At 59.8% G+C, this 55772-nt stretch carries 52 protein-coding genes, 2 rRNA genes and 1 other RNA gene (1 of these 55 running past the window's edge); 43 read left to right on the forward strand and 12 right to left on the reverse strand.

The annotated features are described in order from the left end of the window. The first annotated feature begins 20 nt into the window (after positions 1 to 20). From B9Q17_RS06215 to B9Q17_RS06280, 14 genes are all read left to right on the forward strand, one after another. A 23S ribosomal RNA gene (locus tag B9Q17_RS06215) occupies positions 21 to 2912 on the forward strand. 106 nt (positions 2913 to 3018) lie between these two features. After that, positions 3019 to 3132 (forward strand): 5S ribosomal RNA (gene rrf, locus B9Q17_RS06220). Between the two features lie 117 nt (positions 3133 to 3249). Further along, positions 3250 to 4800, forward strand: coding sequence for a 2-isopropylmalate synthase (locus tag B9Q17_RS06225; RefSeq protein WP_094624561.1), 1551 nt, complete (start codon positions 3250 to 3252; stop codon positions 4798 to 4800). 41 nt (positions 4801 to 4841) lie between these two features. Continuing rightward, positions 4842 to 5618: a hypothetical protein gene (locus tag B9Q17_RS06230; RefSeq protein ID WP_094624562.1), complete on the forward strand. Its 777-nt coding sequence runs from the start codon at positions 4842 to 4844 to the stop codon at positions 5616 to 5618. Positions 5619 to 5692: 74 nt separating this feature from the next. Then, the gene (gene rimI / locus B9Q17_RS06235) at positions 5693 to 6103 is read left to right on the forward strand and encodes a ribosomal protein S18-alanine N-acetyltransferase (protein ID WP_094624563.1); all 411 of its coding nucleotides are present in this window, start codon (positions 5693 to 5695) and stop codon (positions 6101 to 6103) included. A 61-nt stretch (positions 6104 to 6164) separates the two neighbouring features. Then, a complete protein-coding gene (prfC, locus tag B9Q17_RS06240; protein ID WP_094624564.1) occupies positions 6165 to 7745 on the forward strand; it encodes a peptide chain release factor 3 in 1581 nt (526 codons plus the stop codon). Positions 7746 to 7773: 28 nt separating this feature from the next. Continuing rightward, positions 7774 to 8565, forward strand: a complete 792-nt coding sequence (locus B9Q17_RS06245; protein WP_094624565.1) for a TatD family hydrolase — start codon at positions 7774 to 7776, stop codon at positions 8563 to 8565. A gap of 203 nt (positions 8566 to 8768) precedes the next feature. Further along, on the forward strand, positions 8769 to 9197 hold the full coding sequence (gene rplM, locus B9Q17_RS06250) for a 50S ribosomal protein L13 (protein WP_022988664.1): 429 nt from the start codon (positions 8769 to 8771) through the stop codon (positions 9195 to 9197). 12 nt (positions 9198 to 9209) lie between these two features. Beyond that, positions 9210 to 9602: a 30S ribosomal protein S9 gene (rpsI, locus tag B9Q17_RS06255; protein ID WP_022988665.1), complete on the forward strand. Its 393-nt coding sequence runs from the start codon at positions 9210 to 9212 to the stop codon at positions 9600 to 9602. Positions 9603 to 9839: 237 nt separating this feature from the next. After that, on the forward strand, positions 9840 to 10436 hold the full coding sequence (gene petA, locus B9Q17_RS06260) for a ubiquinol-cytochrome c reductase iron-sulfur subunit (RefSeq protein ID WP_094624566.1): 597 nt from the start codon (positions 9840 to 9842) through the stop codon (positions 10434 to 10436). Then, positions 10436 to 11668 (forward strand): cytochrome b, encoded by a 1233-nt coding sequence (locus tag B9Q17_RS06265; RefSeq protein WP_022988667.1) that lies wholly within the window; start codon positions 10436 to 10438, stop codon positions 11666 to 11668. The genes petA and B9Q17_RS06265 overlap by 1 nt, the downstream gene beginning before the upstream one ends. Next, on the forward strand, positions 11668 to 12423 hold the full coding sequence (locus B9Q17_RS06270; RefSeq protein WP_094624774.1) for a cytochrome c1: 756 nt from the start codon (positions 11668 to 11670) through the stop codon (positions 12421 to 12423). The genes B9Q17_RS06265 and B9Q17_RS06270 overlap by 1 nt, the downstream gene beginning before the upstream one ends. 106 nt (positions 12424 to 12529) lie before the next feature. Next, positions 12530 to 13159: a glutathione S-transferase N-terminal domain-containing protein gene (locus B9Q17_RS06275; protein WP_022988669.1), complete on the forward strand. Its 630-nt coding sequence runs from the start codon at positions 12530 to 12532 to the stop codon at positions 13157 to 13159. Between the two features lie 56 nt (positions 13160 to 13215). After that, complete coding sequence (locus B9Q17_RS06280; RefSeq protein ID WP_227498303.1) at positions 13216 to 13620, forward strand: ClpXP protease specificity-enhancing factor; 405 nt, start codon at positions 13216 to 13218, stop codon at positions 13618 to 13620. Between the two features lie 58 nt (positions 13621 to 13678). On the opposite strand, the gene B9Q17_RS06285 is transcribed toward B9Q17_RS06280, so the two are convergent. From B9Q17_RS06285 to B9Q17_RS06295, 3 genes are read right to left on the reverse strand one after another with little or no spacing between them, the layout of a single operon-like run. Continuing rightward, complete coding sequence (locus tag B9Q17_RS06285) at positions 13679 to 14269, reverse strand: SIS domain-containing protein (RefSeq protein WP_058340421.1); 591 nt, start codon at positions 14267 to 14269, stop codon at positions 13679 to 13681. A gap of 9 nt (positions 14270 to 14278) precedes the next feature. Then, positions 14279 to 14644: a YraN family protein gene (locus B9Q17_RS06290; RefSeq protein WP_058340420.1), complete on the reverse strand. Its 366-nt coding sequence runs from the start codon at positions 14642 to 14644 to the stop codon at positions 14279 to 14281. Positions 14645 to 14655: 11 nt separating this feature from the next. Beyond that, on the reverse strand, positions 14656 to 16566 hold the full coding sequence (locus B9Q17_RS06295; RefSeq protein ID WP_244177328.1) for a penicillin-binding protein activator: 1911 nt from the start codon (positions 16564 to 16566) through the stop codon (positions 14656 to 14658). An 87-nt stretch (positions 16567 to 16653) separates the two neighbouring features. Between B9Q17_RS06295 and rsmI the strand changes: the two genes are divergently transcribed. The 18 genes from rsmI (at position 16654) to lpxC (ending at position 36310) form a co-directional block, all read left to right on the forward strand. Beyond that, positions 16654 to 17526 carry a 16S rRNA (cytidine(1402)-2'-O)-methyltransferase gene (gene rsmI, locus B9Q17_RS06300; protein WP_094624568.1) on the forward strand — a complete coding sequence of 291 codons (873 nt, stop codon included), beginning with the start codon at positions 16654 to 16656 and terminating at the stop codon, positions 17524 to 17526. 39 nt (positions 17527 to 17565) lie between these two features. After that, positions 17566 to 17916, forward strand: an RNA gene (gene rnpB, locus B9Q17_RS06305) — RNase P RNA component class A. Between the two features lie 305 nt (positions 17917 to 18221). Further along, positions 18222 to 18674 (forward strand): division/cell wall cluster transcriptional repressor MraZ, encoded by a 453-nt coding sequence (mraZ, locus tag B9Q17_RS06310; protein ID WP_058340417.1) that lies wholly within the window; start codon positions 18222 to 18224, stop codon positions 18672 to 18674. Continuing rightward, complete coding sequence (gene rsmH / locus B9Q17_RS06315; RefSeq protein ID WP_094624569.1) at positions 18671 to 19627, forward strand: 16S rRNA (cytosine(1402)-N(4))-methyltransferase RsmH; 957 nt, start codon at positions 18671 to 18673, stop codon at positions 19625 to 19627. Before mraZ ends, rsmH begins: the two co-directional genes overlap by 4 nt. A gap of 26 nt (positions 19628 to 19653) precedes the next feature. Beyond that, positions 19654 to 20058, forward strand: coding sequence for a cell division protein FtsL (ftsL, locus tag B9Q17_RS06320; protein WP_022988677.1), 405 nt, complete (start codon positions 19654 to 19656; stop codon positions 20056 to 20058). A 30-nt stretch (positions 20059 to 20088) separates the two neighbouring features. After that, positions 20089 to 21825 carry a peptidoglycan D,D-transpeptidase FtsI family protein gene (locus tag B9Q17_RS06325; RefSeq protein ID WP_094624775.1) on the forward strand — a complete coding sequence of 579 codons (1737 nt, stop codon included), beginning with the start codon at positions 20089 to 20091 and terminating at the stop codon, positions 21823 to 21825. Positions 21826 to 21829: 4 nt separating this feature from the next. After that, complete coding sequence (locus tag B9Q17_RS06330; RefSeq protein WP_094624570.1) at positions 21830 to 23314, forward strand: UDP-N-acetylmuramoyl-L-alanyl-D-glutamate--2,6-diaminopimelate ligase; 1485 nt, start codon at positions 21830 to 21832, stop codon at positions 23312 to 23314. After that, positions 23311 to 24708, forward strand: coding sequence for a UDP-N-acetylmuramoyl-tripeptide--D-alanyl-D-alanine ligase (locus tag B9Q17_RS06335; protein ID WP_094624571.1), 1398 nt, complete (start codon positions 23311 to 23313; stop codon positions 24706 to 24708). The genes B9Q17_RS06330 and B9Q17_RS06335 overlap by 4 nt, the downstream gene beginning before the upstream one ends. Next, positions 24693 to 25778 (forward strand): phospho-N-acetylmuramoyl-pentapeptide-transferase, encoded by a 1086-nt coding sequence (gene mraY / locus B9Q17_RS06340; RefSeq protein ID WP_058340412.1) that lies wholly within the window; start codon positions 24693 to 24695, stop codon positions 25776 to 25778. The genes B9Q17_RS06335 and mraY overlap by 16 nt, the downstream gene beginning before the upstream one ends. Before the next feature lie 15 nt (positions 25779 to 25793). Further along, positions 25794 to 27134 carry a UDP-N-acetylmuramoyl-L-alanine--D-glutamate ligase gene (gene murD / locus B9Q17_RS06345; protein ID WP_094624572.1) on the forward strand — a complete coding sequence of 447 codons (1341 nt, stop codon included), beginning with the start codon at positions 25794 to 25796 and terminating at the stop codon, positions 27132 to 27134. 11 nt (positions 27135 to 27145) lie between these two features. Further along, complete coding sequence (gene ftsW / locus B9Q17_RS06350; RefSeq protein ID WP_416226096.1) at positions 27146 to 28333, forward strand: putative lipid II flippase FtsW; 1188 nt, start codon at positions 27146 to 27148, stop codon at positions 28331 to 28333. Beyond that, complete coding sequence (murG, locus tag B9Q17_RS06355; RefSeq protein ID WP_094624574.1) at positions 28326 to 29411, forward strand: undecaprenyldiphospho-muramoylpentapeptide beta-N-acetylglucosaminyltransferase; 1086 nt, start codon at positions 28326 to 28328, stop codon at positions 29409 to 29411. Before ftsW ends, murG begins: the two co-directional genes overlap by 8 nt. Further along, positions 29404 to 30849, forward strand: a complete 1446-nt coding sequence (gene murC / locus B9Q17_RS06360; protein ID WP_094624575.1) for a UDP-N-acetylmuramate--L-alanine ligase — start codon at positions 29404 to 29406, stop codon at positions 30847 to 30849. The genes murG and murC overlap by 8 nt, the downstream gene beginning before the upstream one ends. After that, positions 30842 to 31819 (forward strand): D-alanine--D-alanine ligase, encoded by a 978-nt coding sequence (locus tag B9Q17_RS06365; RefSeq protein ID WP_094624576.1) that lies wholly within the window; start codon positions 30842 to 30844, stop codon positions 31817 to 31819. Before murC ends, B9Q17_RS06365 begins: the two co-directional genes overlap by 8 nt. Then, positions 31812 to 32651, forward strand: coding sequence for a cell division protein FtsQ/DivIB (locus B9Q17_RS06370; protein WP_094624577.1), 840 nt, complete (start codon positions 31812 to 31814; stop codon positions 32649 to 32651). Before B9Q17_RS06365 ends, B9Q17_RS06370 begins: the two co-directional genes overlap by 8 nt. A gap of 36 nt (positions 32652 to 32687) precedes the next feature. Then, entirely contained in the window at positions 32688 to 33923 is a 1236-nt protein-coding gene (gene ftsA, locus B9Q17_RS06375) for a cell division protein FtsA (RefSeq protein ID WP_022988688.1), read from the forward strand. Positions 33924 to 34023: 100 nt separating this feature from the next. Continuing rightward, entirely contained in the window at positions 34024 to 35181 is a 1158-nt protein-coding gene (ftsZ, locus tag B9Q17_RS06385; RefSeq protein ID WP_022988689.1) for a cell division protein FtsZ, read from the forward strand. 214 nt (positions 35182 to 35395) lie between these two features. Then, a complete protein-coding gene (lpxC, locus tag B9Q17_RS06390) occupies positions 35396 to 36310 on the forward strand; it encodes a UDP-3-O-acyl-N-acetylglucosamine deacetylase (protein ID WP_022988690.1) in 915 nt (304 codons plus the stop codon). An 11-nt stretch (positions 36311 to 36321) separates the two neighbouring features. Here the strand turns inward: lpxC and B9Q17_RS06395 are convergent, their stop codons facing one another. Beyond that, positions 36322 to 36777, reverse strand: coding sequence for a DUF721 domain-containing protein (locus B9Q17_RS06395; protein WP_058340406.1), 456 nt, complete (start codon positions 36775 to 36777; stop codon positions 36322 to 36324). Positions 36778 to 37008: 231 nt separating this feature from the next. Between B9Q17_RS06395 and B9Q17_RS06400 the strand changes: the two genes are divergently transcribed. From B9Q17_RS06400 to ribA, 6 genes are all read left to right on the forward strand, one after another. Continuing rightward, positions 37009 to 37947, forward strand: coding sequence for a M23 family metallopeptidase (locus B9Q17_RS06400; RefSeq protein ID WP_227508223.1), 939 nt, complete (start codon positions 37009 to 37011; stop codon positions 37945 to 37947). A gap of 89 nt (positions 37948 to 38036) precedes the next feature. Beyond that, positions 38037 to 40784, forward strand: a complete 2748-nt coding sequence (gene secA, locus B9Q17_RS06405) for a preprotein translocase subunit SecA (RefSeq protein ID WP_094624579.1) — start codon at positions 38037 to 38039, stop codon at positions 40782 to 40784. A 103-nt stretch (positions 40785 to 40887) separates the two neighbouring features. After that, on the forward strand, positions 40888 to 42105 hold the full coding sequence (gene argJ / locus B9Q17_RS06410; RefSeq protein WP_094624580.1) for a bifunctional glutamate N-acetyltransferase/amino-acid acetyltransferase ArgJ: 1218 nt from the start codon (positions 40888 to 40890) through the stop codon (positions 42103 to 42105). A gap of 10 nt (positions 42106 to 42115) precedes the next feature. Continuing rightward, positions 42116 to 43066: a Nudix family hydrolase gene (locus B9Q17_RS06415; RefSeq protein WP_094624581.1), complete on the forward strand. Its 951-nt coding sequence runs from the start codon at positions 42116 to 42118 to the stop codon at positions 43064 to 43066. A 48-nt stretch (positions 43067 to 43114) separates the two neighbouring features. Beyond that, the gene (gene moaC / locus B9Q17_RS06420; protein WP_094624776.1) at positions 43115 to 43603 is read left to right on the forward strand and encodes a cyclic pyranopterin monophosphate synthase MoaC; all 489 of its coding nucleotides are present in this window, start codon (positions 43115 to 43117) and stop codon (positions 43601 to 43603) included. Positions 43604 to 43655: 52 nt separating this feature from the next. Continuing rightward, positions 43656 to 44267 (forward strand): GTP cyclohydrolase II, encoded by a 612-nt coding sequence (gene ribA / locus B9Q17_RS06425; protein ID WP_022988697.1) that lies wholly within the window; start codon positions 43656 to 43658, stop codon positions 44265 to 44267. 42 nt (positions 44268 to 44309) lie between these two features. On the opposite strand, the gene dxs is transcribed toward ribA, so the two are convergent. The 4 genes from dxs to B9Q17_RS06445 all read right to left on the reverse strand — a co-directional run bounded on the left by dxs (position 44310) and on the right by B9Q17_RS06445 (position 48346). After that, a complete protein-coding gene (dxs, locus tag B9Q17_RS06430; protein ID WP_094624582.1) occupies positions 44310 to 46241 on the reverse strand; it encodes a 1-deoxy-D-xylulose-5-phosphate synthase in 1932 nt (643 codons plus the stop codon). Between the two features lie 120 nt (positions 46242 to 46361). Continuing rightward, positions 46362 to 47258, reverse strand: coding sequence for a (2E,6E)-farnesyl diphosphate synthase (ispA, locus tag B9Q17_RS06435; RefSeq protein ID WP_094624583.1), 897 nt, complete (start codon positions 47256 to 47258; stop codon positions 46362 to 46364). After that, the gene (locus B9Q17_RS06440; protein WP_022988700.1) at positions 47258 to 47515 is read right to left on the reverse strand and encodes an exodeoxyribonuclease VII small subunit; all 258 of its coding nucleotides are present in this window, start codon (positions 47513 to 47515) and stop codon (positions 47258 to 47260) included. The genes ispA and B9Q17_RS06440 overlap by 1 nt, the downstream gene beginning before the upstream one ends. A gap of 57 nt (positions 47516 to 47572) precedes the next feature. Then, positions 47573 to 48346 carry an NRDE family protein gene (locus tag B9Q17_RS06445; RefSeq protein ID WP_094624584.1) on the reverse strand — a complete coding sequence of 258 codons (774 nt, stop codon included), beginning with the start codon at positions 48344 to 48346 and terminating at the stop codon, positions 47573 to 47575. Positions 48347 to 48439: 93 nt separating this feature from the next. Here B9Q17_RS06445 and B9Q17_RS06450 point away from each other — a divergent pair, with 93 nt between their 5' ends. From B9Q17_RS06450 to B9Q17_RS06465, 4 genes are all read left to right on the forward strand, one after another. Further along, on the forward strand, positions 48440 to 49237 hold the full coding sequence (locus B9Q17_RS06450) for a sulfite exporter TauE/SafE family protein (protein ID WP_094624585.1): 798 nt from the start codon (positions 48440 to 48442) through the stop codon (positions 49235 to 49237). Between the two features lie 10 nt (positions 49238 to 49247). Then, a complete protein-coding gene (lgt, locus tag B9Q17_RS06455; RefSeq protein ID WP_022988703.1) occupies positions 49248 to 50036 on the forward strand; it encodes a prolipoprotein diacylglyceryl transferase in 789 nt (262 codons plus the stop codon). Then, entirely contained in the window at positions 50033 to 50872 is an 840-nt protein-coding gene (locus tag B9Q17_RS06460; protein WP_094624586.1) for a thymidylate synthase, read from the forward strand. Before lgt ends, B9Q17_RS06460 begins: the two co-directional genes overlap by 4 nt. 206 nt (positions 50873 to 51078) lie before the next feature. Continuing rightward, positions 51079 to 51594 (forward strand): dihydrofolate reductase, encoded by a 516-nt coding sequence (locus B9Q17_RS06465; protein ID WP_094624587.1) that lies wholly within the window; start codon positions 51079 to 51081, stop codon positions 51592 to 51594. Between the two features lie 19 nt (positions 51595 to 51613). Here the strand turns inward: B9Q17_RS06465 and B9Q17_RS06470 are convergent, their stop codons facing one another. Further along, complete coding sequence (locus tag B9Q17_RS06470) at positions 51614 to 53140, reverse strand: DEAD/DEAH box helicase (protein ID WP_094624588.1); 1527 nt, start codon at positions 53138 to 53140, stop codon at positions 51614 to 51616. Positions 53141 to 53337: 197 nt separating this feature from the next. Between B9Q17_RS06470 and B9Q17_RS06475 the strand changes: the two genes are divergently transcribed. Further along, a complete protein-coding gene (locus B9Q17_RS06475) occupies positions 53338 to 54126 on the forward strand; it encodes an acyl-CoA thioesterase (protein WP_094624589.1) in 789 nt (262 codons plus the stop codon). 14 nt (positions 54127 to 54140) lie between these two features. Here the strand turns inward: B9Q17_RS06475 and B9Q17_RS06480 are convergent, their stop codons facing one another. From B9Q17_RS06480 to B9Q17_RS06490, 3 genes are all read right to left on the reverse strand, one after another. Next, the gene (locus B9Q17_RS06480; RefSeq protein WP_094624590.1) at positions 54141 to 55040 is read right to left on the reverse strand and encodes a haloalkane dehalogenase; all 900 of its coding nucleotides are present in this window, start codon (positions 55038 to 55040) and stop codon (positions 54141 to 54143) included. A gap of 122 nt (positions 55041 to 55162) precedes the next feature. After that, positions 55163 to 55411 (reverse strand): hypothetical protein, encoded by a 249-nt coding sequence (locus B9Q17_RS06485; RefSeq protein ID WP_022988709.1) that lies wholly within the window; start codon positions 55409 to 55411, stop codon positions 55163 to 55165. Positions 55412 to 55508: 97 nt separating this feature from the next. After that, positions 55509 to 55772, reverse strand: the 3' portion of a protein-coding gene (locus B9Q17_RS06490) for a hypothetical protein (protein ID WP_094624591.1). Its footprint extends 87 nt past the window's final position; 264 of the gene's 351 nt are visible here — the last part of the coding sequence; its start codon lies beyond the right edge, outside the window — the gene reads right to left on this strand; the stop codon is at positions 55509 to 55511.

The following is a 55772-nucleotide window of genomic DNA, read 5'->3' on the forward strand; positions in this document are numbered from 1 at the left end:
CAGTTGTCTTGGGGTTATATAGTCAAGCAACTAAGCGCATACGGTGGATGCCTTGGCAGTCAGAGGCGATGAAAGACGTGGAAGCCTGCGATAAGGTTCGGGGAGCTGGCAAACGAGCTGTGATCCGGACATCTCTGAATGGGGAAACCCACCTAACTTCGGTTAGGTATCTTACACTGAATCCATAGGTGTAAGAGGCGAACCGGGGGAACTGAAACATCTAAGTACCCCGAGGAAAAGAAATCAACCGAGATTCCCTAAGTAGCGGCGAGCGAACGGGGACCAGCCCTTAAGCTGGACAACTGGTAGGAGAAGGCCCTGGAAAGAGCCGCCATAGTGGGTGATAGCCCCGTATCCGAAACCTGAGTCCAGTGAAATCGAGTAGGTCGGCGCACGAGAAACGTTGACTGAACATGGGGGGACCATCCTCCAAGGCTAAATACTCCTGACTGACCGATAGTGAACCAGTACCGTGAGGGAAAGGCGAAAAGAACCCCTGTGAGGGGAGTGAAATAGACCCTGAAACCGTATGCGTACAAGCAGTCGGAGCAGACTTGTTCTGTGACGGCGTACCTTTTGTATAATGGGTCAGCGACTTATGTTCAGTGGCGAGGTTAACCGTTTAGGGGAGCCGTAGGGAAACCGAGTCTGAATAGGGCGAATCAGTCGCTGGACATAGACCCGAAACCGGGCGATCTATCCATGAGCAGGTTGAAGGTGCCGTAACAGGCACTGGAGGACCGAACCCACTGTCGTTGAAAAGCCAGGGGATGACTTGTGGATCGGAGTGAAAGGCTAATCAAGCCCGGAGATAGCTGGTTCTCCCCGAAAGCTATTTAGGTAGCGCCTCGGACGAATACCACAGGGGGTAGAGCACTGTTTCGGCTAGGGGGTCATCTCGACTTACCAACCCGATGCAAACTCCGAATACCTGTGAGTACTATCCGGGAGACACACGGCGGGTGCTAACGTCCGTCGTGAAGAGGGAAACAACCCAGACCGCCAGCTAAGGTCCCAAAGTACCAGTTAAGTGGGAAACGATGTGGGAAGGCTCAGACAGCTAGGAGGTTGGCTTAGAAGCAGCCATCCTTTAAAGAAAGCGTAATAGCTCACTAGTCGAGTCGGCCTGCGCGGAAGATGTAACGGGGCTCAAACTGGTCACCGAAGCTGCGGCTGCATACATTGTATGCGGGGTAGGGGAGCGTTCTGTAAGCCTGCGAAGGTGAGTTGAGAAGCTTGCTGGAGGTATCAGAAGTGCGAATGCTGACATGAGTAACGACAATGCGGGTGAAAAACCCGCACGCCGGAAGACCAAGGGTTCCTGCGCAACGCTAATCGGCGCAGGGTGAGTCGGCCCCTAAGGCGAGACCGAAAGGTGTAGTCGATGGGAAACGGGTTAATATTCCCGTACCTTGGATAGCTGCGATGGAGAGACGGAGAAGGCTAGGTGAGCCGGGCGACGGTTGTCCCGGTTTAAGCGAGTAGGGAGTGGACTTAGGCAAATCCGGGTCCACAATCCTGAGACGTGACGACGAGTGCCCAAGGGCGCGAAGTCATTGATGCCCTGCTTCCAGGAAAATCTTCTAAGCTTCAGGCTATTCGAGACCGTACCCCAAACCGACACAGGTGGTCAGGTAGAGAATACCAAGGCGCTTGAGAGAACTCGGGTAAAGGAACTAGGCAAAATGGTGCCGTAACTTCGGGAGAAGGCACGCCGGTGTGTACGTGAAACCCCCGCGGGTGGAGCGGAAGCCGGTCGAAGATACCAGGCCCCTGCGACTGTTTATTAAAAACACAGCACTGTGCAAACACGAAAGTGGACGTATACGGTGTGACGCCTGCCCGGTGCCGGAAGGTTAATTGATGGGGTTAGCACTTGTGCGAAGCTCTTGATCGAAGCCCCGGTAAACGGCGGCCGTAACTATAACGGTCCTAAGGTAGCGAAATTCCTTGTCGGGTAAGTTCCGACCTGCACGAATGGCGTAACGATGGGGGCGCTGTCTCTACCCGAGACTCAGTGAAATTGAAATCGCCGTGAAGATGCGGTGTATCCGCGGCTAGACGGAAAGACCCCGTGAACCTTTACTATAGCTTCACAGTGAACTTTGAGCATGCTTGTGTAGGATAGCTGGGAGGCTTTGAAACTCGGACGCCAGTTCGAGTGGAGCCAACCTTGAAATACCAGCCTGGCATGTTTGAGGTTCTAACTCTGGCCCCTTATCGGGGTTGAGGACACTGTGTGGTGGGTAGTTTGACTGGGGCGGTCTCCTCCCAAAGCGTAACGGAGGAGCACAAAGGTGGGCTAAGCACGGTCGGACATCGTGCGGTTAGTGTAATGGCACAAGCCCGCTTGACTGCGAGACAGACACGTCGAGCAGGTACGAAAGTAGGTCATAGTGATCCGGTGGTTCTGTATGGAAGGGCCATCGCTCAACGGATAAAAGGTACTCCGGGGATAACAGGCTGATACCGCCCAAGAGTTCACATCGACGGCGGTGTTTGGCACCTCGATGTCGGCTCATCACATCCTGGGGCTGAAGCCGGTCCCAAGGGTATGGCTGTTCGCCATTTAAAGTGGTACGCGAGCTGGGTTTAGAACGTCGTGAGACAGTTCGGTCCCTATCTGCCGTGGACGTTGGAGATTTGAGGAAAGCTGCTCCTAGTACGAGAGGACCGGAGTGGACGAACCTCTGGTGTTCGGGTTGTCACGCCAGTGGCATTGCCCGGTAGCTATGTTCGGACAGGATAACCGCTGAAAGCATCTAAGCGGGAAGCCCCTTCCAAGATGAGATCTCCCTGAGGCCTTGAGCCTCCTGAAGAGCCGTTCAAGACCAGGACGTTGATAGGCTGGGTGTGTAAGCGCTGCGAGGCGTTGAGCTAACCAGTACTAATTGCTCGTGCGGCTTGACTATATAACACCCAAGACAATTGCGGATAACGCAAGAGCAAGGCAAAGGCCACGCTCAAAGAAATCACCATCACGTTTTATCTCGTCCTTCCCAGTGATCATCCGTTTTGCCTGACGACCATAGCGGTCTGGAACCACCTGATCCCATCCCGAACTCAGACGTGAAACAGACCAGCGCCGATGGTAGTGTGGTTCGCCCATGTGAGAGTAGGTCATCGTCAGGCTCTTAATACCAAAACCCCCGACAGCGTTGCTGCCGGGGGTTTTTTCATTTCAGACCCGGGAGAAGTGATATACTGCCTCCCATCAACCACATCCAAGTTTTTGACGGGAGCCCTTCGATGGCGGCAAGCGATCATCTGGTCATTTTCGATACCACTCTCCGGGATGGCGAGCAAAGCCCCGGCGCCACCATGAACAAGAACGAAAAGCTTCGTATTGCCAAGGTGCTGGAAAAGCTCCGGGTGGATGTGATCGAAGCGGGTTTCGCGATTGCCAGCCAGGGTGACTTCGAGGCGGTCAAGGCCATTGCCGAATCCATCAAGGATTCCACCGTTTGCAGCCTTGCCCGTGCCCTCGATAAAGACATTGATCGGGCGGCAGAGGCGGTCCGGCCCGCGGCCAGTGGTCGTATCCATACCTTTATCGCAACCTCGCCTATCCACATGCAGCACAAACTGCAAATGCAGCCAGACGAAGTGGTAGAGCAGGCGGTTCGGGCAGTAAAGCGTGCCCGTAGCCATGTGGATGATGTGGAGTTCTCCTGCGAAGACGCCGGCCGTTCCGAGCTGGACTTCCTGTGTCGCATTATTGAAGCGGCCATCGATGCCGGTGCAACCACGATCAACATTCCGGACACCGTGGGCTATGCCATTCCGGAACAGTTTGGTGAAACCATTCGCCAGTTGCTCAACCGTATTCCTAACGCCGATAAAGCCATTTTCTCGGTGCACTGCCATAACGACCTGGGGCTTGCCGTAGCCAACTCTCTGGCAGCGGTCAGCAGCGGTGCACGCCAGGTTGAGTGCACCATTAACGGCCTGGGCGAGCGTGCCGGTAACGCCTCGCTCGAAGAAATCGTGATGGCGGTACGCACCCGGCAGGATCTGTTCCATATCGACACCCGGATCGATACCCAGCACATTGTTCCGGCGTCTCGCCTGGTATCCACCATTACCGGTTTCCCGGTTCAGCCGAACAAGGCAATTGTGGGTGCCAATGCCTTTGCCCATGAGTCCGGTATTCACCAGGACGGCGTGCTCAAGCATCGCGAGACCTACGAGATCATGCGTGCCCAGGACGTAGGCTGGCACACCAACAGCTTGGTGCTGGGAAAGCATTCGGGCCGTAATGCTTTCCGTACCCGCTTGCTTGAGCTGGGTATCCAGTTCGAGACCGAAACCGAACTGAACGAAGCGTTCACCCGGTTCAAGGCGCTGGCCGACCTCAAGCACGAAATCTTCGATGAAGATCTTCAGGCAATTGCCAGCGACACCAAGCAGAAAGAAGAGATCGGTCGCTACGGACTGGTATGCATGCAGGTTTGCTCCGAGACCGGCGTAGTGCCCAAGGCAAAGCTTACCCTTACCGTAGATGGCGATGAACACACGGTCGAGGCGGAAGGTAGCGGCCCCGTGGATGCCACCTTCAAGGCGATCGAGTCCCTGGTGGATTCTGGCTGTAACCTGCAGCTGTATTCGGTCAACAACATTACCAGCGGTACCGATGCCCAGGGGGAGGTCACCGTGCGCCTTGAGCGGGGTGGTCGAATCGTTAATGGTGTGGGTTCCGATACCGATATCATTATCGCCTCTGCCAAGGCCTACATCGAAGCCCTGAACCTCATTGCCGCAGGCGGTATCCGGCAGCATCCCCAGGTGGCGGATGTCTGAATCGGGTATGAGTGCGCTATTCAGGTCCATCGGAGACTGATGTGATTCAGACCGAAGCCGAGCGCCAGTTCTATCTGGGCATGTCGGGCATACGCATGTGGTATGCCCGCGATCCCCTTCCCGGTGCTGCGCCAAGTCCGGATTACGATTTCGGGGTGCAGGAGCCGGAAGCGGTTGCTGTGCCTGAAGTCCCGGTTATGCCGGCTGCTCCGCGTGCACGACGTGCTGACCCGGAGCAGGCTTCCCGTAACCGGGACAAGATTGCCCGCCTGCAGAGCTTGATGGAGCCGTCAGCGAAGGCCCCGGCGAGCGTGGGCGCCGAGTCGCCTGTCAGCCCGGCTGAGGCGCCAGCTCCCGGGGTAGAGGCTATCGAGCCTGAACCTGTGCCAGCAGAGCCGGTCACGGTCGCTGAGGATGTGCCACGGCTTAATCTGAAGGCCTGGACCGGGCGGCGGGTTACCCTGATTGCCGAATTGTCTGAAGACTCCAGTCTGGCGCTGCAGGAAACCCTCGCCCGGAATATTCTTCGTAGCCTTGGCGAGGATGCCTGCAAGGCTTCTGATTCCTTGCACTGGCCCTTGTTCAATAACCTCAAGGTGAGCCTCAACGGCGCTGAACACCTTGCTGTGGCCCTTGAAGCGCTGTTCGGAGGCCTGTCCGGGCAGAAGGTTGTTGTCCTGGGGAAAGTGGGCGACTGGTATAGCCAGGCGCTGGGGCGGGAGCCGGAGGTTGTTTTCGAGACGTCCCTGGCCACCCTTGCCACCGATCCGGAGCGCAAGCGCAAGTTGTGGCACCTGATCAAGCCCCTGAAAGCCTGAGCACTGCCGTGGGTAAGCCATCAGTCCTTCTTCGCCCTGACAGCGCAGTGATACGAACACTGGCGTCAGAAGACATGGCACAGGTGATGGAGCTGGAGCGCCTCGGGCATTCGCATCCATGGTCCGAAGGTATTTTCCGGGACTGCTTCAAAGACGGCTACCGGCTCTGGGCCCTGGAGCAGGATCACCGGGTTCTTGGGTTTGCCGTGATCAACTACCTGTTCGATGAAGCCCATTTGCTGAATATTTGTGTTCATCCGCAATTGCGCGGTCAGGGCGCCGGGCGCCAGTTACTGCAGCACGCGCTGGCAGAATCCGTCAAAGACGGCATGGTCTGCATGATCCTGGAAGTGCGGGACAGCAACCGGGCGGCGATAGAACTCTATGCCGGTGAAGGTTTCAGGGAAATAGGCCGCCGGCGAGGCTACTATCCCGACGGTCCCGGCCGTGAAGATGCCCGAGTCATGGCTTTACGGTTCACCTGAGCCCCCTCTGGCCCGTATAATAGCTCGTTTTTCAACCATACCATTCAGGTTTCCGATTTCTATGTCTAACCTTTCCCAGGAAGTGGCCAAGCGCCGCACCTTCGCGATTATCTCGCACCCGGACGCCGGTAAAACCACCATTACCGAGAAAGTCCTGCTGTTCGGCCAGGCTCTCCAGAAAGCAGGTACCGTCAAGGGTAAAAAATCCGGCCAGCATGCCAAGTCTGACTGGATGGAGATGGAGAAGGAGCGGGGCATCTCGGTAACCACCTCGGTGATGCAGTTTCCCTACGGTGGCAAGCTGGTGAACCTGCTGGACACCCCGGGCCACGAAGACTTCTCTGAGGACACTTACCGGACGCTGACCGCCGTAGACTCCTGCCTGATGGTTATCGACAGTGCCAAGGGCGTAGAGGAACGGACCATCAAGCTGATGGAAGTTACCCGGCTGCGTGATACGCCTATCCTCACGTTCATGAACAAGCTGGACCGGGATACCCGGGATCCGATCGAGCTGATGGACGAGGTGGAAGACGTTCTGAAAATCGCCTGCGCGCCGATCACCTGGCCGATCGGCATGGGCAAAGGCTTCAAGGGCGTTTACCACCTGCTGCGTGACGAGGTGATTCTGTACCAGTCTGGCCAGGGCCATACGATTCAGGAAAAGCGCATTATCAAAGGGTTGGATAGTCCGGAGCTGGATGAGGCTATCGGAAGCTATGCCAGTGACCTGCGGGACGAGATCGAACTGGTGAAAGGTGCTTCCCACGAGTTCGACCAGGAGGCATTCCTGGCCGGTGAACTGACCCCGGTCTTTTTCGGTACGGCGCTGGGTAACTTTGGTGTGGACCACATGCTGGACGGCCTGGTGGAGTGGGCACCGACCCCGCAACCCCGTGAGACCGATCAGAGAGTGGTTCAGCCCACGGAAGACGGTTTCTCCGGCTTCGTGTTCAAGATCCAGGCCAACATGGACCCGCAGCATCGCGATCGCATTGCCTTCGTTCGCATTGTTTCCGGCAGCTACAATCAGGGTATGAAAGCCCGCCATGTACGCATCGGTAAGGATGTAAGGTTCTCCGATGCGCTGACGTTTATGGCCGGCGACCGGGAGCATGCCGAAGAAGCCTTTGCCGGCGATATCATCGGCCTGCACAACCACGGTACGATCCAGCTGGGTGATACCTTCACCGCCGGCGAAGACATGAAGTTTACCGGCATTCCGAACTTTGCGCCGGAACTGTTCCGTCGGATTCGCCTGAAGGATCCGCTCAAGGCCAAGCAGCTGCAGAAAGGTTTGATCCAGCTGTCGGAGGAGGGCGCCGTGCAGGTGTTCCGGCCGATGCGTAACAACGACCTGATCGTTGGGGCCGTTGGTGTGCTGCAGTTTGATGTGGTGGTAGCCCGCCTGAAGAGCGAGTACAAGGTTGAGGCTATTTACGAACCGATTAATGTGGCGACAGCCCGGTGGGTGACCTGCTCTGACGACCGCAAACTGGACGAGTTCCAGCGCAAGAACCAGGACAACGTGGCTCTGGACGGCGCCGACCGCCTTGCCTATATCGCGCCGACCATGGTGAACCTGAACCTGGCCCAGGAGCGGTACCCGGACGTCGAGTTCCACAAAACCCGGGAGCATTGAGCCAATCGCTCCCGAAGCTGAGGTGACCATGAGGCTGGTAGATGCCCATTGCCATTTCGACTTTCCGCGTTTCGACGGGGTTCGGGAGCAGGAGCTGGCCGCTGCGGCAAAGGGCGGGGTCAGGGCCCTGGTGGTGCCGGGGGTGCGCAGGGCCGATTGGGATCGTGTCCAGGCGCTGGCGAACCCGGCGCGCGGGATCTGGTATTGCCTGGGAATTCATCCGTGGTTTGTGGAAGAACACACAGAGGCTGACCTCGAGCTGCTCGGGCAACGGTTGGGCAGTCACCCCGATGGCTGTATTGGCGTGGGTGAATGTGGGCTGGATGGCCTGAAGGGTAGCTTTGAAGAACAGCTGCCCTGGTTTCGCGCCCAGATACAGCTGGCCACCCGGCACGACTATCCCCTGGTGATCCACTCGGTGAAGGCCCACGACCAGGTCCATGCTGCCCTGCGGGCTGAGCGATGGCAGGGCAGGGCGCTGGTGCACGGGTTCTCCGGCAGTTACCAGCAGGCCAGTAAGTTGGTGGACCTGGGGTGTTATATCGGCGTCGGGGGTGTGATTACCCACGACCGGGCCCGGAAAACCCGGGATGCCATAGCCCGGCTGCCGGCAGAAGCCCTGGTGCTGGAAACCGACGCGCCGGATATGGCGCCGGCCGGCGTTGAGAAAGGAATGAATAGCCCGGCTTGCTTACCGGCGATACTGGATTGCCTGGCCCGGTTGCGGGGGCAGGATGCGGAGGCCCTGGCGGAAGTGTTGCTGGCGAATGTGAGTCGCCTTTACGGGCGTTCGGAAAGCGTCCTTGCTCCATCGGGATAGGGGTTTAACGAAACACAGATAGGCAGGGTTGGCATTCCTGGTGGGTTCGAGTATACTTCGCGCCCTGGCTTTTCAAGGCGATGTCACTATCTCAGCCCCGAATGGTGTCAACGTCAACATACAGGTATGAACCTCCTCCGGATGCCTTGCATTTACCGGTGGTGGTTTTTAACGTTTCTTATATAGCGTTCAAGGCGGAATCAATGAAGACTCTGAGTGCGAAACCAGAAACAGTAAAACGTGACTGGTACGTTGTAGACGCAGCCGGCAAGACGCTGGGTCGTCTGTCAACCGAAATCGCCCTTCGTCTGCGGGGCAAGCATAAGCCTGAGTATACCCCTCACGTGGACACTGGCGACTACATCATTGTTATCAATGCCAGCCAGGTGAAGGTTACCGGCAAAAAGGCATCAGCAAAGATGTATTACAGCCATACCGGCTTTCCGGGTGGAATCAAATCCATCAACTTCGAGAAGCTGGTTGACAAGGCTCCCGAGCAAATCATTCAGAAGGCCGTAAAAGGCATGCTTCCGAAAGGCCCGCTCGGCCGTGCCATGTTCAAGAAGCTGAAAGTGTACGCAGGCGCTGAGCATGCTCATGCCGCCCAGCAGCCCAAAGAACTCGACATCTAACGGAAGGCGAATATGTCTGTAGCACAAAATTACGGTACTGGTCGCCGCAAATCATCCACGGCTCGCGTCTTTATCAAGCCGGGTAGCGGTAACATCTCTATCAACGGTCGCACCATCGAAGATTTCTTCGGTCGTGAAACTCTTCGGATGATCGTTCGTCAGCCGCTGGTGGTTGCCGAGTCTGAAGATCGTTTCGATATCACTATCACTGTTAAGGGTGGTGGTATCAGTGGCCAGGCTGGCGCAATTCGCCACGGCCTGACCCGCGCCCTGATGGAATACGACGAAACTCTGCGCCCGTCCCTGCGCAAAGCGGGTTATGTCACCCGTGATGCACGTAAGGTTGAGCGTAAGAAAGTGGGTCTGCGTAAAGCGCGTAAGCGTCCGCAGTACTCCAAGCGTTAATTGGCAGTTCCTGCCGATGGAAAACCCGGTCTTATGGCCGGGTTTTTTTATGCCCGGCTGACGGAAATATTTTTGATCTGGCGCAGGGATAAGGCAGGCCAGCCGCCATTCCGGCTTGTAAGCGGTGGGTAATTTCATTACCATTTCAGCGCTTACATTTTCGGGTTGTGAAGTCCTTTTCGAAGCGCAGAGTCGGGTTTTCCGCATCTGTGCCTCGCCTGATGGGAGAAAACCATAATGAGTAATGGCGACGTGAGCCAAGGCCGGCGCCGATTTCTGATCGGTGCCACGTCTGTGGTAGGTGGTGTCGGCGTCGTCGGTGCAGCCGTTCCTTTCGTAGCGTCCTGGAATCCCAGTGCGAAAGCGGAAGCAGCGGGTGCACCGGTAACCGTCAACATCGACAAGATTGAACCAGGCCAGCAGATCACCGTGGAGTGGCGCGGAAAGCCGGTGTGGATTATCCGGCGTACCCCTGAGATGCTCGAGAATATCGAGAAACTCAGTCCACGATTGAAAGATCCCGAGTCTACAGCAACCAGCCAGCAGCCGGAGTATATCAGTGGGTCTACGCGCTCCCTGAAGCCGGAGTTTATTGTGCTTGTGGGAATCTGTACTCACCTGGGCTGTGTGCCGACCTACCGTCCGGAAGTGGCTCCGGCGGATCTGGGCGACGAGTGGCTGGGCGGCCTGTTCTGTCCGTGTCACGGTTCCAAGTTCGATTTGTCGGGCCGGGTATTCTCCGGGCAGCCGGCGCCTCTGAACCTGGAGGTTCCGCCTTACCGGTATGACAGCGACACGACCATGACCGTTGGTCTTGATCCGGAGGCAGCGTGATGCAGAAACTTCTGAATTGGGTAGATGAGCGTCTGCCGGTTGTCGACGCCTGGAACAAACACCTGGCGAAGTACTATGCGCCGAAGAACTTCAACATGTGGTACTTCTTCGGTTCCCTGGCCATGCTCGTACTGGTTAACCAGCTGGTTACCGGTATCTGGCTGACCATGAGCTACAACCCGTCTGCGGAAGGCGCCTTCGCTTCCGTTGAATACATCATGCGTGATGTGGAGTGGGGCTGGCTGTTGCGCTACCTGCACTCAACCGGTGCCTCTGCGTTCTTCGTGGTGGTCTACCTGCATATGTTCCGGGGTCTGATGTACGGCTCGTACCAGAAGCCGCGCGAGCTGATCTGGATCTTCGGTATGCTGATCTACCTGGTGCTGATGGCTGAAGCCTTCATGGGCTACCTGCTGCCCTGGGGTCAGATGTCCTACTGGGGTGCCCAGGTTATCGTTAACCTGTTTGGTGCCATCCCGGTTATCGGTGAAGACCTGTCTCTGTGGATTCGTGGTGACTACCTGATCTCCGGTATTACCCTGAACCGCTTCTTCGCACTGCACGTGGTTGCCCTGCCGATCGTCCTGCTGGGCCTGGTTGTCCTGCACATCCTGGCGCTGCACGAAGTTGGCTCCAACAACCCTGACGGTATCGAGATCAAGAAGAACAAGGACGAAAACGGTATTCCGAAAGACGGTATCCCGTTCCACCCGTACTACACCGTGCATGACCTGCTGGGTGTGGCGGTATTCTTCTTCATCTTCTTCATTGTTGTGTTCTTCTTCCCGGAAATGGGTGGCCTGTTCCTCGAGAAGCCGAACTTCGAGCCGGCTAACAACCTGAAGACGCCTGCGCACATTGCGCCGGTATGGTACTTCACACCGTTCTACGCCATGCTGCGTGCGGTCACGGTTGACCTGTTCGGCCTGGATGCGAAGTTCTGGGGTGTTGTGGTAATGGGTGCGGCCATCGCTATCCTGTTCGTGCTGCCATGGCTCGACAGAAGCCCGGTTCGCTCTATTCGCTACAAGGGCTGGTTGAGCAAGATCGCACTGGCCATCTTTGCGGTGAGCTTCATCATCCTTGGCTACCTGGGTATTGTTCCGGCAACGGAAGGTCGTACTACGGCTGCGCAGATTCTGACCGCCCTGTACTTCCTGTACTTTATCCTCATGCCGTTCTACACACGCATGGAGAAAACCAAGCCAGTTCCAGAAAGGGTGACAGGATGATGAGAAAGCTTATTTTTGGTCTCGTTTTCGCCATCCTGCCGGCCATCGGCCTGGCAGCTGGTGTCGCGGTTCCTCTTGACCCGATGGAGCCGGATCATACCAACAAGGAATCCCTGCAGCGTGGTGCGGCACTGTTCACCAACTACTGCATGGGTTGCCACTCCATGGAATACGCCCGCTACAAGCGCGTGTCGGATGACCTGGAGGTCCCTGCCCAGTTGTTCGAGGAGAACCTGATTTTTACCGGTGCCAAGATCGGTGAACTGATGAAGAACTCCATGAACAAGGACATGGCTGCTGACTGGTTTGGTGCTCCGCCACCCGACCTGACGCTGGAAACCCGTGTGCGTGGCGAGTCCTGGGTATATTCCTACCTGCGTGGCTTCTACAAGGACGAGACCCGTCCGCTGGGCGTGAACAACGCTGTGTTCGACCTGGTGGGTATGCCCCACGTAATGGTTGACCTGCAGGGTCTGTGTGCGGTCAAGCCGAACATCGGTGTAGACGCGTCGGTAGAGCCGCTCAGTGGCAACATCAACAATGGTGATGTCTGCCCCGAGTACGCCATCGAAGGCAGCATGTCCGGTGCTGAGTTCGACCAGGCGATGTGGGACCTGACCAACTTCATGTCTTACATGGGTGACCCGGTAAAAGTAGAGCGCGAGCGGTTGGGGATTTTTGTCCTGATCTTTGTGGTGATCTTCTTCATCTTCGCGTACCTGCTTAACCGCGAGTACTGGAAAGACGTACATTAAGATTTAGGGTATAATCCCGGATCCTGAATTCCAGCGGGCCCAGTCGGGTCCGCTGGTTTTTGCGTTTTCTGGATTGTTTCGGTTTGTAGAATCGTGAGGTAGTTATATGGGCGTTGTGACCAAGCGGTCATCAATGACATTCTTTTCAGATCCAGCCAGTCATTACAGCCATCGCGTGCGTATTGTCCTGGCCGAGAAGGGTGTTACCGTTGACATTGTGGATGTGGATCCGGATAACCCGCCGGCTGAGCTGGCAGACCTGAATCCGTACAACGCCTTGCCGACCCTGGTGGATCGTGACCTGGTTCTGTACGAGCCGAATATCATGATGGAATACCTGGACGAGCGTTTCCCGCATCCGCCGCTGCTTCCTGTGTATCCGGTTGCCCGGGCTAACAGCCGGCTGATGATTCACCGCATCCAGAAAGACTGGTGCAGGCTGGTGGATCAGATCCTGGCGCAGCCCACTGGCAAGGCGGCTGACGCAGCCCGCAAAGAGCTGAAAGAAAGCCTGCTGGCTACCGGCCCGCTGTTTGCCGAGATGCCGTTCTTCCTGTCCGAAGAGTTCACTATCGTGGATTGCTGTATCGCTCCGATCCTTTGGCGCCTGCCGGCGCTGGGCATCGAGATGAACGAGAAGCAGGCCAAGCCTCTTCAGAAATACATGGACAGCATCTTCGCCCGGGAAGGTTTCAAGGCCAGCCTTTCTGACCTGGAAGAAGATATTCGCAGCTGATTGTCAGCCCCCGGAGCCGGGGCAGGAGTGGTTGAGTGTCGGATATGAGTATTGCCATGACATCCAGCCGGCCTTATCTGGTCCGGTCGTTGAATGAGTGGATTCTGGATAACGACTGCACGCCCTACATTGTGGTTGATGCGGGTGTGCAGGGTGTTCAGGTGCCCACCGAGCATGTGGCCAACGGCCAGATCGTTCTGAACATCAGCCCCGGTGCAGTTCGGGGCCTGGTGATCGGAAACGGCGCGCTGGAGTTCAGCGCCCGCTTTGGCGGTGTACCCATGCAGGTGTTTATTCCGCTGCAGGCGGTCATGGCCATCTATGCCAAGGAAAACGGCGAGGGAATGGTGTTCGGCAGCGAACCCGGCTCTCCTGATCCTGAGGGTAACGATGATGCGGGCCAGTCCAGGCGGGCAGATGAGCGCCCGAGTGGCCGGCCTACACTGAAGGTGGTCAAGTAAGCCTGAAGATGGTTGTGCAATGATGCGAAAAGCCGGATGGAGACATCCGGCTTTTTTCTTAGCCGCCGAAAAGCTTATGGTCGATCAGGTCGCACAGGGCGTTGATGATCACCAGGAGCAGGGGCATGGCTTCATGGGGCGCCAGGTCGTTCAAGGCGATTTCATGGTCTTCCGGGTGCATCAGGGAGGAAATATCGGATTTTTCCCGGGCGCTGAGTACAACCACGCTCATTTCCCGGTCATGGGCCGCCTGGATGGCCTGGATCAGGTTGGCTTTGTGGCCGTCATCGACCACCACAAACAGCAGGTCTCCGGGTTTGCCGACGGCTCTTACCTGCCTTGAGAAGGTGTCGTTGAACCGGTTATCCCTGCAGATCGCAGAGTAGGTAGTGGCATCCGCCCCCAGGTTGATCGCGGGGAGGGCCGGACGTTCCTGGTCGAAGCGTGATAGCAGTGCGGTGCAGAAATACTGGGCCACCACGTTTGCGTTGCCGTTGGCGCAGGCGACAATCTTGCCATCCTGCAGCAGGGTATTCACAAAGGCGTCCGCCACCTGTTCGATGGCCGGGGCAACGTGGCTGGCGGCCTGGGCCGTCTGCTCCATGTGGCTGGCAAACCACTGGTTAATCTTCTGTTCGGTATCGTTCATGCTGTTGAATCAATCTGCCTGAATTGCGTTTCGGATCCATTGTACCCGGTATTTGCTGGCGGAACCCGGTGATATGCCAACCACGTCGATGCGGGTGGGGCTGTCCCAGAGGCCCTGGCGGTGCAGGTAAAAAGCGGCGGCTTTAACGAGTCGTTTCTGCTTTTGCCAGGTGATGGAACTTGCCGGGTCGACCAGGCTGTCGGTTTTGCGAAAGCGGACTTCGAAAAATACCAGCACCCCGTCATCCATGCCGATCAGGTCAATCTCGCCACCACGGTTGTAGACGTTGCGCTCGAGGATGCGTACGCCGCGACTCATCAGGTAGCGGGCAGCCACGCCTTCATAGTGATTTCCGCGTTGTCTTGAGCCTTCCATGGCTTTCCTGTTTAGTTGAAGGTTTCGCCTTCGGTGCCCGGCGGTTCCTGCTCGGGTGTTTCCAGGAGTTCCGGCTGGCCGTTACGGATCTGTGCCCAGAGCTGTTTGCGGTGGATGGCACCGTCCGGGGTCATGCTCAGCTCGCCGGTCTGGCCGTCAATAGTGGCGTCGCTGACTTGCTGCAACAGGGGCAGGCGCTTGCTCAGTTGCCAGGCATCGGCGCCCATGGCGAACAGACGGCCCAGCTGGCCGCGGGTGCCACTCAGGTATTGCTGTGCCTGTTCCCGAAGCGGGTTATCTTCTGCCAGAACCCAGGGGATGTCGGTAAAGTTCACGTTGTTGATGTCGCGATCCTTGCCCGGGTCCGGCTCACCGCCATAGATGATGGACGGAGCGTAGACCGGAAGGTCGCCGCCATAGTAGAAGGCGAACAGGGGGTTGAACTGGCGGGCAATGGTCGGTGTGGCGACCAGTACAATGCCCTGTGCGTCTTGCCGGCGCCGCGGCTCAAATTCCACGTTCAGGCCAATGGTGCGTTCTACTGCAATGGCGCGATTGCGCGAGGTGGTAATGCCCAGCAGGTCGGCGGTGACCTGTCTGAAGTTGTCTTCCGGGAAAAAGCGTTCGATATTCAGGGCGCGAAGTCCGTGGGTCTGTGCCCGGGTTCTGAGAGCCGCTTCTACCCGGTCGCCCCATTCACCATGGGGGATCAGCACGAGTACCTGGCGGACGTTGTCTTCGGCGAGTTTGTCGGCAATCTGGCGGGCTTCGTCTTCTGCGGACAGGCCAAACTGGTAGAGGCCCGCAGGTTTGCGGCTATCGCCAGGCAGGTAGTTCAGCCCCAGTACCGGAACCGGCAGGGTGTTCATGCTGGAAAGTTCGGCCAGTCCTTCCTTCTCCAGGGGGCCGACGATCAGGTCTGCGTTGGTTTCGGAAAGCTGCTGGTAGAGTTCCCGGAAAGAGCCGGCGCTGGTATCCACAATGCGGATATCGGTCTTGCTGCGGTCGGCACTGTCGTCGCTGTAGTAGGCGGCCAGGAAGCCATCACGGATGGCTTTACCGGCTGTGGCGAGTTGCCCGTCCAGCGGCAGTGCCAGTACCAGGTGTTCAGGGCGCGATGTTGCCAGATCAGCCAGCAGGGCCAGTTTTTCCGGAAGCATCTGCGCGGCCGGGTGGCCGGGCCAGTTGTTCTGCCACTGGCGGATCAGGCGCCCCTGGTTATCCAGGTCAATGTCCGGGTCTTGCAGGGTGTTGGCAAGTTCCAGCCAGCCTTCGATTTCAAAGCCCATGGCGTTATCTGCGGCCTGTCCGAGCTGGTCCGGGGAGGCATTTTTCAGGTAGTTCCAGATTTCGTTATGCAGCTGTTGCGGGTCAGAGCTGCTGTCGGTCTGGGCCAGCAGGATCAGTGTCAGTGCCGCCGGCAGAGGCTCGCCGGCGAGGGCCTGGGTGCGGGCCTGGAGCGTAGCGGCACGGGCCATGGTTTCGTTCGGATAGCCCAGGAAGTCATCGGCCTTGCTGTTGGCCGTCAGTTCGGTGGCCCAGTCGGTATCTTCCAGTTCCAGGGCGCTGGCCATGGCCTGCAGCCGGTACTGGTTTTCCAGTTCCGGAACCGGATTGGCCATCTGTTCACTGCGTAGCAGAAGGCGGGCGTCTTCATGGTTGCCGCTGTTCTGGTAGCGGCTGGCGATTCTCAGCAGGTAGCGCTGGGCAACCATCTGGTTGCTTTCATCGCTCGCCATGGCAAGCGCCTGTTCCGGGGATTCGGCAATGTGGCTGTCGAGATTGACGGTGGCGCAACCGCCGGTCAGTAGCAGAATGAAGGCTAGCAGGGCGAAAGCCGGTTTGTGGCTGCAGTGTCTGATCATGGCAGGCTCGGTCGTCTCCGGATTAATGGGCTTGTGATGCCGCTGTTTCGGTGGCAAGTTTACCAGCTCCCGGCATAATTCACATGACGTGACTGTCATCGGGCCGGTGTCCCGGCAGTTGTTGCCCCTTTAACGGAGTTTTCTATGTCCAGTTCAGAGCGTTCGTCCGATCATTCCGGTGGCGTGCTTTCTATTGTCGCTACGCCTATCGGTAACCTTGATGATCTCTCTGAACGGGCCCGGCAGGTGCTGGCAAGTGCGGACCTGGTGGCGGCCGAGGACACCCGGCACAGTGGGCGATTGCTTCAGCACCTGGGTATCAGCAGGCCAATGATGGCGCTGCATGATCACAATGAGCGTGGCCGCGTGGAGAGGGTGCTCGAGGTACTGGGGCAGGGCCAGAAAGTAGCCTTGATTTCCGATGCCGGGACGCCGCTGATTTCCGACCCCGGCTATGTGGTGGTTCGGGAAGCCCGCGCCGCCGGCTACCGTGTAACGCCCATTCCGGGGCCTTGCGCCCTGATTGCCGGTTTGTCGGCCGCCGGTTTGCCGACAGACCGGTTCCTGTTTGCCGGGTTTCTGCCTGCCAAGCGGTCCGGGCGCCAGGCAGCGTTGGAGCAGCTGCGAAAGGAGCCGGCCACGCTGGTGTTCTATGAATCTCCCCACCGGATTTCCGACCTGATGCAGGATATGGTTGAGGTGTTTGGTGCTGGCCGGGAGTGCGTGCTTGGGCGGGAGCTGACCAAGACCTTCGAAACCTTCTACTCTGGCAGCGCGGAAACCGTGCTGGGTGAACTTCAGGCCGACCCTCACGGGGCGAAGGGTGAGTTTGTGGTGATGGTGCGCGGGGCTGATGCGAGCCCGGAGGATGCTGGCTCTTCGGTGGATACCGACAAGTTGCTGGAGCTGCTGATTGCCGAGTTGCCGGTAAAGAAGGCGGCGAAGATTGCGTCGGAGTTGACCGGGCTGGGCAAGAATGAGCTTTACCAGCGAGCACTGGCGCTGAAACCTGATTAAAGCCTTGCATGGCGGTGCCGGCACAGGTATTGTCGGCGCCGAGCTCGCCAGACAGTCGCCGCCGGTTTTACCGGGGGAGGAAAGTCCGGGCTCCGCAGGGCAAGGTGCCAGGTAACGCCTGGGCGGCGCGAGCCGACGGAAAGTGCAACAGAAAGTAAACCGCCTAAGCGCCTTCGGGTGCCGGTAAGGGTGAAATGGTGCGGTAAGAGCGCACCGCGTGGCTGGCAACAGTCCACGGCGATGGTAAACCCCACCTGGAGCAAGACCAAATAGGAATCCGTTGGCGTGGCCCGCGCTGGATTCGGGTAGGTTGCTTGAGGCCTGTGGTGACGCAGGCCCTAGATGAATGACTGTCCAAGACAGAACCCGGCTTATCGGCGAGCTCGCTTTTTCCCTTCCTGAATGTGATGTTCATCAATCTCACAAAATGGCCTTTATAGCCAAAAAATCTTAAACCTGAAGTTTGCTCTTCAGAGTTATTTGCAGGTGTTTGTTTTTCCTCCTTTTCTTTACCTCTTTTTAACATCCTCGTAACTTTTCGCTCCGTAACTCGTTGTCATTAAAGGGAGTTTTCATGATGTGGTGCCGTTTGCGGCGCTTGCATTGTGTATTGCGTGTTTCTATAGTGTGCGGAAGTGGGAAAAAGTGGTTTACGGTGGTTTTTTGTGGATATCGCACCCTTGGATTCAGCATAAATGAGTAACTTTCTTGGCAGTCATGCCATCAATATGGACGCGAAGGGACGCCTGGCGATCCCGACAAAGCTGCGCGAGGAGCTCGCGCAGCTTTGTGGTGGCCGTATTGTGCTGACTGCCAATGCTGATGAAGAGCGCTGTTTGCTGCTGTATCCGGAGCCCGAGTGGGAGCAGCTGCGCCCCAAAATTGAAGCGCTGCCGAATATGAATAAAGCCGCCCGCCGGCTCCAGCGCCTGATTCTTGGTAATGCGGCGCCCATGGAACTGGACAGTGCTGGCCGTATTCTGGTGCCGCCAACGCTCAGAAGTTACGCACACCTGGAGAAAAAGCTGATGCTGATTGGTCAGGGCAAAAAGCTGGAGCTCTGGAGTGAAGAGCGCTGGTTCGCCTGGCTGGACGAGTCGTCCGGTGACGAAGACATGCCGCCGGAAATGGAGGCGTTGTCGCTATGACGGATAACCAGCAGGAATCCGCAGCAGGCTTCAAGCACCGTTCCGTGCTGCTCGACGAGGCCGTGGATTACCTGGTCAACGATCCGGCCGGTTGCTATGTGGATGCAACTTTTGGCCGTGGTGGCCACAGCCGTTTGATTCTCGGGCAACTGGGCGATTCCGGCCAGTTGATGGGTATTGATAAAGATCCCGAGGCAATTCGCGTAGCCGGGAAGCTGGCAGCGGATGATGCCCGGTTCTCGTGGTTCCACGGTTCCTTCGCGCAGCTCGATGAGGCACTGGACAGCAAAGAGTGGGCGCAGGTGAATGGTGTTTTGATGGACCTGGGTGTGTCGTCGCCCCAGTTGGACGACGCCAGCCGCGGATTTTCCTTTATGCGCAATGGTCCGCTGGATATGCGCATGAACCCGGAGCAGGAACCCAGCGCATCCCAGTGGCTGGCGACCGCCGACGAAAAAGACATTGCAGACGTGATCTGGCGCTACGGCGAGGAGCGTTTCTCCCGTCGTATTGCCCGCCTGGTTGTGGCCCGTCGTCAGGAAGAGGCGATCGAAACCACGCGCCAGCTGGCGGAACTGGTGGCAGAAGCTGTGCCCAAGAAAGAAAAGCACAAGCATCCGGCCACCCGGACCTTCCAGGCGATCCGGATTTTTATCAACCGGGAGCTGGAAGACCTGGAAATCGGACTGAAATCGGCAGTAGACCGGCTGGCACCGGGTGGCCGGTTGGTGGTCATCAGCTTCCATTCACTGGAAGACCGGTTGGTTAAGCGGTTTATGAGAGACCTGGCCAAGGGGCCGAAGATTCCCCGGGGTGTCCCGGTTACTGCAGACCAGGAGCAGTCGGGATTTCGCCTGGTGGGTAAGGCCAGCAAGGCCAATGAGCAGGAAATTGAAGAAAACGTCCGGGCCCGCAGTGCAGTTATGCGGGTTCTGGAACGGGTAGCCAATTAAACGGATTTGAAAGGGAGCGCGACGCCATGGGTGCGGTAGCGATCGAACAACCAGTAAAGACAACCCGGATTACCCGGGAGCGTGTGCGCGATGGCATGGCTACGGCGGTGCGTCTGTCCCGCCAGGTATTCGAGGTAACCCGGGAGCCGAAGGTGGTGATTACCCTCGCCCTGGTGCTGGTGCTGACCGCCTCGGCTATTGGCGTAGTGATCAGCTCCCACCAGAACCGGGAACTGTTCAATACCTTGTCCGGTTTGCAGGAGCAGCGCGACGGCTACCAGCGGGAATGGAGTCAGTTGCTGCTGGAGCAGAGTGCACTGAGCAATCATGGTCGGGTCGAGAAACTGGCGGCCCAGCGTTTCAACATGGTGGTGCCAGAGCGTCAGGACATTGTCCTGGTGCCGCTGATGTCCACCGTTGCAGCCAAATAATAGCAACAACAAACTCTTGGGGTGGCTGATTTGTCCAGTCAGGGAAAGCAGGCGACAAGCTGGAAACAGCGGGTGCTGACAGGCCTGAAGGCCTGGCGCTTCGGCACTGTGCTGGGCGTTTTCCTGCTGGTTATGGCTGGAATCAGCTGGCGCCTGGTTGACCTGCAAGTAGTCGACAACGAGTTCCTGCGCCAGCAGGGCGATGTGCGCACCATCCGGGTGGAGTCTATTGACGCCCACCGGGGTGTGGTGGCGGACCGCCACGGTGAGCCGCTGGCGGTGAGTACGCCGGTGCAGACCCTTTGGGCCAACCCCTCGGAAACCGATCCCGAAGATCCCGGCCTTGCGGCACTGGCCAGGGTTATCGGCATGTCTGAAGGCGCACTGCGCCAGCGCCTGCGTGATTATGCGGGGCGTGAGTTCATCTATCTGCGCCGTAAGGTTCAGCCTGCCATGGCCCGCGAAGCGTTAGAGCTGGGTATTGGCGGCATCTACTCACGGCAGGAGTATCGTCGTTACTATCCTGCGGGCGAAGTAACTGCTCACATTGTCGGCTTCACCAATATTGACGAAGAAGGCCAGGAAGGTATCGAACTGGCGTATAACCAGTGGCTGACCGGTGAGCCAGGCCGCAAGCGCGTACTGAAAGACAATCGCGGTCGGGTGATCAAGGACCTCATGCTGATCCGGGACGCCCGGCCCGGCAAGGATATGGAGCTGAGCATCGACCTGCGTCTGCAGTATCTTGCTTACCGGGAACTCAAGGCCGTGGTCAGTGCCCATAAGGCCCGAGGCGGCACCCTGGTGATGCTGGACGTGAACACCGGCGAAGTGCTGGCGATGGCGAATCAGGGCTCCTATAACCCGAACGACCGTTCCCAGCTGGATCCGGCCAATTTGCGTAACAAGGCCATTACCGACCTGTTTGAGCCGGGCTCCACCATGAAACCCATCACCGTTGCTGCGGCGCTGGAATCCGGCAAGTACAAACCGGAAACCCTGATTGATACTTCGCCGGGCTACCGGCGTTTTGGCCGTTTTACGATCCGGGATTTTCGTGATTACGGCGCTTTGAGCCTGAACGACATCATTGTGAAATCGAGCAACGTCGGGGTCAGCAAGATCGCCACCGAGCTGGGGGGCGATGTACTGAGAAACCTGTATGCGCGCCTGGGCATTGGCCAGGCCACCGGTATCGGTTTCCCGGGTGAGGCAGTCGGTGTGCTGCCGGCCCGTCCGAAATGGCGCCCGGTAGAAGAAGCCACTTTGTCCTACGGCTACGGGCTGAGCGTGAATGCCCTGCAGCTGGCCCAGGCCTATATGGTGCTCGCTAACGGCGGCATTCGTTATCCGGTCAGTTTGCTGAAGCAGGACCAGAAGCCAGAGGGCCACCGGGTGTTGTCCGAAGAGGTAACCCTGGCGGTCAGGAACATGTTGAGGAACGCCGTTGCCAAGGGCACCGGTGGCCGGGCCCAGCCCGGCCTGTATGCCGCTGGCGGCAAAACCGGCACGGTGCACCTGGTGGGTGCCCAGGGCTATGAAGACAGCCAGTACAAGGCCATTTTTGCCGGCATGGCACCCATTGATGATCCGCGAATCGTAACCGTTGTGGCCGTTGATGCGCCGCAGTCCGGGGAATACTACGGTGGTGAAGTTGCCGCCCCGGTATTTGCCCGGGTTATGGGAGACGCATTGCGACTGCTGAATGTGAAGCCTGAACTGGAAGTGTCCGACGCCAAGGCGACGGCATCCGGAGAGAGAGGTTAACGCCATGTGCATCACATCAATCAGCACTCTGCTTCAGGGCATTGTGGACGTGCCATCGGTCTTTGACGTGACCATCCACGGCCTTCAGACGGACAGCCGGGCGGTACGATCGGGCGACGCCTTTATTGCCCTGGCGGGTTCTGCCACGTCAGCGGAACACTATGTAGATGATGCCATCGCTGCGGGTGCTACCGCAGTGTTGCTGGAAGCCAGTGAACACCGGGAATGCCATGAACGCTCTGGCGCCCTGATTGTTCCGGTTGTCGGCCTGCGCGCCCAGTTGGGGCGCGTCGCCACCCGGTTTTTCGAGCATCCGTCCCGGCATTTGCGGCTTATTGGGGTCACCGGTACCAACGGCAAGACTTCGGTAACCCAGTACATCGCCCAGTTGTTGAAAGACACCGGCACCCCGTGCGGCGTTCTGGGCACCCTGGGTTATGGCATGCCGGGCAACCTGATGCCCGCCACCCATACCACGCCGGACGTGGTGCAGGTGAATCGTGTGCTGCATCGCATCCGGACCGATGGTGGCAGGGCTGCGGTGATGGAAGTGTCTTCCCACGCCCTGGATCAGGGCCGGATCGACAAGCTGACCATGACCGGAGCCGTGTTTACCAACCTGACCCGGGACCACCTGGATTACCACGGCAGTATGGAGGCCTATGGCGAGGCCAAGGCCAGGCTGTTCCAGCGCGAGGAATTGCACTTCTCGGTGATCAATTTTGACGATCCGTTCGGGCGCCAGCTGTATGGCCAGCTTGAAGGGTTGTGTGACCGTGTCCGCTACAGCCTGCACGAGGCGCAGACCGAGTTGTGGCTGAAAGAATTTACACCTGAAGCTTCCGGGTTCTGTGCCCTGGTGGATGGCCAGTGGGGCGAGTTTGAGCTGCAGGTGCCGCTGCTGGGCAGCTTTAACGCCAGTAACGTGCTGGCGGCCCTGGCCACCGTGCTCACCCTGGGTGTGCCGCTGGAGCGAGCAGTCGAAGCCAGTTCGCACCTCACGCCGCCTCCGGGCCGGCTTGAGCGTTTCACCGGTGCTGATGGCAAGCATGTAGTTGTGGACTACGCGCATACCCCGGACGCCCTGGCCAATGCCCTGGCGGCCTTGCGGCCCCATGCGGCAGGCAAGCTGATTTGTGTATTCGGCTGTGGCGGCGACCGGGATGCCGGCAAGCGCCCTGAAATGGCAGCAGAAGCGGAAAAGCGTGCAGATGTGGTGATCGTGACTGACGACAACCCGCGCTCTGAAGATCCGGCGAAGATTGCTGCCGATATTGTGCAGGGCTTTTCTGCAGGTGCCGCGTACCGGGTTATCCATGACCGTGCGGCGGCCATCGCCGAAGCCATTGCCATGGCCGGTCCGGACGACCTGGTGCTGGTGGCCGGAAAGGGCCACGAGGCCTACCAGGAAGTGGCTGGCCAGAAGCTGCCATTCAGTGATGCCGAGCAGGTGCGCCACCACTTGAACCTCAATGGAGGTGTGGCATGATGCGCGCCTTTTCGCTGGCGGAAGCTCAGGGCTTCCTGCAGGCCAAACTGGCCGGCGCGCCGGTGGATGCGGATACGCTCCGCTTTGATGGTGTGTCGACCGATACCCGGGCAGTCAAGCCGGGCCAGTTGTTTGTGGCGCTGCGCGGCGACCGTTTCGATGGCCACAAGTTTCTGGAGCAGGCCCGGGCACAGGGTGCGGTGGCGGCAGTGGTCGATACCGCAGATGACACCGTTGCCATGCCGCAACTGGTAGTGGCCGATACCGTCAATGCACTGGCAGGTCTGGCGGCCGCAAATCGAAGCGAAAGCCGGGCAGCGCTGGTGGCGATTACCGGTAGCAGCGGCAAGACCACCGTCCGGCAGATGACCTCCGCCATTCTGGCGCAGATGGGAACTACCCTGGCGACAGAGGGCAACCTGAACAACCACATCGGGGTTCCGCTGACCCTGTTCCGGCTGGAGCCTGCGCATCGTTACGGTGCCATCGAGCTGGGTGCCAGCGGGCTGGGCGAGATTGCCCACACGGTGAACATTGTTCGCCCGCAGGTGGTCATTCTGACCAACGCCGGGCAGGCGCACCTGGAAGGTTTCGGCAGTTACCAGAATATCGTGCAGGCCAAGGGCGAGATTATTGATGGCGTGGCCGCCGATGGTGCGGTGGTGCTGAACCGGGACGACCCTGCCTTTGACCAGTGGTTACAGCGGGCCGGATCGAAGCGGGTCGTGAGTGTTTCCCGCATGGATCACCCGCAAGCGGATTACCGCGCCCGGGCAGCAATCCAGGCAGACCAGTCCCTGGCGCTGGAGATTGACGGCCCTGACGGCTGGCATTGCAGCCTGGTACTGCCGCTGCCGGGTGAACACAACATTACCAATGCGCTGCTGGCGCTGGCGGCATGCCGGGAGCTGGGTGCGACCGACCAGCAGCTGGTACACGGGCTGAGCGGTGTGCAACCGGTAAAAGGGCGGTTGCAGGTACTGAAGCTGACCGACGATTTCACGGTGATCGACGACAGCTATAACGCCAATCCCGCGTCCATGAAGGCGGCGCTGGATGTCTTGGCGGCCTGTCCGGGTACCCGGGTGGCCGTATTCGGCGCCATGGCTGAACTGGGTGAAGGCGCTGAGGCGCTGCACCAGGAAGTAGGCGCCCACGCCCGGGCAAAGGGTATCGAGCGCCTGTTGGCGGTGGGTGCCGGTAGCGAAGGCTACGCCCGGGGTTTCGGAACAAATGCCGAGCAGGTCCAGAGCCATGAACAGGCGATGGAGGCCATTCTGAATGGCCGGCAGGGAAATACCACTGTACTGGTGAAAGGTTCTCGCAGTTCCGCCATGGATCGCGTGGTGGAGGGAATTCAGAAAAAGGTGACAAACACATGCTGCTCTGGCTGACAGAGATACTATCGCAATACTTTTCATCACTGACGGTGTTTCAGTACCTGACCCTGCGCGCCATTCTGGGTGTGCTGACGGCACTGCTGATCTCGCTGTTGATCGGCCCGGTGATGATCCGAAAACTCAGCCAGTACCAGATTGGCCAGGCGGTTCGGGACGACGGCCCGCAAACCCACCTGAGCAAGGCAGGCACCCCCACCATGGGCGGCGCGCTGATTCTGGTGGCTATCGCGATTTCCACCCTGCTGTGGGCAGACCTGAGCAACCGCTATGTCTGGATTGTGCTGCTGGTCACCTTGTTGTTCGGTGCCATTGGCTGGGTAGACGACTACCGCAAGGTGGTGGAGCGTAATCCGCGCGGCCTGCCGGGCCGCTGGAAGTATTTCTGGCAGTCGGTGATTGGTGCCGCAGCGGCGGTAGGGCTGTATTTCAGCTCCTCGCTGCCCCAGGAAACGTCCCTGTACCTGCCGTTCCTGAAAGATGTGTCCATCACTCTGGGGCCGGTGATGTTCATTCTGCTGACCTACTTCGTGATTGTCGGCAGCAGTAACGCGGTGAACCTGACAGACGGCCTCGACGGCCTGGCGATTATGCCTACGGTGATGGTGGCCAGCGCCCTGGCCATCTTCGCGTATGTGTCCGGCCATGCCCAGTTTGCCAACTACTTGCTGATTCCGCATCTGCCGGGAACCGGCGAGCTGATTGTGTTCTGTTGTGCCCTGGTGGGCGCGGGCCTGGGTTTCCTCTGGTTCAACACCTATCCGGCCCAGGTATTTATGGGTGATGTAGGTGCGCTCGCCTTGGGGGCGGCCCTGGGTGTGGTGGCTGTGATCGTCCGCCAGGAAATCGTGTTGTTCATCATGGGTGGTGTGTTTGTGATGGAAACCATCTCGGTGATCCTGCAGGTGGCATCGTTCCGCCTGACCGGCCGCCGGATTTTCCGGATGGCACCGTTGCACCACCATTTCGAGCTTAAGGGCTGGCCCGAGCCGCGAGTCATCGTGCGCTTCTGGGTCATTACCGTGGTCCTGGTCCTGGTTGGCCTGGCCAGTCTGAAAATCCGATAGGAAGTTGCTACGGCTATGAGTGTCATTGTTTCGGATCGTCGCACATTGGTAGTAGGGCTCGGTAAAACCGGGCTCTCCTGCGTGCGCTATCTGTCTGGAACAGGCAGGGACATTGCCGTGGCTGACAGCCGGAGTAACCCGCCGGGGCTGGATGAGCTGAAGGCCGGCTGGCCGGATGTGCCGGTGTACCTAGGCGATTTCGATGAAGAGCTGTTTGCCCGTTTTAACGAACTGGTGGTCAGCCCGGGCATCAGCATTGCCGAGCCCGCCATTGCCGGTGCTGCGCAAAAAGGCGCCGTGATTCGCGGTGACATCGACCTGTTTGCGGAAGCCGCAGACGCACCGATCATCGCCATTACCGGTTCTAACGGTAAAACCACGGTGACTACCCTGGTGGGCGAAATGGCGAAGGCGGCCGGCCGCAAGGTTCAGTTAGGCGGCAATATCGGTACCCCGGCCCTGGATCTGCTGGGTCAGGGCGCCGATCTGTATGTGTTGGAACTGTCCAGCTTCCAGCTGGAAACCACGGCGGAACTGAATGCCCAGGCGGCCACTGTACTGAACGTCAGTGACGATCATATGGACCGCTACCCGGATAAGATGGCGTATTTCCAGGCCAAGCAGCGGATCTATCGCGGTTGCCGCAATGCCATTGTGAACCTGGACGATGCCCTGAGCACGCCGATGGCCCGGGATAACCTGAGATTTCTGTGTTTCGGTTTTAACCGGGTGAATCCGGAAACCTTCAGCACCCGGGATGACGAACGGGGCACCTGGATTACCTTCGGCTTCGACAACCTGCTGCTGGCCAGCGAACTGAAACTGATGGGCCTGCACAACATCAGCAATGTGATGGCTGCGCTGGCCCTGGGCCACGCCGCCGGCCTTGCGATGGAACCGATGCTGCAGGTGGCACGTGAGTTCCGTGGCTTGCCTCATCGCTGCGAGTTTATCCGGCAACTGGGCGGCGTGGATTACATCAACGATTCCAAGGGTACCAACGTGGGTGCCACGGTTGCCGCCATTGAAAGCCTGGCCCCCGAGCAGGGCAAGGTGGTGCTGATTGCCGGCGGTGATGGCAAGGGTGCTGATTTCCAGCCGTTGGCTCAGCCGGTGGCACAGCATTGCCGGGCGGTGGTGCTGATTGGCCGTGATGCACCGGCGATTGCCGCCGCCTTGCCGGAAGACGTGGTGACGGTGATGGCGAGCAGTTTTGAGCGGGCGGTGTCTGATGCCCGGGAAATGGCCCATGAGGGCGACCGGGTCTTGTTATCTCCGGCTTGCGCCAGCTTCGACATGTTCCGGGATTACAACGATCGGGGTGATCAGTTCCGCACCCTGGTGGAGGCGCTGTGATGCAGGCAGGTATGACCATACCGCAAACCAGGACCTGGGACGGCCAGTTGCAGCCGCTGCCGGTGTTAGTGGTGTCTGCGGTTGCCCTGCTGGTGGTGGGCGTGGTGATGATCTCCTCGGCCTCCATGGATATGGCCGAGGCCACCCTGGGCAATGGCTATCACTATGTGATCCGGCAGCTGCTGTATGCCGCCATGGGCTGCGTGGCCGCGCTGATTGCGGTGAATGTGCCAGTGAGCTGGTGGGAGCGCAGTGGCTGGCTGATGCTGGGTATTGGCCTGGCGGTGCTGGTGCTGGTGCTGACGCCGCTGGGGCGGACTGTTAACGGTTCTACCCGCTGGATCCCGATGCTGGTGTTCAATGTGCAGGTATCGGAAGTGGCCAAGCTGTGCCTGATTGCCTACCTGGCCGGCTACGTGGTGCGCCGCCGGGAAGAGCTGCTGAATACCTGGCCCGGCTTTCTGAAGCCCCTGGTTGTACTGGGTGTGGCTTCGGTGCTGCTGGTTATCCAGCCCGACTTTGGCGCCACGGTGGTTCTGGTGACTGCGGCGGCGGGCATGATTTTTCTCAGTGGTGTGCGGCTGACCCGCTTCGCACCGCTGATCGCCATCCTGGCGGTGCTGGGCACCATTTTGGTGGTTACCCAGCCGTACCGGCTGAAGCGGGTAGTGAGTTACCTGGACCCCTGGAAGGACCAGTTTGATTCCGGCTATCAGCTCACCCAGTCACTGATTGCCTTCGGGCGCGGTGAGTGGTTCGGCGTTGGCCTGGGCAATTCGGTGCAGAAGCTGTTCTTCCTGCCGGAAGCCCACACAGACTTTATTTTCTCGATTATTGCCGAGGAGTTCGGGCTGGTCGGTGCATTGATTGTGCTGGGGCTGTTTACCGCCCTGGTGGTGAGCGGGTTTGTGATTGCCCGCCGCGCAGAAAAATCCGGCATGCCGTTCGGGGCCTGTTTCAGCTATGGCCTGACGCTGCTGATCGGTTTGCAGGCCGGTATCAACATGGCGGTTGCCACCGGCCTGCTGCCCACTAAGGGCCTGACCCTGCCGCTGGTGAGCTATGGCGGCTCCAGCCTGATGGTTACCTGCGTGGCAATCGGGGTGCTGGTACGGGTTGAAATGGAACGGCTGGATCGGGTTCGTATGTCCGAACAGGAAAAGAAAAACAAGGTGCGGGGAGGGGCTGTGTATGACTGAACCTCGTCGTTTCCTGATGATGGCCGGTGGTACCGGCGGGCACGTATTCCCGGCCCTGGCAACGGCCCGGGCGCTGCAGGAGCGTGGCCATGAAGTTTACTGGCTTGGCGCCAGTGGCGGCATGGAAGAGCGGCTGGTGGGTAACACCGATATTCCGCTGTCCACCATTCATATCTCCGGCCTGCGGGGCAAGGGCAAGCTGGCGCTGTTGCTGGCGCCGTTCCGCCTGATGCGGGCCCTGGGCGAGGCCTGGACACTGCTGCGCCGGATCAACCCGGATTGCGTGGTGGGTATGGGCGGCTTTGTGACCGGCCCTGGTGGCGTAGCCGCCTGGATGCAGCGCCGGCCGCTGGTGGTGCATGAGCAGAACGCGGTTGCCGGTATGACCAACCGCTGGCTGACCCGCTTTGCCGAAACTGTGCTGGAAGCTTTTCCCGGCAGTTTCGGCGACAAGGTCATTACCCGCTGCACCGGCAACCCGGTGCGCAAGGATGTGGCCGGGTTGCCGGAGCCGGCAGAGCGTTTTGCCGGCCGAACCGGGCCGGTGCGCATCCTGGTAGTGGGCGGCAGCCTGGGCGCGCAGGTGTTCAACGAACAGTTGCCCAGGGCCCTGGCGCTGTTGCCGGAAGCCGACCGGCCGCAGGTGCGCCACCAGTGTGGCGAAAAGAATCTCGAAGCCGCGCAGCAGTCCTATGATGCTGCCGGCGTGAAGGCCAGCGTAGAGCCCTTTATTGCGGATATGGCAGAAGCCTACGCCTGGGCAGACCTGGTGGTGTGCCGGGCGGGCGCCCTGACGGTGTCGGAGCTGTGTGCCGCCGGGGTAGGCGCGATCCTGGTGCCGTTCCCCCACGCGGTGGACGACCATCAGACCCGCAACGGCCAACACATGGTCAAGGCCGGTGCCGCCATTCTGGTGCCGCAGCCAAGGTTTACCCCCGAGGCACTGGCCGACACCCTGAAAGGGTTGTCCGGTGACCGGGAAAAAATTCTGGGAATGGCGCAGGCCGCGCGCTCGCTGGCCCGTCCCGATGCAACGGAGAGAGTCGTGAATTACTGTCTGGAGGCCGCCAATGGCTGATGCAAACAATCCGCCGCTGGTGTACCAGGTGCCGGAAATGCGCCGAATTCGCCATATCCACTTTGTCGGCATTGGCGGTGCCGGCATGAGCGGTATTGCCGAAGTATTGAAGAACCAGGGCTACGACGTGTCCGGTTCCGATATCAAGGAAAGCCCGGTAATAGACCGGCTTCGGGCCATGGGCGTGGAAGTGCAGATCGGCCACCGTGCCGAGAACAGCGCCAAGGCAGACGTGGTGGTGGTGTCCACCGCCGTGGGCAGTGATAACGCGGAAGTGGCAGCGGCCCGCAGCCGCCGGGTGCCGATTGTGCCCCGGGCGGAAATGCTGGCGGAAATCATGCGCTATCGCCACGGCATTGCAGTAGCCGGCACCCACGGTAAGACCACTACAACCAGCCTGATTGCCTCGGTGCTGGGTGAGGCGGGGCTGGACCCGACCTTCGTGATTGGTGGCAAGCTCAACAGCGCCGGCACCAATGCCCAGCTGGGCGGTTCCCGCTACCTGGTGGCGGAAGCCGACGAAAGCGATGCCTCGTTCCTGCATCTCACACCGGTTATTTCCGTGGTCACCAACATCGAAGCGGACCACATGGACACCTACGGTGGCGATGTCGAGAAGCTGAAGCAGACATTCGTCGATTTCCTGCACAACCTGCCGTTTTACGGTGTGGCAGTGATGTGTGTAGACGACGACTATGTGCAGGAAATCATTCCCCGCATTTCCCGCGCCATCATCACCTACGGCATCGATAACCCCGACGCCGACTACCGCGCCGAGCAGATTACCTCGGATGGCCTGAAAACCCGCTTTGTGGTGCGCCGCCCCGGTGGCCGGCCAGACCTGGCCGTGGAACTGAAGATGCCGGGTCGCCACAACGTGCTGAACGCACTGGCGACCATCGCGGTGGCAACGGACGAAGGCGTGGACGACCAGGCGATCTGTCGCGGGCTGGCCGGCTTTGCCGGTGTCGGTCGCCGGTTCCAGGTTTACGGCGAATATCAGATTCCGAAAGGTACTGTGACCCTGGTGGATGACTACGGCCATCACCCCACTGAAGTGGAAGCCGTCATCCGTGCCGCCCGGGATGCCTGGCCGGGCCGCCGTATTGTGATGCTGTATCAGCCGCACCGGTTTACCCGTACCCGGGACCTGTACGAAGACTTCGTACGGGTGCTGGCAGAAGTCGACGGCCTGCTGCTGATGGATGTGTATTCCGCCGGCGAACCCGCCATTCCGGGCGCTGACGGTCGGGCCCTGTGCCGGAGCATCCGTCAGCGGGGCAAGGTGGAACCGGTGTTTGTAGAAGACAACCGCGAGATTGAAAGTCTCCTGACCAACGTGTTGCAGGATGGCGACCTGCTGATTACCCAGGGGGCAGGAGACATTGGTGGAGTAGCGGCACGACTGGCCGCAGCAGGAGTAACAGCAAGTGAGTGATCTGACGCATACCGACGCACAGCCGTATCAGGCATCGCCCGGGCTGGTGAAAGCCCTGGGCCGGGTGGCGGTATTCATGGGCGGCGATTCGGCCGAGCGGGAAGTGTCGTTGAAGAGCGGCCAGGCCGTGCTGTCGGCCCTGCAATCTGCGGGTGTGGATGCCGTGGGTATGGACATCCGGGGCTGCCTGCTGCGTACCGTCGAGAATCCGGAGTTTGACCGGGTGTTTATTGCCCTGCACGGTCGTGGCGGTGAAGACGGTACCCTGCAGGCGATTCTGGGCCAGGCGGGTATTCCCTACACCGGCAGCGAAGTGCTGGCATCGTCACTGGCCATGGACAAACTGCGCACCAAGTATGTGTTCGAAGGCTGCGGCCTGCCGACACCGGCATTCCGGGCCATGAAGTCGGTGGATGAAGCCGAGGCTATTGTGGCAGCTCTGGGTACACCCCTGAGCGTCAAGCCGGCCCACGAGGGCTCCAGCATCGGTATCCGCAAGGTGCGCAGCGCCAGCGAGCTGGCAGAAGCCTATGAAGCGGCTGCCGCCATGGATGACCTGGTACTGGTGGAAAAATGGATCGAAGGGCCGGAGTTCACCGTCAGCCTGTTGCAGGACCGGGCCCTGCCGGCCATCGGTCTGAGTACCGACCACGATTTCTACGATTACGACGCCAAGTACCTGGCTGATGACACCCGCTACCGCATTCCCTGCGGACTCGCGCCGGATGATGAACTGCGGCTTCAACACCTGGCCCTGGAAGCCTTCCGGGTACTGGGCTGTCGCACCTGGGGCCGGGTAGACATCATGCAGGATGCCGAGGGCGAGTTCTGGCTGCTGGAAGTAAACACCGTGCCGGGCATGACCGACCACAGCCTGGTGCCGATGGCGGCACGGGCTGCGGGCATCAGCTTTGAAGAACTGGTGGTGCGCATTCTGAAGGACACCGTGCAGGAGGCTGCGAATGCTTGAAACACTGCAGATCCGGAGTCGGGCGGTACCGCCCGAGCAGCCCCGGCGCCGGGGGGCAACCTCCGTGGGCCCGGAGCGGGACCGGTTTGGAGTGTTGAAAGCCATTCTGGCGACTGTGCCCTGGATGCAGGTAGGGCTGGGAGCCCTGGTGGTTCTGCTGGCGGCCATGGTGCCCTGGGGCACCGATCGCCTGCTGACGGCCATGGATCAGCAGATTCTGGCGGTGGATGTGCGCGGCAACTTTGTTGGTGAAAACCCGGTGGACGTAGAGCGGGCAGCCAGTGCCTGGGTCGGCAAGAGCTATTTTGCAACCGACCTGGCCGACATCAAGGCGGAGCTGGAGCGCCGGCCCTGGGTCGAGTCTGCTGCCGTCAGGCGGGTATGGCCCGGTCGCCTGGAAATCGACATCCGGGAGAAAAAGCCACTGGCCTATTGGACAGATGGCCGCCTGGTCAGCCGTGCCGGGGAACTGTTTGCCCCGGCCAATCCGGAAGTGGCGGGCAAGCTGCCCCGGCTGGCAGGGCCTGACGAGCGGGTACGAGACGTCATCGACATGGCGCGCACCATGAGCGAGCAATTACTGGGATACGGGCTGGGCTTTGCCGGCCTGACCCTTGAACAAAGGGGGGCCTGGACCCTTACCCTGGCCAACGGCATCGAAGTGGTGCTGGGCCGGGACCAGGTGGAACAGCGCTTCGAGCGTTTTATAACAGTTTACGAGAACCGGCTGGCTTCAAGAGTCAGCGAAGTCAGCCGGGTTGATGCCCGTTACTCGAACGGAGTCGCGGTGCAGTGGAAAGCGGATGTGGCACAGGCCACTCCGAAATCCTGATAACGATTATTACGAACCTGGGGTTTGGTGAAACACATGTCATCGGTTGAAACGGAAAACATGATTGTCGGCCTGGATATCGGAACCTCCAAGGTGGTTGCGATTGTCGGCAAGCGCAAGATGGATGGAACGATCGAAGTAGTGGGGATCGGTTCCCACCCGTCCCGCGGCCTCAAGCGTGGTGTGGTGGTGAATATCGAAACCACTGTTCAGGCTATCCAGCGCGCCGTGGAAGAAGCGGAGCTGATGGCGGGGTGCCGGATTCACTCGGTGTATGCCGGCATTGCCGGCAGCCATATCAAGAGCCTGAATTCCCACGGCATCGTGGCGATCCGGGACCGGGAAGTGACCCAGGCGGATATCGACCGGGTGATCGATGCTGCCCAGGCCGTGGCCATTCCGGCGGATCAGAAAATCCTGCATATCCTGCCGCAGGAATTTGTGATCGATAACCAGGAAGGCATCAAGGAACCCATGGGCATGTCCGGCGTGCGCCTCGAAGCCAAGGTGCACCTGGTGACCTGCGCGGTGAATGCTGCCCAGAATATTGAAAAGTGTGTGGAACGCTGTGGCCTGGAGGTGGACGACATCATCCTGGAACAGCTGGCCTCGAGCCACGCCATTCTCACCGAAGACGAGAAAGAACTGGGCGTGTGCGTGGTGGATGTCGGTGGCGGTACCACCGATATCGCCGTGTTTACCGGCGGCGCCATTCGTCATACCGCGGTGATTCCCATCGCCGGCGACCAGGTGACCAACGACATCGCCATGGCATTGCGTACGCCCACCCAGAACGCAGAAGAGATCAAGATCAAATATGCCTGTGCGCTGACCCAGCTCGCAGGCGCCGACGAAACCATCAAGGTGCCCAGCGTGGGCGATCGCGCACCCCGCGATCTGTCCCGCCAGGCCCTGGCAGAAGTGGTGGAGCCCCGTTACGAGGAGCTGTTCACCCTGGTTCAGTCGGAGCTGCGCCGGTCCGGGTTTGAAGACCTGATTCCGGCCGGCATCGTGATTACCGGAGGTTCCTCCACCATGGAAGGGGTGGTGGAACTGGCCGAAGAAATCTTCCACATGCCGGTCAGGCTTGCCTGCCCGCAGAAAGTCTCCGGCATGACGGAAGTGGTCAACAACCCGATCTACGCCACGGGCGTGGGGTTGCTGATCCATGGCTTCCGGCAAATGGATCTTGGCCGGGCGCCGGCGCTCAAGGGTGAGGATGCACCCTCACTGGTTGAGCGGATGAAAGCCTGGTTTACCGGTCATTTCTGACGGTAGGCCGGGGGTAAGGCACGAAGGTTTCTCGAAAAGCAAAAAACGATCGAAATAGCCGGCCTGGACAGGTCGGAAACCGCACGAAGGAGTAGGGGATATGTTTGAACTCGTTGATAATGTTCAGCAAAACGCAGTAATCAAGGTTGTCGGTGTTGGCGGTGGTGGCGGTAACGCTGTTCGCCACATGCTCAACAGCGACATTGAAGGCGTGGAATTTATCTGCGCCAACACAGACGCCCAGGCACTGAAAAACCTGGACGCCCGCCAGATCATCCAGCTCGGTGGCAACATCACCAAGGGCCTGGGTGCCGGCGCCAACCCGGAAGTCGGTCGCCAGTCTGCGCTGGAAGACCGTGACCGCATTGCCGAGGCCCTGAGCGGCTCAGACATGGTGTTCATCACCGCAGGTATGGGCGGTGGTACCGGTACCGGTGCTGCGCCGATCGTGGCAGAGGTTGCCCGTGAACTGGGTATCCTGACCGTTGCCGTGGTCACCAAGCCGTTCCAGTTCGAAGGCGGCAAGCGCATGAGCGTGGCGGAATCCGGACTGAAGGAACTGGAAGAGAGTGTGGACTCCCTGATTACCATTCCGAACGAAAAACTGCTGGCGGTCATGGGCAAGAAAACCAGCCTGCTGGACGCCTTTGCCTCCGCCAACGATGTACTGCTTGGCGCTGTGCAGGGTATTGCCGACCTGATTACCCGTAACGGTATGATCAACGTCGACTTTGCCGACGTGAAAACCGTAATGTCCGAAATGGGCATGGCGATGATGGGTACCGGCCGCGCCACCGGCGAGAACCGAGCCCGTGAAGCAGCAGAAGCGGCCGTACGCAGCCCGCTGCTGGAAGATATCAACCTGCAGGGCGCCAAGGGCATCCTGGTTAATATCACTGCCGGTATGGACCTCAACCTGGGTGAGTTCTCCGAGGTGGGCGATATCGTTCGCGAATTCGCGTCTGACTCCGCCACCGTGGTGGTGGGCACCGTGATCGATCCGGAAATGACCGAAGAACTGAAGGTTACCGTGGTTGCGACCGGTCTGGGCGGTGAGCGCGAGAAGCCGACCAAGGTGGTGGATAACACCCGTACCCTGGATGGCAAGACCGACTACAACCAGCTGGACCGCCCGGCGGTGTTGCGTCGTCGCGCGGTAACCCAGGGCAATGTGGCACTGGACCAGAGCAAAGAAAGCGAAGAGCAGGGCGTGGACTATCTCGATATTCCCGCATTCCTTCGCCGGCAGGCTGATTGATAATCTGTCTCAAATATGACGGAGGTCCGGTTTCTGATGTTTCTCCAGGGAACCGAAAGCCTTAGTCAAACGTGAGCTGATTGCCATAGCCGATGACTATTGCAAAAGTTAAGTAAAGTCATGCTGGTTAAATGGTGCTCAGTCTTGAATTCTGATATTCTGCGGGCAGTTTTTTGCTCAGAATATCGAACTTTTGTGACGGAATAATGAACCGATGATCAGACAACGGACACTCAAAAACACCATCCGCGCGACTGGTGTAGGCCTGCACTCAGGGGAAAAGGTTTACCTGACGCTGAAGCCGGCACCTGTCGATGCAGGAATCATCTTCCGCCGCACCGATCTGGACCCGATGGTCGAGATCCGTGCCTGTGCGGAGAATGTGGGTGAGACCATGCTGTCCACGACGCTGGTAAAAGACGGTGTCCGTGTGGCGACGGTTGAGCATTTGCTCTCGGCCATGGCTGGTCTCGGAATCGACAACTGCTATGTCGAACTCAGTGCGGCAGAAGTGCCGATCATGGACGGTTCCGCCGGCCCGTTTGTATTCCTGCTGCAGTCTGCAGGGATCGCCGAGCAGGAAGCCGCCAAGCGCTTCATCCGTATCAAGCGTGAAGTCACCGTGGAAGAAGACGGTAAGAAAGCAACCTTCCTGCCTTTCGAAGGCTTCAAGGTCAGCTTCGGTATCGACTTCGACCATCCGGTGTTCAAGGGTCGCGCCCAGACCGCAACGGTAGACTTCTCTTCCACGTCGTTCGTGAAAGAAGTATCCCGTGCCCGGACTTTCGGCTTTATGCGGGATATCGAGAAGCTGCGGGCCATGAACCTGGCCCTCGGTGGTAGCGTAGACAACGCCATCGTGGTTGACGACTACAAGATCCTGAACGAAGACGGTCTGCGCTACGACGACGAGTTCGTCAAGCACAAGGTACTGGATGCCATCGGCGACCTTTACCTGTTGGGCAACAGCCTGATTGGTGAGTTCCGTGGTATTAAATCAGGTCACGACCTGAACAACAAGCTGCTGCGCAAGCTCAGGGCTGAAGAAGATGCCTGGGAAGTGGTGACCTTCGATGACGAAGCCACTGCACCTATCTCTTATATGAAGCCTGTGCTGGCGGTGGGTTAAGGCCGGACGCCTTAATCCCGCACGTGGCTGGCGAGTTTTTCGAGAACCTCGCGCAAAGCTTTATCCTTCGTGTGCCCGGCTTCCTCTTTGAGGAGCCGGGCATTTTCTTGGCTCAAAGGTATTTTTTCGACTTTCTTGCGCGCCCGATACCTGAGCGGGCTGACCTTGATGCGCACCTTCCAGACAAAACGGAACAGTTCGTTCTCCCGTAATGCCTCCATAATTTCGTGCTGGCGGAAGCGCAATCGCGTGGCCTTGCTGGCGTTATCTGTAGCCAGAACCAGCTCGCCATCCTGGCAGCTGACAAATCGGGTGCCTGTCCGAAGTTCTGCGGGTATGGCTTCGAGGACCTGTTGTTCCGCCTGTAAATGCAGTTCCGCCCGGGCCATCAGCTCCTTCAGGGTGGAAGCCGGCGCCGGGCCGCTGTTTGTGCGGAAGATCATTTTTTGATCGGATTTTTCATTCATTGACAGTTTTTGTCTCGACGAGCCCGTTTACGATTGGTTACACTTCGGCACGTTTTTTTGATGGTGCCAGCATTGCTCCCGTTTTACATTGTCGCGAGAGAGTGTGTCCAGCTGGCACTGCGTCTATTCAATACGTAGTTGTTGCAAGGATAGCAGACCCACTCGAAAATTTTCCGGGTCGCAGCACTACAGGGAACAGGTTGCGACTCTTCGATGACACCGAATGACGATATGAATGTAATTTTCGTTGGCAAACGCCATGGTCAGTCAAAGGCTGTCGCGTTGAATGGCGGTGTTCTGGCCGGGCTGATTTTCCTTGTGCTGGCGCTTATCCTGGCGGCCGGCTGGGCGGGCTATCAGGTAGCCGTTACCAAGGCCGCCGCTGAACAACCGACCGAATCCGAGTTGGTGGCTGAATGGCGTTCAAAGCTGGAACAGCAGAAGGCCCAGCTTGCCCGTGTTCGGGAAGATGTACAACAGCAGGTAGACGCCTTGACCCTTCGGTTGGGCCAGATCCAGGGCCGTATGCTGCGCCTGGATGCCCTCGGCCAGCGCTTTATGGAATCGGGCCTGGTGGCCAGTGATGAATTCAATTTTGACCAGCCGCCGGCGGTGGGTGGTCCGGAAGAGCTGGGCCTTGCCGGTGATTCCTACAGTGCCCCGGAGCTGACAGAAATGATTTTCCAGCTGGAGCGTCAGCTGGAAGACCGCGAGAAACAACTGCGCCTGCTGGATAAGGTGTCGTCCCGGCAGAAGCTGGAAGATGAACGCTATGTGCAGGGCCGGCCGATCACCTGGGGCTGGTTGTCCTCCAAGTACGGTTACCGTTCCGATCCGTTCACCGGCAAACGTACCTGGCACGGTGGCGTGGACCTGGCCGGCAAAGACGGCAGCGACATTATTGCCGTGGCCAGTGGTGTGGTCACCTGGGCCGGCGAGCGTTACGGCTATGGCAACCTGGTAGAAGTGGATCATGGCGATGGCCTGGTTACCCGCTACGCCCACGCCAAAACCGTCAAGGTCAAGATCGGCGATGTGGTCCAGAAAGGCCAGGTGGTTGCACTGATGGGTAGCACCGGCCGCTCTACCGGACCGCACGTACATTTCGAAGTTATCCGTAACGGAAAGACCGAAGATCCTGTCAAATATATCCAGCGGGCAAGCCGCTGATATCATTCCCGTGAACCCTGCCTTTTGTCCTGTCGCCAAATAAGGTTAGAATGCCGGCTTCCTCCGTTTAACTGAAGAAGCAGTGGTCTATGTTCTCAAAGCTTGCAACCAAGATGTTCGGCAGTAAAAACGCCAGAGAGATCAAGCGCATGCGCAAGGCGGTTTTGCGCATCAACGACCTTGAAGAACAATTTGGCGGTTTGTCGGATACAGAGCTGCAAGGCAAGACGGCGGAGTTCCGCCGGCGCCTTGACGAAGGCGAAGCGCTGGATGCGCTGCTTCCCGAAGCCTTTGCCACCGTACGTGAAGCCAGCCGCCGGGTAATGGGCATGCGCCATTACGACGTGCAGCTGATCGGTGGTATGACCCTGCACGAAGGCCGCATCGCCGAGATGAAAACCGGTGAGGGTAAAACCTTGGTGGCGACCGCCGCGGTTTACCTCAATGCTCTGCCGGGCAAGGGTGTTCACGTTGTTACCGTGAACGATTACCTGGCCAGCCGTGATGCCGAGTGGATGGGCAAGCTGTACCGGTTCCTGGGGCTCACCATCGGCGTAGTGGTTGCCGGCCAGCCGCCGGAAGAAAAGCGCGCGGCCTACCAGGCCGATATTACCTACGGTACCAACAACGAGTTCGGCTTCGATTACCTGCGCGACAACATGGCCTTCAGTATTGAAGACAAGGTTCAGCGCGGCCTGAACTACGCCATCGTGGATGAGGTGGATTCGATTCTGATCGATGAGGCCCGCACGCCGCTGATTATCTCCGGTGCCGCGGAAGACTCCTCGAAAATGTACCAGGCCATTAACAGCCTGGTGCCCAGCCTGGAGAAAGGCGAGGTGAGCGAGGAGGGTGAGTCCTCCGGTGACTTCACCATCGACGAAAAATCCCGCCAGGTTGAGCTGACTGAAGCCGGCCATGAAAAGGTCGAGGAGCTCCTGCTCAGCCGCGGTTTGCTGAACGAAGGGGAAAGCCTGTATTCCGCGGCTAACCTGAGCCTGCTGCACCACGTCCACTCAGCCCTGCGGGCCCATCACCTGTTCCAGAAAGATGTGGACTACATCGTTCAGGGTGGCCAGGTGGTGATTGTTGACGAGCACACCGGCCGGACCATGCCGGGCCGTCGCTGGAGTGAAGGCCTGCACCAGGCCATCGAGGCGAAAGAGGGCCTGAAGATCCAGGCCGAGAGCCAGACCCTGGCCTCCACAACCTTCCAGAACTATTTCCGTTTGTACGAAAAGCTTGCGGGCATGACCGGTACCGCCGATACCGAAGCCTTCGAGTTCCGCCAGATCTACGGTCTGGACGTGGTGGTGATTCCGCCCAACAAGCCGATCCAGCGGATTGACTACAACGACCTGGTGTACCTGACCCAGGAAGAGAAATTCCACGCCATTATCGACGAGATCAAGGATGTAACCTCCGAGGGTCGCCCGGTACTGGTGGGTACGGCCTCCATCGAGGCGTCTGAATTGCTGTCCATGCTGCTGAAAAAGGCCCGGATCGACCACAAGATCCTGAACGCCAAGCAGCACGAATCCGAAGCCCAGATCATTGCCCAGGCGGGCCGCCCCGGTGCGGTGACCATCGCCACCAACATGGCGGGCCGTGGTACCGACATTGTGCTGGGTGGTAACTGGGAGCACGAGGTGGCCGGCCTGGACAACCCTTCCGAGGAAGAAGTTGCCCGCATCAAGGCCGAGTGGACCGAGCGTCACACCCAGGTGCTGGACGCCGGTGGCCTGCACATTGTCGGTACCGAGCGTCACGAATCCCGCCGTATCGACAACCAGTTGCGGGGCCGTGCCGGCCGTCAGGGCGATCCGGGTTCTTCCCGCTTCTTCCTGTCACTGGAAGATAACCTGATGCGGATCTTTGCCCCGGAGCGGGTGAAGAACCTGATGCAGGCCATGGGCATGAAGAAGGGCGAGGCCATCGAGCACCGCATGGTTTCCAACGCCATCGAGAAATCCCAGCGCAAGGTGGAAGGTCGCAACTTCGACATGCGTAAAACCCTGCTGGAATACGATGACGTGGCCAACGACCAGCGTACGGTGATCTATGATCAGCGTAACGAGGTGATGGCCTCCAACGATATTTCCGAGATGGTCGACACCATCCGGGCCGATGTGGTGGATGCCCTGATCAGCGAGTTCATTCCGCCCCAGAGCATGCCGGAGCAGTGGGATGTTGCTGGCCTGGAAGTTCAGCTGCAGTCCGAGATGGCTGTGGACCTTCCGGTTCAGAAGTGGCTGGAAGAAGACAACAAACTGTACGAGGAGAACCTTCGCCGGAAGATCCTCGACGCGATTGTGGCCGAATACCGCTCCAAGGAAGAAATCGCTGGCGCCGAAGCCATGCGCAAGTTCGAAAAACAGGTGTTCCTGCAGGTGCTCGACACCCTGTGGAAAGAACACTTGTCGAACATGGATCATCTGCGCCGCGGTATTCACCTGCGTGGCTACGCCCAGAAGAACCCGAAGCAGGAATACAAGCGTGAGGCTTTCAACCTTTTCGAGACCATGCTCGATACCATGAAGCGTGATGTTGCCCGGGTGCTGAGCCACGTTCGCGTGCAGAGCCGCGAGGAAATGGAAGAGATCGAGCGCCGTCGCAAGGAAGAGCTAGAGCGGGAAATGGCCCGTGCCAAGCTCCGCCATGACGAAACCAGTGCCGCCCGGGTAGCGGAAGGTGAAGGTGACGGCGAAGGCGGCCAGCAAGGCCAGCAGACCACGCCGGATACCTTTGTACGCCAGGAGCGAAAAGTGGGCCGAAACGAACCCTGCCCCTGCGGATCTGGCAAGAAATACAAACAGTGCTGCGGCAAGGTCAGCTAACCGACCAGCCCGGCACCGAAGCACCAGAACCCGCAAACCGCCAGAGTGCTGGCAGCTTGCGGGTTTTGTCGTTTATTGATCAGGATTATTCAAGGAGACAGGCATGGCGGTAGGTCCAGGAACCTTACCCGAGTTTTTCCCGGTGGCCGGGGTGAAGATTGGCATTGCCAGCGCCGGCATCAAAAAGCCCGGCCGCAAAGACGTCGTGGTGTTCGAGCTGGCACCCGGTGCCCGGGTGGCCGGTATTTTTACCACTAACCAGTTCTGTGCCGCCCCGGTAGTGCTGAGCCGGCGCCACCTGGAGCAGGGTGCTCCCCGTTATTTGCTGATCAACACCGGCAACGCCAATGCCGGTACCGGCGCCCGTGGTATGGCCGATGCCGAACGTTGCTGCGCCGAGCTGGCCGGGCAGGCGGGTGTCCGGACGGCTGACGTTCTGCCGTTCTCGACCGGCGTCATCGGCGAGCCGCTGCCGGTGGACAAGATTGTTGTTGCGTTGCCGGAAGCCCTTTCGGGCAGCCGTGAAGATCGCTGGGCGGAAGCTGCCAGCGGCATTATGACCACGGATACCCGGCCCAAGGGTGCCAGCTGCCAGGTGGACCTGGATGGCCACACGGTAACCATCTCCGGCATCAGCAAGGGCGCTGGCATGATTCGCCCCAACATGGCGACCATGCTGGGCTTTATCGCTACCGATGCCAATATTGCGCCGGACGTGCTCCAAGGCCTGGCCTCCGAGTTGGGCGAGAAGTCCTTCAACCGGATTACCATCGACAGTGACACATCCACTAACGATGCCTGCATGCTGATGGCCACTGGCCAGTACTCCGGCCCGGAAATTACCGCAGACAGCCCGTTGCTGCCCAGGCTGAGGGAAGTCCTGCAGCAGGTCTACCTGGACCTGGCCCATGCCATTGTTCGTGACGGCGAAGGCGCCACCAAGTTTGTCACCATCGACGTAACCGGTGCCGGTAACCAGCAGGAAGCCCTGGACGTAGCCTATACCGTGGCCCACTCGCCGCTGGTAAAAACCGCCCTGTTTGCGTCAGACCCGAACTGGGGCCGGATCCTGGCGGCCGTGGGCCGGGCCGGTGTACCGAATCTCGACCTGGAAGCGCTGGAAATCTATCTGGGCGATGTCTGCCTGGTGCGCAACGGCGGCAGGGCGGATGATTATTCCGAAGCCCGCGGCCAGGCAGTAATGGACCAGGAAGAAATTACCATCGCCATTGACCTGAAGCGGGGCGATGTCCACGAAACCGTGTGGACCTGCGACTTCTCCCACGACTATGTGACCATCAATGCCGAATACCGCACCTGAGCCGTCGGCCATGGCAGTGAAGAAACTGATCCATGTCGCGGTAGCGGTAATCGTGCGTGGCGGCCGCATACTGATCGCCCGGCGGCCGGAGCACGTACATCAGGGAGGATTGCTGGAATTTCCCGGTGGCAAGGTAGAGTCGGGAGAAACCGTACAGCAGGCCCTGGTGCGGGAAATCGCCGAAGAAACCGGGCTTCGGGTGCCGGCTGAAACGCTGGAGCCGGTGATTGGTATTCGCCATGACTACGGCGACAAGCAAGTGTTCCTGGATGTCTGGCAGACCGCAGCGGCGGAAGGCGAAGCCGAGGGCAGGGAAGGTCAGCCGGTGTTCTGGCTGACCCCGGAAGAGCTGCGGGATGAAGACTTTCCTGCGGCGAACCGGCCGATCATCCGGGCCCTGAGACTGCCCCGGACTTTGCACATTACCGGTTCCCTGGCTGGGCCAGGCGAGGGTGAATGCCGGCTCGACCAGGCCCTGCAGCGGGTTACCGACGGCCTGGTAGTGCTAAGGGCGCCGGGGCTGGTTCCGGAGCAGTACCGGCGGCTGGTCTCGATGGCGCTGGCGCGCTGTTCCGGCTCATCGGTCGGGGTAATGCTCCATGGTGGACCAGCCCTGCTTTCGGAATTTACGGAGGCCGACGGCCTGCATTTGCCCTGGCGTGAAGCTGAAAGGCTTTCAGGGCGCCCTGTAGCGGGTAATGTCCGGCTGGGTGTGTCTTGCCATAGTGCAGAGCAACTGCGCCAGGCAGAGCGCCTGGGAGCGGATTACGCGGTGCTGGGGCCGGTGTTGCCCACGGCCAGCCACCCTGGAGAACCAACCCTGGGCTGGGAGGCCTTTGAGCAACTGGTCGCTGCAGCCAGGCTGCCGGTCTACGCACTGGGCGGTATGCAGCCCGGCCACATAGCAAAGGCCAGGGCCCTTGGCGGCCAGGGGATTGCCGGGATCGGTTTCTGGTGGTAACCGGGCCTTGCTGAAATAACCCATTGAATGACTGAGGCGGAAACAATCGTGAGCAAGCTGACTCATCTTGATGATAAGGGCGAAGCCCGGATGGTCGATGTAACCGACAAGGCTGTTACCGAGCGCGAGGCCCGGGCCGAGGCGACTATCCGCATGCAGCCTGAAACCCTGCGTATGATCGTGGATGGCGAGCATCCGAAGGGTGACGTACTGGCCACTGCACGAATTGCCGGCATTATGGCGGCCAAGAGGACCCACGACCTGATTCCCCTTTGCCATGCACTGAACCTTACCTCGGTGAAGGTGGAGCTGACCCCGGGGGACGATGGCGCCTCGGTCCATATCCTGACCCGATGCAAGCTCTCCGGCCAGACCGGTGTCGAGATGGAAGCACTGACGGCAGCCAGCATTGCGGCCCTCACCCTGTACGATATGTGCAAGGCGGTGGACAAGGGTATGGTGGTTGATAACGCCCGTTTGCTTGAGAAAAAAGGTGGTCGTTCCGGTCACTGGGTTGCCGGCACTACGCCCGCCTAGTACCACCGTGATAGAATGCCCGCCCCATTTGTCAGAACCACGAGGAATTACAGTGGCTGTTCGTTACATTGAGACCTGCCGTTTGCCCACCCCGTTCGGTGTTTTCGACATGCACGGCTTTGAAGAGCCGGATACCGGCAAGGAGCATGTAGCGCTGACGTTGGGTGATATCAGCTCAGACGAGCCACTGCTGGCCCGTACCCACTCGGAGTGTCTGACCGGTGACGCCCTGTACAGCATGCGCTGTGATTGCGGCTACCAGCTGGAAGAAGCGCTGCGCAGTATTGCCCGGGAAGGCCGTGGCATTCTGTTGTACCTGCGCCAGGAAGGCCGGGGTATCGGCCTGCTGAACAAGATCCGGGCCTACCGGTTGCAGGATGAGGGCGCAGATACGGTCGAGGCGAACGAGCGGCTGGGCTTCGGGGCAGACCTGAGGGATTACAGCATGTGCAAAGACATGCTGGAGCATCTGGGCATTACCAGCCTGAGGCTGATGACCAATAATCCGCGGAAAGTGAAGGCGCTGGAATCTTACGGCATCCGGATTGCCGAGCGGGTGCCTTTGCATGTGGGCCGTAACCCCCATAACGAGCATTACCTGAATACCAAGCAAAGCAAGCTGGGCCACTGGCTTGAGACCCACCAGGACGACGACCTGGCCTGAATAATTGATTGCTGCGGGCAACCCGGGTTGCCCGCGTACCGGTTACCTGGTGGCGGTCAGCCCCGGGTAACCCAGTTGCTCCAGGCGCCGGGCGATGGCCTCGCGAATCCCTTCGGCATTCAGCCCGCACTCTTCCAGCAGTTCCTCGTGCTTGCCGTGCTCCACGAACCGGTCAGGTAGGCCCAGCTGCAGCACCGGCATGGTAACCAGGCTGGCGTTCAGGAATTCGGTCACTGCACTGCCGGCACCACCGGCTACCACGTTCTCTTCCAGGGTCACCAGCAGGTCATGCTGTTCGGCCAGTTCCAGCACCAGGGCTTCGTCCAGAGGTTTAACAAAGCGCATGTCGGCCACGGTGGCATCCAGGGCTTCGGCCGCTTCCAGTGCCGGTGTCAGCAGGGTGCCGAAATTGAGAATGGCCACCCGGCTGCCGTCCCGAACCCGACGGCCCTTGCCGATGGGCAGTGCCTGCAGCTGTTGCTGGATGTCCGCGCCCGGGCCGGTGCCCCGGGGATAACGCACCGCCGCCGGGCCCTGGAATTCCAGGCCGGTGTGCAGCAGTTGACGGGTTTCGTTTTCATCCGACGGTGTCATGATCACCATGTTCGGGATGCAACGCAGGTAGCTGATATCGAAGGCGCCGGCGTGGGTGGGGCCGTCTTCGCCCACCAGGCCTGCCCGGTCGATGGCAAACAGCACATCCAGGTTCTGGATGGCCACATCGTGCACCAGCTGATCGTAGCCCCGTTGCAGGAAGGTGGAGTAGATGGCCACCACCGGCTTGGCGCCGTCACAGGCCATACCGGCCGCCAGGGTTACGGCGTGCTGTTCGGCAATGGCAACATCGAAATAGCGCTCCGGGAAGCGTTCGGAGAACGCCAGCAGGTCTGACCCTTCACACATGGCCGGGGTAATGCCGACAACCCGCTCGTCCTGTTCTGCCGCATCACACAGCCACTGGCCGAAGACGTTGGCGTACTTGGGTTTGGGCGAGGCGGGTTTTACCGGCTCCGGTTTGCTGGCCGGCACCGGTTCGATCTTGTTGATGGCGTGGTAGCCGATCGGATCGGCCTCGGCCGGGGCGAAGCCCTTGCCCTTGGTGGTCACTACGTGCAGGAACTGCGGGCCTTCCAGCTCGCGGATATTTTCCAGTGTTTCCACCAGCAACGGCAGGTCATGGCCATCGATGGGGCCGATGTAGTTGAAACCCAGCTCCTCGAACAGGGTGCCGGGTGCGATCATGCCCTTGAAGTGCTCTTCGGTCTTCTTGGCCAGCGCCATCAGGTGTGGCGTGCCTTTCAAGACCTTTTTGCTGCTGTCGCGAACCTGGTTGTAGGTACGGCTGGCCAGCAGCTTGGCAAAGTAGTTGGACAGGCCACCGACGTTGCGGGAGATGGACATGTCGTTGTCGTTCAGGATTACCAGCATGTCGGCATGCAGGTGGCCTGCGTGGTTCAGGGCCTCGAAGGCCATGCCTGCGGTCATGGCGCCATCGCCGATCACGGCAATGCTCTTGCGCCCGGTGTTTTGCATGCGGGCGGCAATGGCCATGCCCAGGGCGGCACTGATAGACGTGCTGGAGTGGCCCACGCCGAAGGTGTCGTATTCACTTTCGGCCCGTTTCGGGAAGCCGGCCAGGCCATCCTTGCGGCGGATGCTGCCCATTTGCTCGCGGCGGCCGGTCAGGATCTTGTGGGGGTAGGCCTGGTGGCCCACATCCCATACCAGCCGGTCTTCAGGCGTGTTGAACACAAAATGCAGTGCCAGGGTCAGTTCCAGAACCCCCAGGCCGGCACCGAAATGCCCACCGGTCTGGCCCACCGACCAGAGCAGGAATGCTCGCAGCTCCCGGGCCAGTTGGGGCAGATCTTCCGGCGGAAGTTCACGCAGCTGGGCCGGAACTTCAATCCGGTCCAGTAGCGGAGTGTTGGGCCGCTGTGACGGGATTTCCCTGAAAATATATGTGTCCTGCATCAGCTCGGGTCTTTGTCGGAAAGATGAATTCTCTGGCGGGCATTATAAGGGAACAGGACAGGCTGTTTCATACTTCCCGGGCCAGTTGTTACAAAAAGGTATGTTGCGGCGATAATCCGGTCAGTGGTTCCGGCTGACCACATAGTCTGCCATGGCCCGCAACGGAGCGGCTTCTTCGCCAAGCCCGTCCAGCGCCTGCTTGGATTGCTGCAGCAACGCGCCGAGCCGCTCCCGGGCGCCGTCCAGCCCCAGCAGGGCCGGGTAGGTGGGCTTGGCCTTGGCGGCGTCGGAGCCCTGGCGCTTGCCGATGATTTCAGTGTCGCCCTCGATGTCCAGCAGGTCGTCCTGCACCTGGAATGCCAGGCCAAGGGCGCTGGCGTAATCCGACAAGGCACTCAGATGTTGCTCGCTGACCCCCGGAGCGGTCAGGGCGCCCAGCCGAACGCTGGCTTCAATCAACGCGCCGGTCTTGTGCCGGTGCATGGTTTCCAGCTGTTCGATGTTCAGCGCAAGGCCGACCGATTCCAGGTCAATGGCCTGGCCGCCCACCATGCCCTGATGGCCACTGGCCCGGGCCAGTTCGGCAATCATGCTAACCCGCTGGGTATCGGACAGTTGCGGGGCATCAGCGAGCAGCGTGAACGCCAGGGTCTGCAGCGCATCGCCGGCCAGGATCGCGGTAGCTTCGTCAAAGGCAATATGGGCTGTAGGCCGGCCCCGGCGCAGGTCGTCGTCATCCATGGCGGGCAGGTCGTCGTGCACCAGCGAATAGGCGTGGATCAGTTCCAGTGAACAGGCCGGTGCCACGGCGGCATCTTCCAGGCTGCCCACTGCCCTGGCGGCGGCCAGGCACAGCGCCGGGCGAATCCGTTTGCCGCCTCCCAGCACGCTGTAGCGCATGGCTTCCTGCAGGCGGTCTGACACCGAGGCCTGCTGGATGCCCTGGGCGAGTTCGTGGTCAATACGGGTGCGGCAGTGTTCCAGGTAGGCGAGTGCCGGGGAAGTGCTGTCGGTCATCAGTTGCTGTCATCCGCGGAAAAGGGCCGGGTTTCCAGCGAGCCATCGCTGTTCTGGACGAGTTGTTCCACCCGTTGCTCGGCGGATTTCAGGGCGCTCTGGCATTCCCGGGTGAGTTTGACGCCCCGCTCGAAAGCGGCCAGGGACTGCTCCAGCGACAGCTCGCCTTGCTCCAGGTCGCGAACCAGCTTTTCCAGTTCGTCCAGGGATTTTTCAAAGTCGGCAATGGATGTGCTGTTGTTGCTCTCGCCGGCCATGGGGCCCTCCGGGTCCGGTGTGTCAGAAATTGGGCGGATTATATCAGAGTCCCCGGGCTATCGCTGCCAGCTGAACTGACGTCGCTCAAGGGCGGCGCCGAACGGCCCCCAGGATTGTTCGGTTACGTGGATTTCGCCTTCCCGGGAGACCGTCACCACCGTGGTGGCCCGGGTGCCATAGTACTCACCGGTGACGAAGGGCGCCGACAGAAACCGCTCGGTTTCGATGCCCACGCCGGTATCCGGCAGTTCGTGGTCCGGGGCCGGGCTGTTGTCCTGCAGCAGGGGAATCAGCTGCTGATGGAGTGCGCCGGCATCACCGCCGGCCTGCTCGACACAGTGGCCCACGGCGGTGCGCAGGCGCAGCAGCTTCGGCCAGGGCGTCTGCAACAGGTGATTGCTCAGGCCGTACATGCCCCGGAATACCTGCCGGCCGGGATGGGCGTCCCGGTTACTGTAATACCAGCCGCCGGAGCCGGCCAGCGACACCAGGTTAAACCCGGCGTAGCGGCCGGGTTCGGAATTCAGATGATGTTGCAATTCCTCCCGTGGCCGGGCCAGAGCCAGCAGTGGCAGCTCACCCCGGCTGTGGCGACCGCTTTCGGTACTGCCTTCGCGCACGTTGGTAACCGCAGCCACCTGGCCGTCCGGAGAAATAGCCAGCCAGGTACCGCCGGATTCCAGGTCTCTGCCTGCCAGTACTTTTTGCCCGTGGGAATCTTGCCACCAGTCCATGCCGGCAGTGGGGCGCCGGAAAAATTCATCCCGGTTGGCCGCCACCACCAGCGGGAAGCGGGGGTTCTGGCCAACGGCGAAGGCAATCAGGCACATGGTTGAGGCGTTTCCTTTGGTTCGGGAGGCTGCAGATACAGTCAACTATGCGTATCATACCAGCCTGAAATCCTACCGGGACCCTTGAGACTCATGACCCTGTTTGGCGTATTTATTCTGTACCTGCTGCTCGGCGCCCTGGCCGGCACCATGGCGGGCCTGTTCGGCATTGGTGGCGGCCTGGTGATCGTGCCTGTGCTGATCTTCAGCTTCGGATTTGTGGGCGTGAGCCCTGAAATCGCTGCGCACCTGGCCATCGGCACGTCCCTGGCCACCATCGTGTTCACCTCGATCAGCTCCATCCGCACCCACCACCAGCACCAGGCAGTGCGCTGGGAACTGTTCCGGCCCCTGACTGTGGGTATTGTCGGCGGTGCAGTGGTCGGGGCCTGGACGGCGTCTTTACTGAGCGGGCCGGCCCTGGAAACCATCATCGGTGCCTTCGCTATCCTGGTGGCCCTGAAAATGATCCTGGAAGTGAACCCCAAGCCGGGCCGGGATGTGCCGGGAACAACCGGCCTTGGCGTAGCCGGCGGCTTTATCGGCTGGGCCTCCGCCATTTTCGGGATTGGCGGCGGCACTATATCCGTGCCTTACCTGACCTGGTGTAACGTGAAAATGCAGCAGGCGGTGGGAACCTCCGCCGCCCTTGGTCTGCCCATCGCCCTGGCCGGAGCCGCTGCCAACATCTGGACCGGCTGGGAACACCCGGGCTTGCCGGAAATGAGCTTCGGCTTCATATATTTGCCAGCCCTGATCGGTATTGTGGTTACCAGCGTGTTCTTTGCCCGCATCGGCGCAAAGCTGGCGCACAAACTGGACGGCCGCCTGCTGAAGCGAATCTTTGCGATCGTTCTGATCATCGTCGGCCTCCGATTCCTGCTGAGCTGAGAGACATTCCATGCTGCAACACCCGCAATTTGACCCGGTGGCCATCGCCATCGGCCCACTGAAAATTCACTGGTATGGCCTGACCTACCTGCTCGGCTTTGCTGCCGGCTGGTGGCTGGGCCGCCTGCGCACCCGCAAGCCCTGGTCGCCCCTGCACGAAGAACAGGTGGGCGACATGCTGTTCTACCTGGCGCTAGGGGTCATCCTCGGTGGCCGCTTCGGCTACGTGGTGTTCTACAACTTCGACACCTTCCTGGCAGACCCGCTGTGGCTGCTCAGGGTCTGGGAAGGCGGCATGTCGTTCCACGGCGGATTGCTGGGCGTGATGCTGGCTATGTGGTGGTTCGGCCGCAAAACCGGGGCCGGCTTCTGGAAAATCGCCGACTTCGTGGCACCCCTGGTTCCGGTGGGGCTGGGTGCCGGGCGCATCGGCAACTTCATCAACGGCGAACTCTGGGGCAAGCCCACCGACGTGTCCTGGGGCATGGTCTTCCCCCAGGCACCGGACAGCCTGGCGCGACACCCGTCCCAGCTCTACCAGTTCGCCCTGGAAGGCGTGGTGCTGTTCGCATTGCTTTGGTGGTTCTCCTCCAAACCCCGCCCGAAAATGGCCGTCTCCGGCCTGTTCCTGGTGGGCTACGGCAGCTTCCGCTTCCTGACCGAATTCGTACGCCAGCCAGACCCGCAACTGGGCTACCTGGCCTTTGACTGGCTCACCATGGGGCAGGTGCTCTCCACCCCCATGATTGCCGCCGGCGCCGCCCTGATGATCCTCGCTTACCGGAGAAACGCCCAATGAAAGCCTACCTCGACCTGATGCAAGACGTAGTCGACAACGGATTCGACAAAGGCGACCGCACCGGCGTAGGTACCCGCTCGGTATTCGGCCGACAAATCCGCTTCAACCTGCAGGACGGCTTCCCCCTGGTCACCACCAAGAAAGTGCACCTGCGCAGCATCATCTACGAACTACTGTGGTTCCTGAAAGGCTCCACCGACAACACCTGGCTGGCGGAACGCAAAGTCAGCATCTGGAACGAATGGGCCCTCGAAAACGGCGACTTGGGCCCCATCTACGGCAAACAATGGCGCAGCTGGCAATGCCACGACGGCCGCGTTATCGACCAGATCAGCGAAGTCATCGACCAGATTCGCACCAAACCCAACTCCCGGCGCCTGATCGTCTCAGCCTGGAACCCGGCAGAATTGCCGGACGAGTCCGTTAGCCCTCAGGACAACGTGCGTGAAGGCCGCATGGCACTGGCGCCTTGCCACTGCCTGTTCCAGTTCTACGTAGCCGACGGCAAACTCTCCTGCCAGCTATACCAGCGCAGCGCCGACCTGTTCCTCGGTGTTCCGTTCAACATCGCCAGCTACGCGCTGCTGACCCACATGATCGCCCAGCAATGTGATCTGGAAGTGGGAGAATTCGTCCACACCTTTGGCGACTGCCACCTGTACAGCAACCACCTGACCGACGACATCGTGTTCGAACAACTGAAGCGCGAGCCGAGGCCGCTGCCCAAACTGGTCATCAAGCGCAAGCCGGAATCGATATTCTATTACGAACTGGAAGACTTTGAGTTCAAAGGCTATGAGCCCCATCCCGTGATCAAAGCTCCGATAGCAATCTAATCTGAGTCGACGGCATTCTCCGGTGCCAGGTTGCAAGGGGTTGGGAAGGCTTTCCAAAAATGTGCGGAGCCATGGATGGCGGAGCAGAAGCGCCACATGGATGTGCCGCAAGGAGCGGTTTTTGGAAAGCCTTCCCAACCCCTTGCGGGAGCACTAGGCAAGCGGTAATTAAGGCGGCAAGGCAGCAAGATTCGAGGTAGAAAAGAATGAGAAAGGCACTGATCGTAGCCATGTCCCGGAACCGGGTCATCGGGAGGAACAACCAGCTCCCCTGGTATCTGCCGGGGGATTTGAAGTACTTCAAGCAGGCCACCATGGGTAAGCCCATCATCATGGGGCGGAAAACCTGGGATTCCATTGGCCGGCCGTTGCCCGGGCGCATGAATGTGGTGATATCAAGGAACGCAGACTGGCAGGCACCCGCGGGCACCGTTGCTGCGCCATCACTGGAAGCGGCACTGGTTAAAGCGGAAGCCCAGGCTGAGCTGGAAGGCGGAGACGAAGTAATGATCATCGGTGGCGGCCAGATCTACGCTGAAGCCCTGCCGATGGTCGACCGGATGTACATCACCCAGGTACACGCCGAGGTAGACGGAGATGCGTATTTTCCGGAGGTGAACTGGGACGAGTGGGAAGAGATCGGGCGGGAGGATTTCGCCGCCTCTGATAACAATCCTTACGACTACAGTTTCGTAGTCTACCAGCGTAGCCGGTCAAGCTGACCGGCTAGCTGAACAGGCCTCAGCGCGGGGCGCGCTTGGGGCCCTTGGCTGCAGGCTTGCCGCCCTTGCCGGCGGGCTTGCCAGCTTTCGGGCCGCTCTTGCGGAAGCCTGGCTTGCCATCCTTACTGAACTTCTTGCCCGGGGCACCCTTACGGAAACCACCTTTGCCCGGAGGCGGGCCTTTGCGATCGCGGCGGGGTGCGGCAGAAATCTCCGGCAGGGCTTCCGGCTGCTCCAGCGGCAGGGAATCCGGCTGGGAGGCTTCCAGCAGGCAGGCCAGCGCGCCGGCTACGGCGGCCATGTCCATGTCGTTACGCTCGGCAATCTCGTCCAGCAGGGCGATAGCCTTGCCAGAACGGGGATCATTGGTGAAGCCCAGCAGCTGCTCTTCAAACTGTTCTACCCGCATTTTCTGCAGGGCAGCCGGTGACGGCAGCTGGTACGGTTCCATCGGAGAGTTGGTGGCCCGCTCCAGAGTGCGCAGCCAGCTACGCTCACGCGGAGTGACCAGCAGGATAGCCTTGCCGGTACGGCCGGCACGACCGGTACGACCAACACGGTGAATGTACGCTTCAGTGTCGTAGGGCACATCGTAGTTGATAACGTGGGTAATCCTGGACACGTCCAGGCCACGAGCCGCTACGTCGGTGGCAATGATGATGTCTTTCTTGCCACGCTTGAGATCTTCAACGGTCTGCTCGCGCTGGCGCTGGTTCAGGTCACCGCTCAGGGGTGCCACAGCGTGGCCACGGGCTGACAGCTTTTCAGCCAGCAGGGTGGTTTCGGCCTTGGTGCGCACAAAGATAATGGAAGCGTCGAACGGCTCCACTTCCAGGATGCGGGTCAGGGCATCCAGCTTGCGCTCGGCATACACCGGCAGAACGAACTGGGAGATACGCTCAACCGTGCGGGTCTCGCTCTCGATTTTTACTTCAGTCGCGTTCTTCAGGTAGGTCTGCGCAACTTTCTTGATCTGCGGCGGCATGGTGGCCGAGAACAGGGCGCGCTGACAGGTATCTGGGGTTTTCGACAGAATCGCTTCTACGTCGTCGATAAAGCCCATGCGCAGCATTTCGTCGGCTTCATCCAGCACCAGTGCCTTCAGGCTGCCCAGTTTCAGGGTGCCTTTGCGCAGGTGGTCGAGCATCCGGCCCGGGGTGCCCACAATAACCTGGGCGCCACGCTTGAGGCCGCGAATCTGCGGAGCAAAGTCCTGGCCGCCGTAAATGGGCAGTACATGGAAGTTGCGGAACTTGCTGGCGTAGGTCGTGAAGGCCTCTGCCACCTGGATGGCCAGCTCTCGTGTCGGAGCCAGTACCAGGATCTGGGGTTCAGCAATGTTGGCGTCGATGCGGCTCAGCAGCGGCAGGGCAAAGGCTGCGGTCTTGCCGGTACCGGTCTGGGCAACGCCCAACAGGTGGTTACCGGCCAGGAGGGCAGGGATGGATTGCGCCTGGATGGGCGACGGAGTTTCATAGCCAACAGCGGAAACGGCTTCCAGTACAGCTGGATCCAGCCCCAGTTCGGCAAAAGACAATTCTGACATGAATGTACTCGGTATTCGGAGGGTATTGCACCGCAGGGCAGTGCGTGATTTTGAAACATTATAGTCGTTTTGTCGCTGCTTTAATATGAATAATGCCGGTTTGGTGGTAGGTAGTTGCCGGGGCAAGGTTATTGCGGGCGTGTTGCGATTGGTGCAGTCTATGAGGTTTGCATACTAACCAACTGGAAAATAAGCCTATGACCTTTGATCAGCTGCTGGCCGAAGTACGCCAGGATGGCACAGTGACCCTTCCTTCTGACTGGGCTCAGGGGCGCGCCACGTTTGGCGGCCTGGTTGCGGCTCTCGCATTTGATGTGATGGCAGCAAAGGTGGCGGAAGGCCGGGCTATGAGGGCCCTGCAGGTATCTTTTGTCGGGCCGGTGGAGCCCGGCGTGCCGGCGCAGTTTGAGGCCGAACTTTTGCGCGAAGGCAAGGCCGTTTCGCAAGTACAGGGGCGGATTCTGCAGAATGGCGAACCTCGCCTGGTCTGCCTGGCCAGCTTCGGCGGAGACCGGGAATCGGCCATTCAGGTGGAGCCGCTTCCGGCGCCCGAAGCCAGGCCGGTCGACCAGTGTCAGGGGCTGCCCTACATCAAGGGTATGACTCCGGAGTTCACCCAGCACATCGAGATGCGCTGGGCGTTCGGCAATTTGCCGTTTTCCGGTAAGGGTGGTCGCGAAATGGGCGGCTGGATGCAGTTCCGGGAAGCTCCGGAAGTGTTTACCGATGCCCACATTGTTGCGCTGGTAGATGCCTGGCCACCGGCGGTACTGCCGCACCTGAAAGATCGTGCGCCGGCCAGTTCCCTGAGCTGGGCGCTGGAAATTGTGCATCCCCGGCCGGTGATCAATCCCGGTGACTGGCTGCTGTACCGGGCCACCATTGACCAGGCGGGAGCGGGTTACGGCCACACCCATGCTGGTGTCTGGACTGCCAGCGGAGAGCTGGTGGCGCTGAGCCGGCAGACGGTTACCGTGTTCGGATAAGCCTGGAGCGGGCGTCAGGCCGCCATCTCGGCCTTCAGGGCGTCCAGTATCACCCGGGCAAACTGGCGGGGTGAATCTTCCTGCAGGAAGTGACCGCCACTGAGGGTAATGTGGGGCTGGCCGAAAGCGCCGGGGATGCGGCGCTGCATCAGCCGGTCTCCGCCCCGGGTAATCGGGTCACTGCTGCTGAAGCAGGTAATAAACGGCTTGCGCCATTTTTCCAGTATCCGCCAGGCTTCCCGGTTCGCTGCGCTGGATGGATCCGAGGGTGAGGTGGGCACCAGTTTCGGAAAGGCCCGTGCCCCGGCTTTGTGGCGGGCGTCCGGAAAGGGGGCTTCGTAGGCGGCCAGTTCGCCGCTGGACAGGGTTCTCTCGGTACCCAGCTGGATGATCCGTGCTACGGGAAACCAGGGGCTGTGGCTGGCAAAGGCTTTCCACAGGCGAAAAACAGACGGTACCGGTGAGTCTCCGGTGGGCAGCATGCCGTTGCCGACAATAATGCGGCTGAAGCGCCGGTGGTTTTCTGCAGCCAGTCGCAAGCCCAGCAGTGAGCCCCAGTTCTGGCATACCAGCGTGATATTCCACAGGTCCAGCTCTTCGGCCCACCGGGTCAGCCAGTTTACGTGGTTGTCCGAGGTGTAGTCTGCGGTGTCGACAGGTTTGTCCGATTTTCCGAAACCGGCGAGGTCCGGCGCCAGTACCCGGTGTCCGGCATCGGCGACCACGGGGATCATGTGCCGGTACAGGTACGACCAGGAAGGCTCACCGTGCAGCATCACTACCGGTGCCGCATTTTTCGGGCCTTCATCCACGAAGTGCATTCGCAGGCCCGGTTCGACATCCAGATAGTTGGGGGAGAAAGGGTAATCCGGGAGGCCTGCGAAGCGGCCTTCGTCAGTTCTCAGAATACGCATGCCATCGACTGTCCTGACTGATAGGTTGCGCGATTGTCGCGGTGACAATGTTCAGCCTTCAGGATAATGCAGATGGAATGTTGCTGTGTTTGAGTTCGGTAACAGAGCGTTGCGGCTTTGAATCAGGACGCAATATCGAACAGGCGCTCGGGGTTGTCGACTTGCGCGAGGGCTTCGTCACAACAGTTGACGGCACCGCAGTCGTCGGCCGAGCACAGGCCGATGGTGTCGCAGCAGATGTCCTGGTGGTTGTCGCCCTGGTTCCGGAAAATCCGGGCCCGGGACAGGATCGAGCGGCAATGGCCGCACAGCAGCGTGGGTACTGCGCTTCTTTCTGCCAGAAAGGCATTGAAGTGTTGATGTTGAGTCATAAGAAATCCTCCTGATCTACCTACCATAGGGACGCTTTGTGACAATTCAAAGTCTGCCAGCGGGCGTTCCATAGTTCGGGTTCAGCAGTTATACGTATCAGGCGTCAGGATCGACTACCGGGCGGCGGTTGGAACGTTTGTCGTCCCAGTCCAGGTCTTTCGGGTCGTACCAGCCCAGCCGGTCGGTTACCTTGCGCCGGGTGAACTCGGAAAGCGTGGGCCAGAGTTCCTGGAAGTCTTCCAGCCCTCTTTCCCGTTGCCGTAACTGCTTGCTGGCCAGCCGGCTGATGGTGCGGGGCAGGTGCAGGGCTTCGCCGAGTTGCCCGGGCACCAATACCTCCTGCCCCATCACTTTCCGGCG

The sequence above is a fragment of the Marinobacter vinifirmus genome (genome assembly GCF_002258215.1).
Taxonomy (GTDB): Bacteria; Pseudomonadota; Gammaproteobacteria; order Pseudomonadales; family Oleiphilaceae; genus Marinobacter; species Marinobacter vinifirmus.

Excerpts from the sequence above, each read along its gene's own strand:
- B9Q17_RS06475 (WP_094624589.1), top strand. The coding sequence starts at position 53,338 with ATGACCTTTGATCAGCTGCTGGCCGAAGTACGCCAGGATGGCACAGTG.
- lgt (WP_022988703.1), top strand. The coding sequence starts at position 49,248 with ATGCTGCAACACCCGCAATTTGACCCGGTGGCCATCGCCATCGGCCCA.
- ftsA (WP_022988688.1), top strand. The coding sequence starts at position 32,688 with ATGTCATCGGTTGAAACGGAAAACATGATTGTCGGCCTGGATATCGGA.
- B9Q17_RS06335 (WP_094624571.1), top strand. The coding sequence starts at position 23,311 with ATGATGCGCGCCTTTTCGCTGGCGGAAGCTCAGGGCTTCCTGCAGGCC.
- petA (WP_094624566.1), top strand. The coding sequence starts at position 9,840 with ATGAGTAATGGCGACGTGAGCCAAGGCCGGCGCCGATTTCTGATCGGT.
- B9Q17_RS06275 (WP_022988669.1), top strand. The coding sequence starts at position 12,530 with ATGGGCGTTGTGACCAAGCGGTCATCAATGACATTCTTTTCAGATCCA.
- mraZ (WP_058340417.1), top strand. The coding sequence starts at position 18,222 with ATGAGTAACTTTCTTGGCAGTCATGCCATCAATATGGACGCGAAGGGA.
- B9Q17_RS06415 (WP_094624581.1), top strand. The coding sequence starts at position 42,116 with ATGGCAGTGAAGAAACTGATCCATGTCGCGGTAGCGGTAATCGTGCGT.
- B9Q17_RS06330 (WP_094624570.1), top strand. The coding sequence starts at position 21,830 with ATGTGCATCACATCAATCAGCACTCTGCTTCAGGGCATTGTGGACGTG.
- rsmH (WP_094624569.1), top strand. The coding sequence starts at position 18,671 with ATGACGGATAACCAGCAGGAATCCGCAGCAGGCTTCAAGCACCGTTCC.
- B9Q17_RS06460 (WP_094624586.1), top strand. The coding sequence starts at position 50,033 with ATGAAAGCCTACCTCGACCTGATGCAAGACGTAGTCGACAACGGATTC.
- B9Q17_RS06450 (WP_094624585.1), top strand. The coding sequence starts at position 48,440 with ATGACCCTGTTTGGCGTATTTATTCTGTACCTGCTGCTCGGCGCCCTG.
- B9Q17_RS06370 (WP_094624577.1), top strand. The coding sequence starts at position 31,812 with ATGCTTGAAACACTGCAGATCCGGAGTCGGGCGGTACCGCCCGAGCAG.
- ftsL (WP_022988677.1), top strand. The coding sequence starts at position 19,654 with ATGGGTGCGGTAGCGATCGAACAACCAGTAAAGACAACCCGGATTACC.
- argJ (WP_094624580.1), top strand. The coding sequence starts at position 40,888 with ATGGCGGTAGGTCCAGGAACCTTACCCGAGTTTTTCCCGGTGGCCGGG.
- rsmI (WP_094624568.1), top strand. The coding sequence starts at position 16,654 with ATGTCCAGTTCAGAGCGTTCGTCCGATCATTCCGGTGGCGTGCTTTCT.
- prfC (WP_094624564.1), top strand. The coding sequence starts at position 6,165 with ATGTCTAACCTTTCCCAGGAAGTGGCCAAGCGCCGCACCTTCGCGATT.
- murG (WP_094624574.1), top strand. The coding sequence starts at position 28,326 with ATGACTGAACCTCGTCGTTTCCTGATGATGGCCGGTGGTACCGGCGGG.
- dxs (WP_094624582.1), bottom strand. The coding sequence starts at position 46,241 with ATGCAGGACACATATATTTTCAGGGAAATCCCGTCACAGCGGCCCAAC.
- secA (WP_094624579.1), top strand. The coding sequence starts at position 38,037 with ATGTTCTCAAAGCTTGCAACCAAGATGTTCGGCAGTAAAAACGCCAGA.
- rpsI (WP_022988665.1), top strand. The coding sequence starts at position 9,210 with ATGTCTGTAGCACAAAATTACGGTACTGGTCGCCGCAAATCATCCACG.
- B9Q17_RS06485 (WP_022988709.1), bottom strand. The coding sequence starts at position 55,411 with ATGACTCAACATCAACACTTCAATGCCTTTCTGGCAGAAAGAAGCGCA.
- rimI (WP_094624563.1), top strand. The coding sequence starts at position 5,693 with ATGGCACAGGTGATGGAGCTGGAGCGCCTCGGGCATTCGCATCCATGG.
- B9Q17_RS06440 (WP_022988700.1), bottom strand. The coding sequence starts at position 47,515 with ATGGCCGGCGAGAGCAACAACAGCACATCCATTGCCGACTTTGAAAAA.
- B9Q17_RS06480 (WP_094624590.1), bottom strand. The coding sequence starts at position 55,040 with ATGCGTATTCTGAGAACTGACGAAGGCCGCTTCGCAGGCCTCCCGGAT.
- B9Q17_RS06225 (WP_094624561.1), top strand. The coding sequence starts at position 3,250 with ATGGCGGCAAGCGATCATCTGGTCATTTTCGATACCACTCTCCGGGAT.
- B9Q17_RS06465 (WP_094624587.1), top strand. The coding sequence starts at position 51,079 with ATGAGAAAGGCACTGATCGTAGCCATGTCCCGGAACCGGGTCATCGGG.
- B9Q17_RS06265 (WP_022988667.1), top strand. The coding sequence starts at position 10,436 with ATGCAGAAACTTCTGAATTGGGTAGATGAGCGTCTGCCGGTTGTCGAC.
- ftsW (WP_416226096.1), top strand. The coding sequence starts at position 27,146 with ATGACCATACCGCAAACCAGGACCTGGGACGGCCAGTTGCAGCCGCTG.
- B9Q17_RS06245 (WP_094624565.1), top strand. The coding sequence starts at position 7,774 with ATGAGGCTGGTAGATGCCCATTGCCATTTCGACTTTCCGCGTTTCGAC.
- ftsZ (WP_022988689.1), top strand. The coding sequence starts at position 34,024 with ATGTTTGAACTCGTTGATAATGTTCAGCAAAACGCAGTAATCAAGGTT.
- B9Q17_RS06400 (WP_227508223.1), top strand. The coding sequence starts at position 37,009 with ATGAATGTAATTTTCGTTGGCAAACGCCATGGTCAGTCAAAGGCTGTC.
- B9Q17_RS06280 (WP_227498303.1), top strand. The coding sequence starts at position 13,216 with ATGACATCCAGCCGGCCTTATCTGGTCCGGTCGTTGAATGAGTGGATT.
- ispA (WP_094624583.1), bottom strand. The coding sequence starts at position 47,258 with ATGACCGACAGCACTTCCCCGGCACTCGCCTACCTGGAACACTGCCGC.
- murC (WP_094624575.1), top strand. The coding sequence starts at position 29,404 with ATGGCTGATGCAAACAATCCGCCGCTGGTGTACCAGGTGCCGGAAATG.
- B9Q17_RS06470 (WP_094624588.1), bottom strand. The coding sequence starts at position 53,140 with ATGTCAGAATTGTCTTTTGCCGAACTGGGGCTGGATCCAGCTGTACTG.
- B9Q17_RS06290 (WP_058340420.1), bottom strand. The coding sequence starts at position 14,644 with ATGGAAGGCTCAAGACAACGCGGAAATCACTATGAAGGCGTGGCTGCC.
- B9Q17_RS06445 (WP_094624584.1), bottom strand. The coding sequence starts at position 48,346 with ATGTGCCTGATTGCCTTCGCCGTTGGCCAGAACCCCCGCTTCCCGCTG.
- mraY (WP_058340412.1), top strand. The coding sequence starts at position 24,693 with ATGCTGCTCTGGCTGACAGAGATACTATCGCAATACTTTTCATCACTG.
- B9Q17_RS06395 (WP_058340406.1), bottom strand. The coding sequence starts at position 36,777 with ATGAATGAAAAATCCGATCAAAAAATGATCTTCCGCACAAACAGCGGC.
- B9Q17_RS06285 (WP_058340421.1), bottom strand. The coding sequence starts at position 14,269 with ATGAACGATACCGAACAGAAGATTAACCAGTGGTTTGCCAGCCACATG.
- murD (WP_094624572.1), top strand. The coding sequence starts at position 25,794 with ATGAGTGTCATTGTTTCGGATCGTCGCACATTGGTAGTAGGGCTCGGT.
- B9Q17_RS06270 (WP_094624774.1), top strand. The coding sequence starts at position 11,668 with ATGAGAAAGCTTATTTTTGGTCTCGTTTTCGCCATCCTGCCGGCCATC.
- rplM (WP_022988664.1), top strand. The coding sequence starts at position 8,769 with ATGAAGACTCTGAGTGCGAAACCAGAAACAGTAAAACGTGACTGGTAC.
- lpxC (WP_022988690.1), top strand. The coding sequence starts at position 35,396 with ATGATCAGACAACGGACACTCAAAAACACCATCCGCGCGACTGGTGTA.